This is a genomic window from Ruegeria sp. AM2, from assembly GCF_056540685.1.
Window position 1 is genome coordinate 1,016,964 of sequence record NZ_JBQFXE010000001.1, and the last position, 57,671, is coordinate 1,074,634.

Here is a 57,671-nt window from a genome sequence, read left to right on the forward strand (position 1 = left end):
TCGATCTTTGGTTCGCCCTCAATCGTGCGGAGAACTCCGAACAATGTGCCATTCACACTGACCGTGCTGAGCAGCAGGTTTGCGCTTTTCCCGGTCAAGACAACGGCGCTGGTGTCCGTGCGGCCGCCATTCTCGATAGCCACTTCCGCGACTTTCGAGATCTCGGACTGTTCGGACACCACTTGTACGGTGGGAATCGCGGCCAGTTCTTCCGGGATATTCGTCGCCGGAGGCAGTTCCGAGGCGACGCCTTGCTTTTCCGAAACTGATTTCGGTTCACCGTCGATTCCGGTAAAACCGATACCTTCGCGGTTAAAGGGGTCCTCGCAAGCCGACAGCGTCAGAATTGCAAGAGCGGGCAACAAGATTTTTTTCATGGCGGTCAACATTTTGGAACGGTTAGCTCAAGCGTAGCGGTACGAGCCGCGAAAAAGCAAGCCGCCTGCAATTCGAATGCCTATTTTGCTGATGCGCCCCTGCAACGCCTTTGAACTCCAAATTGGGCTCCAACGGCGCAAGCATGTGTCGATTTCAACCGGCGCACAAAAAAAGGACCTTGCTGCGGCAAGGTCCCTTTGGCTGTTCGCGTCCGAAGGCTGATTACTTGATCTTGCCTTCTTTGTACTCGACATGTTTCCGAGCAACCGGGTCGTATTTACGAACGGTCATCTTCTCGGTCATGGTGCGCGCGTTCTTTTTGGTCACGTAGAAGTGGCCCGTGCCCGCGGTCGAGTTCAGACGGATCTTGATTGTCGTCGGCTTCGCCATGGTTATCTCCTGCGTCCGAAAAGGCAGGGGCCTTTCGGTTGAATCCTTATGAGCGTGCGCTTTTACCTGCTCGCCCGCCCGAGTCAACCGGATTCGACCGGCTCAGGGAACAATTCAGTAGTTGCGCGGTCAGGTCTGTGTTTGGTGAGTTCACGAGTTTGTGATACCGTTCACCGAATTCAAGGAATTCTGGCCGGTAGGACGGCTTGTTGGCTGACTCCACCAATCGCCATCTACACCACTCACATGATCAACTGGATTCGGGCGCGTTTGCGGTCGCAACCTCTGTTTTTTGCGCTGATGCGCGCGAAACGACCAAGGAGCCGGTCGAATGAAGGGTTCCGCGTGACTTGAGTTCAAAGGAGATAACCATGCCTGTTTTCATCACCTATGCATCTTATTCACAGGACGCCGTCAAAGGGATGCTGAAAAAGCCCGGAGACCGTACAGGTCCCGTGCGGGCCCTTTTGAAGAAAGTCGGCGGCAAGCTTTTGGCGTTCTACGTGACCACGGGTGACAATGATGCTGTCGTCATAACCGAAGTTCCCGACGGCACCGATGCGGTGGCGATCGGGATGGCTGTTGCGGCCTCAGGCGCGGTTTCGAAGGTCGAAACGGTCCGGGCCTGGAAAGCCAAGGACTTTGTGGCAATCCAGAAAAAGGCAGCCAAATTGGCCGGAGCCTATACGCCACCAGGCCGTTGAATAGTGCGTGCGCGGAGGGCCTGTAAGCCGGATCCTGTTCCGGGGTTACCCCCTTCGATGACCATTCCTCTGGGCCGCGCATTGCTGCGCGGCTCAAGCTGCCAACCCGGTCCCTCTTGGCCAAGACGCGCCTAGCGGTGGTATCGACCTGCGCCGACCGACCCGCGCGGGGACCCTATTTGGCATTGCTCCCGGTGGGGCTTGCCCTGCCGCCGCTGTTGCCAGCAGCGCGGTGGGCTCTTACCCCACCGTTTCACCCTTACCACGGACCGAAGCCCAAGGCGGTCTGATTTCTGTGGCGCTTTCCGTCGGGTTGCCCCGCCCGGGCGTTACCCGGCACCGTTGCCTTGTGGAGTCCGGACTTTCCTCTGAGGCTTGCACCTCAGCGGCCATCCGGCCCTCCGCGCGGGGTGTGGGTATGCCTAAGCCCCATCCGCGTCAAGGGGCACAGAGACTGAAGGAGCCAGCCCCTTCTTGGCCTTCGGCCAATTCATCCCCGGGATATTTTTGGCCAGATGAAGGAGGGATCAGTTATTGTTCGACGGGTCGGTCAATGCTGAAAGGTCAGCAGCCTGCAACGGGCCGCGCGCCCATGGGCGGAATCTGAGGCGGATGGCGGCAAGCAGAACTTCCTCGTCCGTGACGGCAGTATAGCCGAATTTGCGGGCCAATGTGCGCAATGTTGTATTGTCGGGCACATCGTTTTGGCCGCGTGGGGATGCGAAGCCCTGGCGCTCAAGCCTCTGCCAGTCGAAGCGGGGACCGGGGTCACTTTTTCGGCCGGGGGCCATGTCGGAATGGCCGATAACACCGTATGGCGGGATTTTCCATCGCTGCATAATGCCGGGCAGAATGGCCTCAAGCGCAGAGATCTGCGGCGCCGCAAAAGGGTGATCCCCGCGATTGTCCAGTTCGATCCCAATCGATCGCGAGTTGATGTCGCCTTGACCATTCCACTCCCCCGCCCCGGCATGCCAGGCGCGGTCTTCTTCGCGCACCATTTGCCAAAGCGTACCATCTGCGCCGATCAGGTAGTGGGCCGAAACTTCGTGCACAGGGTCGCAGAGCCGTTGGAGAGCAGCCTCGGCGCTGTTCATTGCCGTGTAGTGCAGAACGATCAGCGAAGGCGTCAGCCCATCCCGGCGGGGGCCGAAATTGGGCGATGGACGCCAGATCGGTGTAAAGTCAGTTGTTGACGGCACTACGGAACGGGGATGGGTCCCAGCCACAGGCGTAGCCGTCGCCATCTGGATCAAGGCCTTTGCGGTCGCGCTGCGGTCCCCCGGAGGACAGAAAATCGATCTGGGCCTGATCCGGCGAGGGGAAGCGGGCGCAGTTGCGCTCGGCCTTGGCCTGTAGGTTGAAACCCGCACGGCTATAAAGCTGCGTACCAACCGGGTTCGAGGTGCTGAGCGCGTATTGAACAATATTGGGTTGACCGTCACTGCCACGCTGGGGAACCGCCGTGGGGGCGACCACTTCGTAGGTTTGGCGGTTTTGCTCGATCCGGGCGGCATCGGATTCGATGCTGCGCCGGTTGGAGACGGCCGCAAAATCCTGTTCATCCGAAATCGCGGTGTTGTTTGGCCCAGGCACTGCTGGCGCGGGTTGGCTGGACGTGCTGGCCAGTGCTGCCGCAGTCTGATTGGCGATGTCTGCGCTGTCTCCGGCAGCAGTCAAGGGCAGTTCCGAAACCGGTTGCGGCGGTTCGAACGGATTGCCGCCATAGCCCTGCCCCGCCAGTTGTGCCTCGCGTTGCGCCTGATATTGCGGCGTGTTGAATCCGGTGCCTTCGACCGGCGCGACGGTGTCACAGGCCGCGACCGCGCCAAAGGCGGTTATCAGAAGCAATTTGCGCATGGGGCTGCTCCGTTCTTCGATGTCTTGCCTGACTTGAGGGTTACCACCATTTGCCCGGCTTGGCCACAAAGCCAGCTGCATTCTCGAGCGCATACGCGGTGTTTAGCAGATCGCCCTCTTCCCAGGGACGACCGATCAATTGCAGACCCAGCGGCAGACCTTGCTTGTCCAGACCGGCGGGAACGGAAATACCCGGAAGGCCCGCCAGATTCACGGTCACGGTGAACACATCGTTGAGGTACATTTGGACCGGGTCAGCCTCGGTCATCTCACCCAGACCGAAGGAGGCCGATGGGGTGGCCGGGGTCAGGATCGCATCGACGCCTGCGGCGAAGACATCTTCGAAGTCTTTCTTGATCAGTGTCCGGACGCGGCGGGCACGGTTGTAATAGGCGTCGTAAAAGCCAGCGGACAACACATAGGTGCCGATCATCACGCGGCGCTGGACCTCGTGGCCGAACCCTTCGGCGCGGGTTTTTTCGTACATCTCGGTGATGCCATCACCCTGCGCCAGTTGCGCGCGGCGGCCATAGCGCACACCGTCATAGCGGGCGAGGTTCGAGGACGCCTCGGCGGGCGCAATCACATAGTAGGCAGGCAGCGCGTATTTGGTGTGCGGCAGCGAGATATCGACAATCTCAGCGCCTGCATCTTTCAGCATATCCGCGCCATCGGACCAGAGCTTTTCAATCTCGGCGGGCATGCCGTCCATGCGGTATTCTTTGGGGATACCGATTTTCTTGCCCTTGATGTCGCCGGTCAGCATCGCCTCAAAGTTCGGGACGGCCAGTTCGGCGCTGGTGGAATCCTTCGGGTCGTGGCCGCACATGGTTTCCAGCATGATCGCCGCGTCGCGCACGTTCTTGGTCATCGGCCCGGCCTGATCCAGCGAAGACGCAAAGGCCACGATACCCCAACGCGAGCTGCGCCCGTAGGTCGGTTTGATCCCGGTGATGCCGACAAACGCGGCAGGCTGGCGGATGGACCCGCCGGTATCGGTGCCGGTCGCGGCCAGACACAGATCCGCTGCCACAGCCGAGGCCGAACCACCCGACGAGCCGCCCGGTGTCAACTGCGCGTCGTCATTGCCGCGACGCCACGGGCTGACCGCGTTGCCATAGACCGAGGTTTCGTTGGACGAACCCATGGCGAATTCGTCCATGTTCAGCTTGCCCAGCATGACAGCGCCTGCGTCAGCCAGTTGCTGAGACACAGTGGATTCGTATTCGGGCTTGAAGCCCTCCAGAATTTTGGATGCCGCCTGCGAGGGCACGCCCTTGGTGCAGAACAGGTCCTTGATACCGATCGGCAGACCGCACATGGCAGGCGCGTCGCCGCCCTTGATCCGCTCATCCGCCGCCTTGGCGCGTTCCAGCGCGATCTCGGGTGTTTTGTGGACAAAGGCGTTCAGCGCGTCGGCGTCGTCAATTGCCTTCAGGCAGGATTCGGTCAGTTCGACCGAGGTTACGTCACCCTTGCGCAGCGCATCGCGGGCCTCGGCCAGGCCCAGTTTGTTCAGATCGCTCATGTCTTACTCCACCACTTTGGGGACTGCGAAAAAGCCCTCGCGCGCGTCGGGGGCGTTGGCCAGAACCTTGTCCTGCTGACTTCCGTCTGTGACCACGTCCTGACGACGTTTCAGGCGCATCGGCTCGACCGAGACCATCGGCTCGACACCTTCGACATCGACCTCGTTCAGTTGCTCGATGAACCCAAGGATGGTGTTGAATTCGGATGCCAGCGCGGGCAGCGCGTCATCCTCGACCTTGATCCGGGCCAGTTTGGCCACCTTGGCGGCGGTGCTTTGGTCAATCGACATCGGAAAACCTCTTGTGCGTTAGGGGGCGTTTACCCGTCTGGCGCAGCTCTCGCAAGGCCATCGGCGAGCGGTCCGCGCCACGATTTGTGACAGAAGATCAGGGGACACCATGCATTTCTACATATCCGTCATGAAAAAAATAAACTGAATAGTTCACTTTGCCCCTTGAAAAAATGAACTGAACTGTTCACTTCATAACTACGGCACAGCCAAAACCGGAGTTAAGACTATGAAAACGTTCATGACAACCCTTGTATTGGCCTCTACTGTCTTTGCGGCCCAAGCCCAGGCATTTGGATCCACTATGGACAACCTGGTACGCGACCTGAGCTTCCCCGAGCCGGTCGCAGAACCGGTCACAAAGGACAGAACACAGCAGGGCAAATGACCCCCCGACCCTGCGTCCGGGTCGGGCACTCCTCTCCCGACCCGGAATTTTCAATTGATTGCCGCGCATAAGGCGACTCGTTACGATAGCTCTGAAAGACCAAGCCAGCCCAATCGGCAAAATGACGGAGCAGACGATGGACGCGCGCAAGCAAGCAGTTCTGGACGCAATTGATGCGGCCAACACCCAAGACCCCAACATGGAAGACGGTCAGCCCGCTGCCTTGCTGTATGGCCAACGGATGAGTTCCGAGTTGGACCGCCTGTTTCCAAATGCCTCGGACGCGTTGCAAATCGCGGCGCGCGGACAGCACGTGGAACGGTGGAAGCTTAAGCGTACGGAATACCCTGAAGGGCGGGCCGGTTATCTGGCTTGGCGGAAGGCCCAAGGCGTTTACCACGCCGAGGTCGTGCGCGGACTGATGGAACAGGCCGAATATGGGGCCGACGCTTTAGATGCCGCAGAACGTATGCTGCGCAAGCAGGGCATCAAGCGGGATGAAGAGGTGCAGGCGTTGGAAGACGTGATCTGTTTCGTCTTCCTCAAATGGTATTTTGAACCCTTTGCCGCCAAGCATTCAGCCGAAAAGATCCAGAGCATCGTCGAAAAGACCGCGCGCAAGATGTCGCCCGAAGGCCGTGCGCGGGTTTTGTCAGAGTTCGATCTGCCCGATCACTGGGCCGCCGCGTTCAGGGATTGATCACTGCGGGCCATGTGCCGCCGATAAACCTCGATCATCCAGCCCAGCATGATTGCGTTCAGAATGTGCCACATGAAATGCGTGCCCAACGGTAGCTGGCCGCATAGCGGAATGTCCGTCGCCCGAAAGGTAATGGATGCAATCAGGACAAAGGCGCCGATGGCCAAACCGCGGGCCAATTCCGGCTCTCGCTGCCGCAGAAGAAATGCGTAGATCAGAATCAGCAACGGTACAGGCGCGTAGGCCGATGAACCGCCAAGCCCAGGGACCAGTTGGAACAGCGGGACCGTGGCCGCCGCGTAGGGAATGAACAAAACGGTTCCAAAAAACGCGTACCCAGGCCGCATCCGCCAGACGTCGCGGTTGATCGCGAATATGTAGATCAGGATATAGGCCAATATCGGTGTTGTATCCGCCATTGCGGCCCAAACCTGCGCATGGGTGTGGAACAAGTAGCTGCCGACCCCGATCAGCGCCAGCACGACCACCAGAAGGTTGGCCAGCGGCATCGCCTGTCCGCGCACGCGCCGCCACATGATGAAGGCTGCAATCAGGAATGCGGCGTTGGTTACCGCGTTGATCGGCTCGGCCCAATACGCGGGCGAGAGCCGTTCACAATAGCCATCAATTTCTCTGGTCCAGTCCATAGATTTTTACATAGCGGATGCTAGGCTGGCTCCAAGCGTTTTTTGGGAGGGAATGTTCATGAATATCATATGGCTGGGTCACGGAAGCTTTCGGATCGAAACCGCAGGGCAAGTTCTGCTGATCGATCCCTGGCTGACCGGCAACCCTGTGTTGCCCGAAGACAAGCATGACGAAGCCGTTGAAGGGGCCACGCATATCCTTTTGACCCACACCCATTTCGACCATGTGGTCGACGTCCTGCCGCTGGCCAAACACCTCAAGGTGCCGGTTGTCGGACAATATGACCTGATGGGCTATTGGGCCGAGGCCGAAGGGATCGAGACTGTCGGCTTTAACAAGGGCGGAACAGTAAACCTGAACGGCGTCAAAGTGTCGATGGTGCCTGCGTCCCATAGCTCGACCTTTTCAACACCCGATGGGCTGCGAACCGGTGGGACCGAGGTTGGCTATATGATCGCGGCAGAGGGGCGGATGCTTTACCTGTCTGGCGATACCGACATCATGGCCGATATGGAATGGATGGGCGATTACTACAAACCCGATATCGGGATTTTGTCTGCCGGTGGTCACTTTACCATGGACATGAAAGGCGCGGCCTATGCGGCCAAGCGGTACTTTGACTTCAAAACCGTCATCCCCTGCCACTTTCAGACCTTCCCGATACTGGAACAATCTGCTCAGGCAATGGTAGACGCCTTGCCCGGTGTTGACGTGATCGAGCCCGAAGTCATGCAGGCAATCAAACTCTGATGCCTGCATCCGATTTCACCGCGCAGGAATACGCGGCACGTATCGCAAAAACCCGAGCGGAAATGGATCAGCGCGGGATCAACACGCTGCTGATCACCGATCCATCTAATATGGCGTGGCTGACCGGCTATGACGGCTGGAGCTTCTACGTTCCGCAAATGGTGATCCTGCCCACCAACGGGTCGCCCCTTTGGTGGGGTCGCACGCAGGACAAGGCCGGGGCTGCGCAGACCACTTGGTTGAACACCTCCGATCTGCATGACTGGCCCGAGGAACATGTTCAGCATCCCGACCACCACCCCGTCGAGTCTCTGGTCGAATTGCTGCGCGCGCGGGGATGGACGTCAGATTTGGGCGTCGAGATGGACAACTACTACTATTCAGCCGCCAGTCATCGCATTCTTGAACGCGCTTTCGGGACCGAGGCGCTGGTCGATGCAACCGGTTTGGTAAACTGGCAACGTGCCATCAAGAGCGACACCGAGATAACCATGATGCACAAGGCTGGTCGGCTGACGGCTCATATGCATTCGGTTTTGCGCTCTGCTTTTCGCGAGGGCGTTCCAAAGAATCAACTGGTGGCCGAAGTGCAGGCAGCCGGCGTGGCGGGCCTGCCGGACCTGCCCGGAGACTACCCGGCGATTGTTCCTATCGCGCCCTCGGGGACCGAGGCGTCGGCCTCGCATATCACCTGGAATGACCGGCCCTTGACACGCGGCGAGGCCACCTATTTCGAAATCTCCGGTTGCTTCAGGCGTTACCATTGCCCGGCGAGCCGCACTCTGTTCCTAGGCGACCCGCCCGCCGATATTCGCCGTGCCGAAGCGGCTGTGCTGACGGCCATCGATGATGCCCTGACTGCAGCGCGCCCGGGCACCACCTGCGAAGATGTGGCGCAATGTGTCTATGACAGCTTTGCAAAAGCGGGCTATGTCAAAGCCAATCGCACTGGGTATCCGATTGGTCTGAGTTACCCGCCCGATTGGGGCGAACGGACCATGAGTCTGCGCCCTGGCGACAAGACGATCCTGCAAGAAAACATGACCTTTCACCTGATGCCCGGCCTGTGGACGCCTGATTGGGGTCTGGCCATCACCGAGAGTTTCGTCGTCACGTCAAACGGCGGTGCGCCCCTTGCAAATATTCCGCGTGAGATGGTGGTGAAAGCGGCCTGACCTACCCGCGTTGCGCGGCGAAAAAGGCGCGCAGCATTTCGGCGGCCTCATCAGCGGCAATGCCATCATATACTTCGGGACGGTGGTGGGCCTGAGGGTGCGAGAATACCCGCGCACCATGAGCAACACCCCCTGACTTGGGGTCAGACGCGCCGTAATAAATACGCCGTATCCGCGCGACGGCTAGTGCGGCGGCACACATCGCGCACGGCTCCAGTGTTACATAAAGGTCGTGATCCGGTAGGCGTTCTGATCCGGCCTCAGCGCATGCGGCGCGTAGGGCCAATATCTCGGCATGGGCCGTCGGATCGTTCAATTCGCGCGTACGATTGCCTGCCGAAGCCACGACTTGCCCACCCGGAGCGACAATCACGGCACCCACTGGTACCTCGCCCCGGACTGCGGCGGCCTGCGCCTCTTGCAGGGCCAGTTTCATATGCGATCTGAACGCCATGCCTCTGACTGCCCCAGAAACCTGCCTTTCGCAAGCCGCGCGGATGCGCTATGGCCCGGGGATGAGCAACTCTCCCCCTCCCGGCGACCGGATCGCCAAAGTGCTGGCCCGCGCCGGTGTCGCTTCGCGCCGCGAGGCCGAACGCATGATCGAAGCGGGTCGTGTGACCGTGAACGGCAAAGCGATCGACAGCCCGGCGCTGAACGTCACCGGCAAAGACAAGATCACCGTCGATGGCAAACCGGTGTCCGAGCCCGAACCCTCTCGCCTCTGGCTCTATCACAAACCCTCTGGTCTGGTGACGACGGCGCGTGACGAAAAAGGCCGCGAGACGATTTTCGACAAATTGCCCGAAGACATGCCCCGCGTGATGAGCGTCGGACGGCTTGACCTCAACTCGGAAGGGTTGCTGTTGCTGACCAATGATGGCGGCATCAAGCGCAAGCTGGAACTGCCCGCAACCGGCTGGCTGCGCAAGTATCGCGTGCGGGTGAATGGCCGCCCAAAGGACGAGGATTTCGAACCCCTGCGCAAGGGTTTGGTGATCGAGGGCGAGCGGTTTCAGCCCATGACGGTTACTCTGGACCGGCAACAGGGGGCGAATGCCTGGCTGACCATCGGCCTGCGAGAAGGCAAAAACCGCGAGATTCGGCGAGCCATCGAAGATATCGGGTATGCGGTGAACCGACTGCTGCGCGTGTCTTATGGCCCCTTCCAATTGGGAAATCTCAAACCCGGAGAGGTGGAGGAGATCCGCCGCCGTGTTTTGCGCGATCAACTGGGGCTGGATTCGGCTGAGCCCACGAACGCTCCAGCCAAACGTCCCGCACGTCCGCACAGAAAGCGGACGCCGATCAGCAAGAAAACGCGTCGCTGACGCAGGTTGGGCAACCTTCCCCCTAGCGCTAAGACCTCTCATCCCCTAAATTTTCTGTGAGGGAAACCAACGGGGGCATGATGTCGGGAAGCAGCGTACAAAAATTGGCCTATGCGGCCTTGCTGGTCCTGCTGTTTGGCGTTTGCACCGGATTGCTTGGGGGTCTGTAGACGCATGGCCAAACGCTATGGCGGCAAGTTCAGCCCTCAGGGCGGTGCGTCCTCTGACGAGGGTAAACCGCGCGGGCAGTTCGATGGCGCGCGCGTCGAACCCGCAGGTGCGCGTGCGAATGTGATGTTTGTGCCGGCCATTCCGCTGGTATTTCTGTCGTTGAATGATGGCGCCATTGGTATGACCATTGGTCTTGTGGCCGCCGGACTGCTGACCGCCGCAGCGTTTCTGCTGCGTGAAGGGTTGCGCGCCGAGGCCGCCTATAACGCCAAGAAAACCGCCCGTCGCCCCGCGTTTCCCCGCAAGGTATTTGCCAGCGTTGTAACCGGGTTGGGGGTCGCGCTGGCCTCGTACCGGACCGAGTTTCTGGATGCCGAAACCGCCGCGCAAGCCAGCCTACTTGCCCCGGTGTTGTTCGGTGTGGCGGCCACAGTCCTGCATTCCGTGTCCTTTGGTCTGGACCCGATGAAGGACAAAGGGATGGAAGGCGTGGATACCTTTCAACAGGACCGGGTGGCGCGCGTTGTGGAAGACGCCGAAACGCACTTGTCCGCGATGACCGACGCCATCAAACGCGCTGGCGACAGGCGGGTCGAGGCGCGGGTCGAGCGGTTTCAGGACACCGCCCGTGATCTGTTTCGTACGGTCGAGGAAGACCCGCGCGATCTGGCAGGAGCGCGAAAGTACCTGACGGTCTATCTGCAGGGCGCGCGCGACGCGACCGTCAAATTTACCGACGTCTATGCTCGTACCCGCGATGCGCAGGCACTGGCCGATTATTCTGCACTGCTCGACGATCTTGAGCAAAACTTCGCGGCGCGGACGGAAAAAATGCTTTTGGATGACCGCAGCGATCTGACGGTTGAAATTGACGTGCTGCGCGAACGGTTGCAGCGCGAAGGCGTCCGGTTGGACTGACCGGCCACTAGTTGAGCGAGGATTACCCCATGTCCGAAAAAGTGAAGAACAAGGCGGTCGAGGCCGAAACGCTGGTGCAGGAAGTCACCGCCGTGGCACTTCCCGAACCAACTTTGGAAATCGTTCCGCTGGAAGAGGCGGACGAGCCCGTCAGTGCCGAAATCCGCAAGCGGATGGGTGAGATTGACATGGGCAACACCAACTCGATCGTTTCCTTCGGGTCCTCGGCCCAAGCGGAATTGCAAGAGATCAGCCAAGCCATGCTGGCCGATGTGCGCAACAAGGACGTAGGTCCGGCCGGGGACAGCCTGCGCAATATCGTGACCACGATCCGGGGCTTTTCGGTCAGTGAGTTGGACGTGCGGCGTGAGAGAAGCTGGTGGGAAAAGCTGGTGGGCAAAGCTGCTCCGTTCGCCAAGTTCACGGCGCAATTCGAAGAGGTGCAGGGCCAGATCGATCGGATCACCGACGATTTGCTGAGCCATGAACACACTTTGCTCAAGGACATCAAGTCCTTGGATTTGCTGTATGAAAAGACGCTTGGTTTCTATGATGAGCTGGCGCTTTATATCGCAGCGGGCGAGGAGAAGCTGACCGAGCTTGATAGTCACGACATCCCGGAAAAAGAGGCCGAAGTTCAGGCCGCCCCGGAAGAAAGCCAGGTGATGAAAGCGCAAGAATTACGTGACCTGCGCGCCGCGCGGGACGATCTGGAACGCCGTGTCCATGACCTGAAACTGACGCGGCAGGTGACAATGCAGTCTCTGCCCTCAATCCGGTTGGTGCAGGAAAATGACAAATCTCTGGTGACCAAGATCAACTCGACATTGGTGAACACCGTGCCGCTGTGGGAAACACAGTTGGCGCAGGCGGTCACAATCCAACGCAGCGCCGAAGCCGCCACGGCCGTGCGGGACGCCAATGATCTGACCAACGAATTGCTGACCGCGAACGCGGCCAACCTGCGGCAGTCCAACAAGATGATCCGTGAGGAAATGGAACGCGGTGTGTTTGACATCGAAGCGGTCAAACAGGCCAATGCGGACCTGATCGGCACAATCAATGAAAGCCTGGCCATCGCCGATGAGGGCAAAGCCAAGCGCGCTGCCGCCGAAGAAGAATTGCAAAAAATGGAAACTGAACTGCGTGACACCCTTGCCGCAGCCAAGGCGCGCCGGGACGGGACCGGCGATAACGCCGGCACAGCCGTTCCGGGTTGAGGTCAGAGCGATGTTCCCTGCGGGGCGATTCAGAAAGGCATTGTGCGCGCTTGGGCTGTTCGTCTTGCCCGCATGTGAGACCGCGCTAACGACGTCAATCGCCCCCGAGGCGCGCCCGGCGCAACCTCAGGCCGCAGCAAACGCTTATGTTCCGGCCTCGGCAGCCAGTCAGGACCTGGCGCGGTTTTACGATCGGGTTCAGCGCGATCTGCTGACACGCGGGTTGCTTCGAATAGATGGCGGAGGTCCGGACACACCCTATGAGGCCGACGATCTGGCCCGCAATTTTGAGACAATTGCGTTTTACAGCGAGTATCCCAACCACTCGATTTCAATCGGTTCGCGCCAGACGGACGGGCAGCTCAGCCGCTGGACCAGCCCGGTGCGGGTTCAACCCGAATTCGCCCCCTCGGTGCCGCCAGACGTCAGATCCGAAGACAAGACCCAGGTCTCGGCCTATGTCAGCCGGTTGGCCAAACTGACCGGCCATCCGATATCGACCGTCAATCGCAATGGAAACTTTCACGTCTTCTTCGCCGGCAAGGATGACTCCAGCTATGTCGTATCGCGGCTCAGGCAGTTGGTTCCCAACATTGGTCAGGCCTCGCTTGATCTGATCGCCAACCCGCGATCTTCGTTCGATTGTTTTGTCTTTGCTTCGGCCACCCGATCCAATCCAAATGTGTATGTGCGGGCTGTAGCCCTGATCCGAGCGGAATTGCCGGATCTGGTGCGCCTCAGCTGTATCCACGAAGAGATTGCTCAAGGGCTGGGTTTGCCGAACGACAGCCCCTCCGCACGGCCTTCGATATTTAATGACGACGACGAATTTGCCTTGCTGACAAGCCACGACGAAAAGCTGCTGACCTTACTGTATGACCCGCGTTTGAAACCGGGCATGACGGTCGAGCAAGCCCGCCCCGTTGTACGTATCATAACCCGCGAAATGATGGGTCAGTCGCTCTGACCCCAAGCCCAGGAGAAGCCCAATGGGAATTTTCGATTTTTTGACCGGAGAATTCATTGATGTCATTCATTGGGTGGATGACACGCGCGATACCATGGTCTGGCGGTTCGAACGTGAAGGGCATGAGATCAAATACGGTGCAAAGCTGACCGTGCGCGAGGGACAATCGGCGGTCTTCGTGCATGAAGGGCAGTTGGCCGACGTGTTCACACCCGGCCTATACATGCTTGAAACCAACAACATGCCGATCCTGACCACGTTGCAGCATTGGGATCATGGGTTCCAGTCGCCGTTCAAGTCCGAGATTTATTTCGTCAACACGACCCGGTTCAATGACTTGAAATGGGGCACCAAGAACCCCATCATGCTGCGCGATCCCGAGTTCGGGCCGACGCGCATCCGGGCCTTTGGCACCTATACCGTTCGTGTGAAGGACCCGGCAAAGTTTCTGGTCGAAATCGTCGGAACGGATGGCGAGTTCACGATGGATGAGATCAGCTTTCAGATCCGCAACATCATCGTGCAGGAGTTCAGCCGGGTGATTGCGGGTTCGGGCATTCCGGTTCTGGACATGGCCGCCAATACCGCCGATCTGGGTAAACTGATCGCGGCCGAGGTGTCTCCGGTGCTGGACGGCTATGGGCTTGAGATGCCCGAGTTCTACATCGAAAACATCTCGCTGCCGCCTGCGGTCGAGGCAGCACTGGATAAGCGCACGTCGATGGGCCTGGCGGGTGATCTTGGCAAATTCACGCAGTATTCTGCGGCAGAAGCAATGACGGCGGCGGCCAGCAATCCCGGTCAAGGCGGCGGTATGGGCGCGGGTCTTGGCATGGGAATGGGCATGGCGATGGCGCAGCAGATGTCGAACATGGCAGCGGGTCAGCCAAGCGGCCCGTGGGGCGGCTCCGCCCCCGCTGCCCCGCAACCTGCGGCGCATGCGGCACCGCCCCCTCCCCCACCTGTTGAGCATGTCTGGCACATTGCGGTAGATGGTCAGACCAGCGGTCCGTTTTCAAAAGCCAAAATGGGGCGCATGGCCACCGAGGGACAGTTGACGCGCGACACCCATGTCTGGACCGCAGGGCAGGATGGCTGGAAAAAGGCCGGCGACGTGCAGGAACTGGCGCAGCTGTTTACGATCCTTCCGCCTCCGCCACCTGGGGCGTGACGCTGTGGGTGAAGTCAATCCGCAAGCGCCTTACTCAAAACGCGACATATCCTGCGCTGTGAAACTGTCAGCACTACTAGGGTGGGCAGGCGTGATTGGTATTCCGTTGCTTTCCAGTTTGCAGCGGCGCGGTCTTGACTTGGACTCTGTGTACCTCGTTTTCTGGTACGCCCTATTTGGCTTACCAATATCGCTTTTTTTCTGTTGGGTGATGGTCAAACCTTTTCTGCGTATCATGATGCGCCATCAGGTCAGCTATTTTCGCGCCGCCATTTGGGGGGCGGGAATTGGCAGTCTGCTTATTTTTCTCAGGGTGGCAATCAGGCTTTTCAGAGGGTGGCGTAGGTCACTGAACCCCAAGAGCACATTCAGCTTTAGCGACGGTGTTGATACAATCTCCGTGAATGGCGTTTTGACTGACTATGGCTGGCAGTTGTTCGCCAAAAGCTCTTTGCAGTTTATTGCGATCTGCGTCTTGGCGGCATTGGTTGTGCGCTTGATAATCGGCCCAGGGAATGGCGGCGTTAAATCCGAGGTCAACCAATGACCGAAGAACACCGTTTTCCCTGCGATCAATGCGGCGCTGACTATCGGTTTAACCCGGCAAACGGGACCCTAACCTGCGACCATTGCGGGCACACGGAACAAGTCGGTTCGGGCCCATGGGGCAGTGCCCAGTTGAAAGAGCTGGATTTTGACGCTGCCGTCGCCGACGCCCTTCCCGATTCCGAAATCGAAGAAACCCGGGTTCTGACCTGTCCGAACTGCGCCGCTCAGGTCGAGTTTGATCCCAATACCCACGCGGCGGAATGCCCGTTTTGCGCGACCCCGGTTGTGACCGATACCGGGGTCAATCGTCATATCAAGCCGCGCGGAGTGTTGCCATTTGCATTGGACGAACGCGCTGCCAACAAGGCTATGAGCGACTGGCTGGGCCGGTTGTGGTTCGCGCCAAACGGGCTGCAGGACTATGCGCGCAAAGGTCGGAAAATGCAGGGCATCTATGTGCCGTACTGGACCTTTGATGCGGATACCAAATCCGCATACCGGGGTGAGAGGGGCACGGTTTATCATGAAACGCGGACCGTCATGCGGGACGGAAAGCGGGTTCAGCAACGTGTCGCCAAGGTGCGCTGGTCCCCTAGGTCTGGTCGCGTGGCTCGGTTTTTTGATGACGTTCTGGTGCTGGCGTCGCAATCCCTGCCAAAGTCCTACACAGACGCACTGGAGCCTTGGGATTTGCCCGCTCTGGAGCCGTATCAGCCCGAATATCTGGCTGGTTTTCGGGCCGAGGCCTATACCGTGGAACTGAACGACGCGCACCAGGAAGCGCGCGCCTATATGGCTCGGGTCATTGAACGTGACGTGCGGTTTGACATAGGCGGTGATCGCCAGCGCATTCATAAAATCGAGACTGACATCCGCGATGTCACTTTCAAGCACATCCTGCTGCCCGTCTGGATGGCGGCCTACAAGTACCGGGGCAAAAGCTATCGCTTTGTGGTCAATGGTCGCACCGGGCGGGTGCAGGGCGAACGCCCCTGGTCCGCGATCAAGATCACAATTGCGGTCTGCATCGGCCTGCTAATCGCCGCAGCAGTTGGATACATGGCCGCGACCGGGCAGCAATAGGCAATCGGACCTTGCGAAACCTCGCTCGGCTGTTCATCTTGCCGCAAGAGAGGGGGGATCGTGACACTTAATGTACTGAATCAACTGCTGCACGACCGCCATTCGTGCCGCGCTTTCCTGCCCGACCAAGTTCCACGAGACGTGATCGAACAAATCGTGACAAGTGCCGGACGTGCCCCAAGCTGGTGCAACGCACAGCCCTGGCACCTGACCATCACCAGCGGCGCCGAGACCGACAAGTTCAGAGAGGCACTGTTGCACGAGGCCGCAACTGGAACGCCCTCCCCAGACCTACCCTTTCCGACAGGGTATTCAGGCGTCTATCAGGACAGACGACGCGCCTGTGGATGGGCGCTGTACGAGGCGGTTGGGGTCGAAAAAGGGGATCGGTCGGCTTCAGCACGCCAAATGATGGAGAACTTTGCGCTTTTTGGCGCTCCGCATTGTGCGATTGTATCCAGCCCTGCTGAGCTTGGCCCCTATGGCGCGATGGATTGCGGAGGGTTCGTCACGGCTTTTACCTTGGCCGCGCAGGCGCTCGGACTGGCCAGCATCCCACAAGCTGCAGTGGCGAGCTATGGCCCTTTTTTGCACCGGTATTTTAACATCCCGGACGATCGCCTGATCCTGTGCGCTATTTCGTTCGGGTATCCCGACAAAGACCACCCCGCAAATGGGTTCCGCACCGAGCGGGCCAGCTTGGACGAAACCATTGACTGGCACGGCTGAACACCTGCTGAGGAAACAAGAAAAGGCCAACTCACAATATGCGCGCTTTGCTGCAAAGAATCTCACGGGCATCGGTATCGACCAGCGGGTCAGTGATTGGACAATCAGGTCCCGGATTGATGATCCTGGTTTGCGCAATGCAAGGGGATGACGAGACGCATGCTGATCACTTAGCAAACAAGATCAGCAAGCTGCGGATTTTCAAAGACGACGCAGGCAAGATGAACCGGTCGATCAAGGACGTGTCCGGCTCGGCACTGGTGGTCAGCCAATTTACCCTCGCGGCGGACACCTCACGCGGGAACCGGCCCGGGTTTTCGGCCGCAGCGCCGCCAGCCGAAGGTGAACACCTTTATAAGGTATTTGCTCAAAAGCTGGCCGCGTTGGGGATTCCGGTGGAAACCGGGGAATTCGGGGCCGACATGGCCGTAGAGCTTGTCAATGACGGACCGGTGACAATCTGGATGGAAAGCTGATGCAGAACAAAGACCTTGCTCTTGATATCTGGCACGCGGGCGTTGCAGCGGTAGACGGCCACGGAGCAACCTTGCGTGCTTTACAGGACGTTGCGCCGCCGGACAGGATCCTGGCAGTCGGGAAGGCCGCTGCGGCGATGGCGCGTGCCGCGAATGATCATTTCGGCCCCATCCCGACATTGGTTGTGACCAAGGACGGGCATGGCGATGGCCTTCCGCCTCATGTGCAAGTCATCGAAGCATCGCACCCGGTTCCTGACGCGCGCAGCCTGAACGGCGGTCGGGCATTGCGTGAAGCCGTCGAAGCGATGGAGCCTGGGTCTCACCTGTTGCTACTGGTTTCGGGCGGCGCGTCTTCGCTGGCAGAGGACCTTCACGATGGGTTCGATCTGGCCGATCTTTCTGCGTTGAACGAAAAGCTGCTGTCCGAGGGGTTGGATATCGGTGCAATGAACAGCCACCGTCGCAAGCTGTCGCGGATCAAGGGCGGGGGATTGCTGTCGCATTTCGCGGGTAAGGAATGCACCATTCTGGCGATCTCCGACGTACCCGGAGATGAGATTGGCGTTGTTGGTTCAGGCATAGGTGCCTTGCCCGAAACCTACGATTTCGAAGCCAGGACGCGGATTGTGGCCTCAAATGCCATCGCGCGCGCTGCATCGTCCGTGCAGGCGCAAAGCCATGATGTCCAAGTGTTGGCCAACGAAGAATGCCTGCATGACGACTTTCTCAGTGTCGCAGCAAAACTGGGCCCGCGTCTGCGCGGGATGCCAACCGGTGTCATGATCTTTGGCGGAGAGCCAACGGTCGTTCTGCCGGAAAATCCCGGTCGAGGCGGGCGCAATCAAGGCTTGGCGCTGGCTCTAGCGCGTGAGATCGAAGGTTGCGAAGGTATCACCGTCGTCGTTGGTGGAACCGACGGCACGGACGGCCCAACCGATGCGGCGGGCGCGGTGGTCGATGGCTCGACCTGGGGCGAAGGCGCGTCCGATGCCTTGGCGCGCGCCGATAGCGGTTCGTATTTCGACCGAACCGGATCCCTCCTGATCACCGGACCGACGGGCACCAATGTAATGGATTTGATTGTCGCAATTCGCAACTGATGGGACGGTTTTGAACCGCCTCCACCCCTTAAAGCCCCGGAGTTTTGTCGCATGTCGCGCACCATCAACTCTCTCAAAGAAATTGAGGACCTGCCGGATGTCGGCATTCGCATGCCGGACGGGTGTCGGCTGTCGGCACGTATCTGGAAACCCACGGACGCTACCGAAAATCCGGTTCCGGCGATCCTCGAACATCTGCCTTACCGCAAGCGCGACGGAACCACGACGCGGGATGCACTGACCCACCCATGGTTTGCGAAACGCGGCTATGCCTGTGTGCGCGTGGATATGCGCGGCAATGGCGACAGCGAAGGGTTGATGGAGGACGAATACACTCAGCAGGAACTGGACGACGCTGTTGATGTCATTCGCTGGCTGGCCGATCAGCCGTGGTGCACGGGTGCGGTTGGAATGATGGGTATCAGTTGGGGTGGATTCAATGCTCTGCAGGTCGCTGCGATGCGACCCGATCCGCTCAAGGCGATTGTTACCCTGTGTTCAACCGCTGACCGTTATGCCGATGACATCCACTTCAAGGGCGGATGCCTTTTGAACGAGAACCTCGGCTGGGGCGCGACGATGTGGTCCTATTCCTCGCGCGCTCCGGACCCCGATCTGCGTACCGATTGGCGTGAACTGTGGCTGTCGCGGCTGGAAAACGAACCGTTCCTGCCTTCGGTCTGGCTACGTCATCAGTCGCGAGATGAATACTGGCAGCACGGGTCGGTCTGCGAGGATTTCAGCGCCATTCAAGCAGCAACTCTGGCCGTTGGCGGCTGGGGTGACGGTTACAAGAATACCGTTCCGTTGCTGGTGGAAAACCTGGACGCACCGGTCAAGGGAATCGTTGGCCCTTGGGTGCATAAGTACCCGCATTTCGCGGTCCCCGAACCTCGGATTGGGTTTCTTCAGGAAGCGCTTCGTTGGTGGGACAAGTGGCTCAAAGGTATCGATACAGGCGTAAATCAAGACCCGGACTATCGCGCCTACGTCATGGACGGCGTCAGACCGGCACGCTGGTATGCGCGTAGACCCGGACACTGGGCGGCTGAACCGGAAGGGGCCACCTCGCACTTACCTACTAAGACTCTGGCGCTTTCTGACGCCGGTTTGGGTACGGATGGACCGTTGAACGCCTCCGTTCGATCCCCGCACAATTGCGGTATGGAAAGTGGCGAATATTGCGCGATCTGGCTTGGCCCGGACATGCCCGGCGATCAGCGCGGCGATGACGCCTTGTCGGCCTGTTTCGATGGTCAACCATTGGAACACGATCTGGAGATCCTCGGCGCACCAAAAATTCACCTGAAACTCAGTGCTGATAAGCCGCAGGCGCAGATTGCCGTTCGGTTGAACCACGTGCATCCGGATGGGGCGAGCACTCGGATCACTTACGGCGTTTTGAACCTGACGCACAAGGAAAGCCACGCGCACCCGGAACCGCTGGAACCCGGACGCACGGATGACATCTCGCTGGACTTGGATCACATCGCTTATCGCGTGCCCAAGGGTCACCATCTGCGGGTCGCGATCTCTAGTGCCTATTGGCCTTTGATCTGGCCATCGCCCGAAACTGCTAAGCTGCATTTGACAGGTGGGGAGATCACAATCCCATACCGCGTTGGCTCAGATGGGGATGAATGCAGTTTTCCGCCCCCCGATACCGAAGAGGCCCGACGCGTTACAACCCTGCGCGAACCCGCAAACAGTCGGCGGGTCGATACTGACATGAATTCGGGCATGGTTCATCTGATCATCGACGACGATTTCGGCAAAGTCAGGGACGAGGCGCATGGCCTGATCACCGGCAGCACTGCGCATGAAACATGGTCCATTCACCCCGACGATCCGCTGTCGGCGCGTGGGACTTGCACGTGGACACAGGAACTGGAACGGGGCGAATTTGCGCTGCGGACCGAAGCCAGCTGTTCGATGTGGTCCGATACGACGCAGTTCTTTCTTCACGCAACTCTGACCGCCTATGAGAACGAGAAGCTGGTATTCTCAAAAACATTGGAGGATTCGATTCCCCGAGATCAAATGTAAAAGCCGGTCGGGAAATGTATGACATTAGACTTGCCCGGTGGACTGAAATGCGCCAACGTTGACTCATGCGTCAATAAAAAGCCCACCAAAGGGCCGAACATCCAAACAACTGGGAGAATTCTGGATGAACGAACAACTCACTCACATGACCAAAGAGGTCACAGCCGGGAAACTCACCCGCCGCGAATTCATGGGGAAAGCTGCCGCTCTGGGTGTGTCCGCCGCTATGGCGAGCACGATGTTCGCCGATGCCGCACGCGCCGCAGGTCCGAAAAAAGGCGGTGACCTGAAATTTGGTCTGCAGGGTGGTGAATCCACCAACTCGCTGGACCCGGCGACCTACGCCAGCTCGGTCCCGTTCCAGAACGGCAAGCAGTTCGGCGATCAACTGGTCGAAGTTGCGCCCGATGGAACCATCGAACCGCGCCTGGCCGAAAGCGTTGAAGGCAGCGCCGACGCGAAGGTCTGGACCTTCAAACTGCGTCAGGGTGTCGAATTCCACAACGGCAAGACCATGACCAGCGAAGACGTGCTGAAGACAATGCAGCGCCACTCGAACGAAGACTCCAAGTCCGGTGCGTTGGGCATCATGAAGGGCATCGAGTCGATGAAGGCCGATGGCGACAATTTCCAGGTTACGTTGACCGAACCGAACGCTGACCTTCCCTACCTGATGGCGGACTATCACCTGATCATCCAACCCGATGGTGGCATGGACAATCCCGGCGCAGGTATCGGCACCGGCCCTTATAAGGTTGAAGTCGACGAGCCGGGTGTGCGTCACCTATTCACCAAGAACGAAAACCACTGGAACAGCGATTTCGGCAACTACGACAGCGTAGAAGTCGTGGTGATCAATGACGCCACAGCGCGGACCGCTGCGTTGCAGTCGGGTCAGGTCCACGCGATCAACCGGGTCGAGCCCAAGGTCGCCGACCTACTGGGCCGCGCACCGAACCTGACCGTGCATTCGACAGCAGGACGTGGACATTATGTCTTCATCATGCATTGCGATACCGCGCCTTTCGACAACAACGAACTGCGTACAGCACTGAAATATGCAATCAACCGCGAAGACCTGGTTGAAAAAGTATTGCGCGGCTATGGGTCGATCGGGAACGACATGCCCATCAACGCGGCCTACCCGCTGTTTGATGAGACCATCCCTCAGCGTGAGTTCAGCGTCGAAAAAGCGGCCGAACATTACAAGAAGTCCGGCCATGACGGATCGCCGATCATTCTGCGTGTTGCAGATGGTGCCTTCCCGGGTGCGGTTGATGCAGCAGCCCTGTTCCAGCAATCAGCGGCTCAGGCCGGTATTCCGTTGGAAATCAAGCGCGAGCCGAACGATGGCTACTGGTCCGAGGTCTGGAATGTCCAGCCGTTCTGCGCGTCCTATTGGGGTGGCCGTCCGGTTCAGGATCAGATGTACGCGACTGCCTATCTGTCCAGCGCCGACTGGAACGACACGCGGTTCAAGGTCCAGGCATTCGACGATATGCTGTTTGCGGCGCGCGCCGAACTGGATGCGGAAAAGCGCAAAGGTATCTACAGCCAGATGGGACAGATGGTCCGCGACGAAGGCGGCCTGATCTGCCCGATGTTCAACGACTTTGTTGAAGGCGTCAGCAACCAGATCGACGGTTGGGAAACCGACCCGACCCAAGAGCTGATGAACGGCAATATGTCCCGCAAAACGTGGTTCGTGTAATACGGGCCACGGATCATGCATCCCATAATCAAATTGGTGTTCCAGCGCTTGGCGCTGGGACTCCTCTTACTCTTCGGTGCATCGGCTCTGATTTTCGGCCTCACCGAAGCTCTTCCCGGGGACGCGGCGCAAGCCGTCCTTGGTCAAGCCGCAACCCCCGAAGCGCTGGAAAACCTGCGCGAAGAGATGGGCCTCAACCGCCCTGCCCTGACCCGCTATTTCGAATGGCTGGGTGGCATTGTTCAGGGTGACCTGGGTCAATCCCTCACCAACAAGCTCGACATTGCTGAATCCGTCGGCAACCGTTTGGGCAATACTCTGTTTCTGGCCTTCTGGGCGGCAATCGTGTCCGTGCCTTTGGCCATCTTCCTGGGCCTGCTGGCCGTGCGCTACCGCAACCGCTGGCCCGACAAGCTGATTTCAGCCGTGACGCTGACCACGATTTCCATCCCCGAGTTTCTGATCGGATATGTGCTGGTTTACTTCGTGGCGGTGAAGCTGGGCATGTTCTCACCACTGGCGATGATCAATGACAGTATGTCTTTGGGGGCCAAACTGAATGCCATCGCGCTGCCCGTCATCGTGCTGACCATGGTTGTTCTCGCCCACATGATGCGCATGACGCGCGCCGCGATCCTGAACGTGATGCAGTCGGCTTATGTCGAGACGGCTGAACTCAAAGGCCTGACCAACTTCAAGATCATCTACCGCCACGCGCTGCCAAATGCGGTTGCGCCCATCGTCAACGTTGTGATGCTGAACCTGGCTTATCTGGTCGTCGGCGTCGTCGTGGTCGAGGTGGTGTTCGTCTATCCCGGCATGGGACAGTACCTTGTGGACCACGTCACCAAACGCGACGTTCCAGTGGTTCTGGCCTGCGGCGTGATTTTTGCCGCGATCTATATCGGGCTGAACATGGTCGCTGACATCGTTGCCATTCTGGCCAATCCGAGGCTGAGGCATCCGAAATGAAGAATATCCCAATCTCTGCAATGATAGGGCTGGCCTTTACAGCCTTGTATTTCTTCATCGCAATCTTCGCACCATTGCTGGCCCCTTACGGCATGGCCGAAGTGGTCGGCGACGTGTGGGAACCGTCAAGTTCGGAATACTGGCTTGGCACTGACAACATCGGACGCGACCTGTTAAGCCGCATGATCTATGGCGGGCGCACGACGATCTTTATCGCCACGGCAGCGACGGTTCTGAGCTTTGTGACCGGTTCTATCCTGGGCTTTCTGGCTGCCGTTCTGGGCGGCTGGGCCGACCAGGTCATGTCGCGCTTGGTGGATCTCGTCATGTCGATTCCCACGCTGATCACGGCGCTGGTGGTGCTGGCCATGGTACCGGTGACCATTCCTGTCCTGATCCTCGTCATGGGTCTGTTGGATTCCACACGGGTCTATCGTCTGGCTCGCGCGGTCGCCGTGGACATCGCCGTCATGGACTACGTCGAAGCTGCAAAGCTGCGCGGTGAAGGTCAGTCGTGGATCATCTTCCGGGAAATCCTTCCCAATGCTCTGTCGCCCTTGGTGGCGGAACTGGGCCTGCGCTTCATCTTTGCAGTTCTGTTTGTCTCGACCCTGTCGTTCCTTGGCTTGGGCGTTCAGCCGCCACTGGCCGATTGGGGCGGGATCGTGAAGGAAAACAAGGACGGCATCGTCTATGGCATTGGTGCTGCGCTGTATCCGGCCGTCGCCATTGCGACGCTGGCGATCTCGGTCAACCTTGTGGCTGACTGGGTCCTGAACCGCACCACATCGCTGAAAGGAGGCCGGGGATGAGTGATACCCTTCTCAAGGTCCGCGACCTCAAGATCGGCGCGACTGTCTATCCGCCCGGTGAAAAGCCTCATGATATCGAGATCGTGCACGGGGTCAGCTTTGACCTCGAACGCGGCAAGGTGCTGGGGCTGATCGGAGAATCCGGGGCTGGTAAATCGACCATTGGTCTGGCCTCAATGGCTTATGGCCGAGGTGGTGTTCAGATCACCGGTGGTGAGGTGTGGGTTAACGGGCGCGATATTCTGAAGACATCGTATCGCGACATTCGCAAGCTGCGTGGGGGTGAGGTGACGTATGTGTCTCAGTCCGCAGCGGCCTCCTTTAACCCCGCCAAAAAGATCATGGATCAGGTGGTTGAAGCGGCGGTCGAACAGAAGAAGTTCAGCCGTCGGGAAGCAGAGGGTCGCGCGCGCGAGTTGTTCGCCAAGCTGGGTCTGCCCGACCCGGACAACATCGGCGAACGCTATCCGCACCAGGTGTCGGGCGGTCAATTGCAGCGCTGCATGACGGCGCTTGCCTTGTGCCCCGAACCTGATCTGGTGGTGTTCGACGAACCCACCACGGCGCTGGACGTGACCACGCAGATCGACGTTCTGATGGCCATCAAAGAGGCCATCGCGGATACCGGTGTCGGCGCGCTCTATATCACGCACGACCTTGCCGTCGTGGCGCAGGTCAGCGACGACATCATGGTTCTTCGCATGGGTAACACCGTCGAATACGGCACCACTGACCAGATCATCAACAACCCGCAGGAAGAGTACACCAAGGCGCTGGTCTCGGTCCGCTCGATCGAGCACGAGGAAAAACAGCCGACACCGGAACCGGTGCTGAGCGTTGATGGCATCACCGCGCGCTACAAGGGGCTGAATTTCGACGTGCTGCACAATGTCAATGTCGAGCTTCATCCGGGGCAGACACTGGCGGTTGTGGGCGAATCCGGTTCGGGCAAATCCACACTTGCGCGGGTGATCACCGGCCTGCTGCCGCCCCGCGATGGTGAAATCACGTTTGCCGGGCGCAAGCTGTCGGCTGATCTTGGCGGACGCTCACGCGAGGACCTGCGTGAGCTGCAGATGATCTACCAGATGGCCGACGTTGCGATGAATCCGCGACAGACCGTTGGAACCATCATCGGCCGCCCGCTCGAGTTCTACTTCAACATGCGCGGCGCGGAAAAACGCAAGCGGATCATTGAACTGCTGGATGAGATCGAGTTGGGCGAGAAGTTCATCGACCGCTATCCGGCAGAACTGTCTGGTGGTCAGAAACAGCGTGTCTGTATCGCGCGGTCGCTGGCGGCAAAGCCCAAGATGATCATCTGTGATGAGGTCACCTCAGCGCTGGACCCGCTGGTGGCGGATGGCATTCTGAAGCTGCTGCTGGACCTGCAAAAGATCGAGGATGTGGCCTATCTTTTCATCACCCACGATCTGGCGACGGTCCGCGCGATCAGCGACAGCATCGCGGTGATGTATCAGGGTCGTGTCGTGCGCTACGGTCCCAAGTCACAGGTCCTCAGCCCGCCGTTCGACGACTATACCGACCTGTTGCTCAGCTCGGTCCCCGAGATGCATCTGGGTTGGCTGGAAGAGGTCGTCGCCCATCGCAAGATGGAGAGTGCGGGGAACTGATCCCGCGTTATGCAATCATGAAATCCCGGCGCTTGTCACAAACAGGTGTCGGGATTTTGCTATTTGGGGCGGGATCAGGCTGCCGCTGCCCCGCGAATCCCCTAGGGTCGCCTCATGAATTCAAGATAAGGCCGGAACATGGACCGCAAACTTCTTCTCATCATCCTCGACGGTGTCCCGTGGCGCAATTTCCGCCGCCTGTTCGGCAATCTCGAAGGATGGGTCGACAGTGGCGAAGCGCGCGTGTGGAAACACCGGGCGGTGTTACCGTCGATCTCGGCCAGTTGCTATGCTTCGATCCACACGGGCGTTACACCGCAAGAGCATGGATGCACTGGCAACGGCAATGTCTTCCGCCTAAGCCACAAGGACGTGTTCAGCCAGGTGCGCGAGGCTGGGGGCATTACCGGAGCCGTCACCCACAGCTTTTGGTCGCAATTCTTCAACCGGCACCCGTTCGACTATGTACGCGACGTGGAATATGACGAGCCTGACAGCAAGACGATCAACCATGGCCGCTTTCACACCATGACCGGCTATGGCGCGGCAAACCAGATGACGCCCTCGGATGTCGATTTGTTTGCCACGCTGACGAACCTGTGCCTGCGCTTTGGTTTGGATTACGGCGTCCTGCACACCTGTACGCTGGACAGCATGGGTCACCGCTTTTTTCACGACTGCCAAGAGATGGACCACGCCTGTTTCGTCATGGACGAGATGCTAGCCCCCTTCATTCCCCGCTGGCGGCAGTTGGGCTATGAGGTCATCGTGACGGCAGACCACGGTCAGGACGAACGCGGCCACCATGGCGGACGAGGCCCGCTACAACAGGAGACCGCGCTGTATTATTTTGGCGACGCCGAAGGCCCCGAGGCCGATGCTGTCATCGACCAGCTTCAGCTTGCACCTACGATCCTGACCTGCATGGGCGCGCCGGTGGCGGACACGATGAAGGCTCAACCGTTTCTGAGTTGATCAGTCATAGGGCCAGATTTGCTGGCCCAGCGCTTCGATGGCCACTGATATCCGCTCAAAACTGTCGGCGGCGCGTTTGACCGAGGTCCGCGCCCTCAGGTAGCCATGGACGAGGCCGGGCTCGTTGATGCAATGCGCCTTGCCGCCAGCTTCATTGATCCGAGAGCAATAGTCCGGTCCATCATCGCGTATCGGATCGCAATCTGCGGTCACGACCACCGTTGGCGGCAAGCCCGAAAAATCCGTGTCATGCAAGGGCGCGTAAGTTGGGTCGTTCTGCGGGGCGGGCCCACCGCAGCGCACCTTTTCGTAGAAGGTGATCTCATCCAACGTCAGAAGCGGCGCATGAGAATGTTCGATGTAAGAGCCTTTCGTGCGATCTCCGCCCAGTCCGGGGTAGATCAGCACCTGACCCAGCACCGAGTCCAGTCGCCCACGCGCATAATGCGCGACCGCAGCCGCGAGGTTCCCACCAGCGCTGTCGCCAGCCAGAACCATCGGATCACCAAACTCTGATGATGCCCATTTCACGGATGTCCAGGCGTCCTCGAACTGCGCCGGGTGGACATGTTCAGGGCACAAACGGTAGTCCACCGCAACGACCCGATAGCCGGTCTGTGCGCAAATCTCGGCACAAACGTCGTCATGGCTGTCGAGCCCTCCGACGACAAAACCGCCGCCGTGAAAATAGACAACCGTCCGTGTCGGATCACCGGCGGTATAAACGCGAACAGGCACACCATCGGCGTGCCTGTCTTCTGTTTCAACGCCTGCAGGACGCGGCTGCCGAAACTCTGCGCACATGGCGTCATAGACACGGCGCTGATCCTCGATCGTCAGATCGACAGCATCATCAGGATAGCTTTCGGCGGTTCGTCTTATGAACGCCCAGGTTTCTTCATCAATCAGGCGTTCATAATCCATGTCCCCTCCGCGGTCAGGCAGCCCATTCCCATGGCCGGGTGAATGATCCCAGCACTTTGCTGACATCGTCGTCCGAGGAACCGTTCGCGTCAAGCTGCGCGACAAGGCCGCGTTTCTTGTCGTCGATCACCGAAACGACGCGCGCCTGAACGCCTGCTTTTTCAAGCGCGCCATTGTAAATACGGGTGATCGCCTGTTTACGCAGGTCGGGCTTGAACACCTTGCCGACGGCGGTTTTGGGCAACTCGTCCAGGATGGTCATATGCTTGGGCTGCGCTGCACGTTCGTGAACGTGGACATCGCAGTAATCCATCAGTTCTTTTTCGGTGACTGACGCCCCGTCGACCAGTTCGACAAAGGCGCAGGGCACCTCGCCCGCATATGCGTCGGGCTGGCCGATGGCCCCGGCAAAGGCAACGGCCTCATGACCCAACAGAGCCTCTTCGATTTCCGCAGGGTCGATATTGTGACCCCCACGGATGATCAGATCCTTGGCGCGGCCGGTGATCCACAGGTATCCGTCCTCGTCAAAACGGCCCAGATCGCCCGTGCGCAGGTATTTCTCATAGTGATAGAGACCCACGTTCTTGTCAGCTTCGGTGTATGTATTGCCTGCAACAACACCGGGGTTCGAGATGCAGATTTCGCCGATTTCATTGGCACCCGCCTCAGAAGGACCATCGGGGCCGTCGTTCAGGATTTTCACATCGGTATAAGGGAAAGGAATTCCGATCGAGCCGATCTTTTTCTCGCCATCCGTGGGGTTGCATGACACCAGACAGGTTGCCTCGGTCAGGCCATAGCCTTCGATGATCGTGACGCCCGTGGCCTCTTCGAAGCGGCGGAACAATTCGACCGGCAGCGGGGCCGAACCCGAGAACGCGGTTTTCACGCTGGAAATATCCGCATCCACCGGGCGCTGCATTTTGGCGGCAATCGCCGTTGGAACGGTGATGATGAAGGTCACCTTCCAGCGTTCGATCAGCTTCCAGAAATTGTCGAACACGCCATCGCCGCGATAGCCTTGCGGCGTCGGGAACACCACATGCGCGCCCGAGGACACTGCCGCCATCATGATGACATGCACCGCAAAAACGTGGAACATCGGCAGCGGGCACATCACGACATCATCAGCCGAGAACAGCAAAGTGCCGCCCAGCCAACCGTTGTAGACAAGGCCCGAATACTTGTGCTGCGCCACCTTGGGCATGCCGGTGGTGCCGCCGGTATGGAAATAACAGGCGACGCGGTCTTCCTTGCTGTCTTCGAAGGTCAAAGTGGTGGGCTGCTTGGCCAGTTCCTTGTTGAAACTCTTGTAATCCGCATGGGCCAGATGTTCCTTGTCGCCCATCTTGGGGCGCAGCAGCGGAACGATCCACGATTTTGGCGGGGTAAGATAGCGGTTGAGGTCGATTTCAAGAATCGTGTTGACGGAAGGCGCGTGGCGCACGGCCTCTTCCACCTTCTGGGCAACATCCGTCTTGGGGAAGGATTTCAGCGTCACAACAACCTTGGCACCGGTTTCACGCAAGATGGCCGCGATCTGTTCGGGCTCGAGCAGAGGGTTGATCGGGTTGACGATCCCGGCCACCGCGCCCCCCATCATGGTGATCAGCGTTTCGTTACAGTTGGGCAGTACATAGGCCACCACATCCTTTTCGCCCACACCCAGAGATCGGAACAGGTTGGCCGCCTGATTGACCTTGCCCAGCAGTTGCGACCATGTCAGCGTCTCGGCTTTGTCGGTGGCCCCTGAAAGCAGCTGAAAGCTGATCGCATTGTTATTGGGGTATTTTCCTGCAGTACGAGACAACAGCTGATGGAAAGTAACCGGTACATCGCGATCCTCCCACGACATCTCCTGCTCGATCTTCGTCTTGTCTTCCAAACCCACGAATGCCATGCGGCTCCTCCCTGTTTTTCTCCCGTGTTCAGCACGGATTTGTATTCCATCGCCAAGATGGAAGCAAAACCGCGCCCGATCAAGAAATGCCTTAGCGCTGCAAGCGTAAAAGAGGTAGAATGACGCTACGGACAAATTGCTCTGCCCCAACGTCACCTTATTCCGCAGCTATACCGTCTGTGAATTGCAAGCGCGCCAGACGCGCGTATAGCCCGTCCTGCGCCACCAAATCGTCATGGGTGCCCTGCGCCACGATGCGTCCATCTTCCATGACCACTATTCGGTCAGCCTTTTTGACCGTTGCTAGCCGGTGCGCGACGATCAAAGTGGTCCGGCCCGCACGCATCTGATCCACAGCACCTTGAACCGCGCGTTCGCTTTCCGCATCCAGCGCCGAGGTCGCCTCGTCCAACAGCAGCACCGGCGCGTCGCGCAGGATCGCTCGGGCAATGGCGATGCGCTGTTTCTGACCGCCCGAAAGCATAACACCTCGCTCACCGACGAAACTGTCGTAGCCTTCCGGCAAGGCCGAGATGAAATCATGCGCCGCAGCTGCGCGGGCGGCGGCCTCAACCTCGGCATCGGTTGCGTCGAGCCGGCCAAAGCGGATGTTCTCGCGCGCCGAGGCGGCAAAGATGGTCGGGTCTTGAGGCACCAGGGCCATGTGGCGGCGGAACACAGCCCGGTCGAGATCGCGCAGATCCACGCCATCCAGGCAGACATGCCCGGCGTCGGGGTCGTAGAACCGCTGGATCATCTGGATCACCGTTGTTTTGCCCGCGCCAGACGGGCCAACAAAAGCGACTGTTTCTCCGGGGCTGACCTGAAGGGACAAATGATCCAGCGCCACGGCATCGGGGCGCGATGGGTAGTGAAAAGTGACGTCGTCAAAGCGAATTTCACCGCGCACCGGGACAGGTAGGGCCTTGGTCTGTGCAGGGTCATTCACTGTGTCTTCGGCGTTCAACAGCTCGACCAATCTCTCGGTGGCACCGGCCGCGCGTTGCAGCTCGCTCCAGATTTCCGAGAGGGCTGCGACAGACCCAGCCATGATGATCGAGTAGATCACGAACTGAATCAGAACCCCTTCGGTCATCACTCCATTGCGGACGTCATTGGCCCCCATCCACAGCACGCCCACGATGCCCGAGAACACCAGAAAGATCACGATCACCGTCAATACGGCCCGCGTTTGGATACGGCGCAGAGAAACTTCGTACGAAGTTTCTGTCATCGCTCCGAACTGAGCGCGGCTGGCCTGTTCGTGGGTAAAGGCCTGGACGGTCTGAACCGCGCCCAGCGCTTCACCCGCATTGCCGGACGAAGCCGCGATCCAGTCCTGGTTTTCGCGGCTGATGACGCGCAACCGACGACCCAGAACCAAAATCGGCACCACAACCAGCGGGATCAGCAACAAGACCAACCCCGTCAACTTGGCCGAGGTCAAAAGCATTAGAATCAGCCCACCGATAAACATCAGCATGTTGCGCAGCGCGATCGACACGGACGAGCCCAAAACCGACTGGATGAGCGTCGTATCTGTGGTAATCCGGCTTAGCACTTCGCCGGTCATGATCCGTTCAAAAAATTCCGGGCTCATCCCGATGACGCGGTCAAACACGGCCTTGCGGATATCGGCCACAACCCGTTCCCCCAACCGGGTAACCAGCGCGTAACGGATGCCTGTACCAACGGCCAGGATCGCGGCGATGCCCAGTGCGGCCAGAAAATACCAATCCAGCAACTCGCCATCTTCGACCCGGAAATTGTCCACCACGCGCCTCACCGCCAACGGCAGAGTCAAGGTCATGCTGGCCGTCAGGATCAGCGCAAGTGTGGCCCCGATCATCAACAGCCGATACGGCTTCATGAACGGCCAAAGCGAAGCAAGCACACCGACTTTCCGGGAGGTTGCCCGTTCTTCGGACGCACCTGGTGCAGAAGCATTCGCCGGGCTGGCGGCATGTGATCTTGCCATGTCTGGCCCTTTTTGTTCGTGTTGGGCAGTTTCTTGGCGACACCGGCACTCAGGGTCAAGCGTGGCATGCCAAATTGGACACCTTCAAGGGCCTTTTGACGCAGATTTCATGGCTGATCTGGAGCGGGCGGCGGGAATCGAACCCGCTTCATCAGCTTGGAAGGCTGAGGTAATAGCCAGTATACGACGCCCGCTCAGCGAGAGTGGTCTTAAGATACGTCACAGAGATCGTCAAGCCACCTTTGGACAGGAAATCCATTCAGATGCCGCGGATCAGACGGTTGCAATAATGTCCCGGTATTCACGTCCCTTTCGCGCAATCCCCTCACCTTTTTTTAGTCCCGGATACCTTTGATCACCGCCCCGGTTTTTGTCGCCATTGATCAGGCCGCGCGCATTAAACCAGTCAAAATCCCCGTCCAGCCCCATGTCGACAAGAAGGCCGCGCCCAGTAAAGCCGATCTCATTCATACCGCGCACCAGTATCTCGGCCGCGACGGCGGGTGTTTCGACCAACTCTGGCTCATTCACGAAATCCTTGCCGAATTTCGCTGAATACTTTGCGTAATTGTGGCGACCTGTGATCTGCACGAAGCCTCGGCCACGGTACAAGAAACCGTCGCCCGCCTGTGTATTGCCCAGATCGGCGCGTCCTTCATATCCGCGTTGTATCGCGGTTGGCCCCCAGATTTCCTCCATGAACTGGCCGAGGTTTGTTTCATGGTACGCTGTCGCCAGAATGTACGCTTGATGTGACAGATCGTGTACCTCGTTTTCAACACAGGCATTCAATATTGCCTCGACTGCGGTGCGGCGCTTTGCCTGCATGGTCGGCCCGTTGCCTTCAAGCTTGGCTATTTTCCCTGCAATCCCAGCGATTTCGGCGCTTGTCAGAGTGATCCCCGGACTGCTCGGAGGAACCGCGCCTGCCGGGGCAGCATCGTCCGGCAACAGCAGAACCTGACCAACCTGCAACCGGCGGGCCAGATCGTCATTCAAAGGTTGGCCATCCTCGGTTCGCAACTCCTTCCACAATGTGGCGTCGCCTAAATGTATCCGGGCAATCTGAGAGGGCACCTGCCCACGCCTGACGATCACGGTTTTGGGTCCTTGCTCCGTACCCACCTTTTCCAGCGTGACCCCGCCATCCACCGCGTCGCGAATGGCATAGCCGAGACGCTCGCTGAAATCCGCGACCTCGACCCAGTGCACGTTGGCCCCATTTTCGTCATGCGTTTCCATAACCTCGAACCGAAGCGAAGGCTCGGAAATCGTGGCGACGCCCTGACCCGTATCAACGAAGGGCTGCGTCCAATCCTGCTGAGCCGCGAGCTGGGACAGCTTGATCCAGCTTCGACCGTTCATTGTGGCGCCTTCAAGCGCAACCCCATCAACGGTGATGATTTCAGCCGGAGGCACCTCGACCTCGTCGAAATCATCGGCAACCGGCGTCGGGTTCTTCAGCGCATCAAGCCAGTCAGAAACCATTGATCGCATCTGATCCCCGATTTCGCCGTAAGGGCGATCAGGCTCCCAAGATAGGGCCAGCGGGTCCCATTTGCCATTCTGCCGAATGTTCAGATTCGTCTGCACTTCTCCGTGTCCCAGCACGGTCTTGCGGCCAATCGGAATATCATAGCTAAGACACAGCTCTGCTGCGACCTGAGCAAGCGCGTCCCACTGGTTGCGTGTGATCGGAAATGGTCCGGGTCGAAACGGGCTTTCGCGGACATCTCCGCCCATTGCGCAAAGCGATACGCCGATCGAACGGCTGTTGCTGTTCAGGGTGTGTGCGGCATAGGGTTTGTTCCGCAGCGGCGGCACATTCGCGCTGATCGCGTGTTTGCCGCGATGCAACCGACCTTCGCCATCAATCAGAATATGATAGTGCTTTTTCTCTTTCGCGCTTGGGCGATGACCACCGCCCGTCCAGTGCAGTATGATCCTGTCCATCCGAACGTTCGGCATCCAACTGTCGGGCACAAGGCGGGACTGGGGTGGCGGCGCAGTCCCACCGCCTGATCCCCCGGCAGACTGCGTCTCGTTGGTCGCGCCATTGATCGCGGCAACGGTGTCCTCTCCGACAATCCCGTCAATTTCCAACCCCTGCTGGCGCTGGAAATGTTGCACCGCGCTTTTGGTTCCGGGACCAAACAGGCCGTCAACATCGGAAATATGCAGAATACCCCGGCGCATCAATTCCGTTTGCAAGGCCCAGACATCGCTGCCCTGCATCATCGGCAGGACGTATTTCAACGTCCGTTCAAACCGCATACTCATGAGGCACCCCCACGACGCGCAGCCGCGTCTGCAAGTACCACAATCCTCGTCAGCGTGTTTTGCGGATCCTTGCACTTCGTCACGCAAGACCCGACCAGTTCCAGCCCTTGAAGCCCGCCACGCGCCGTCGCGTTGCCCGACACCATCGCGAGCGCGGCAACAAACTGCGTGTCTGACAAGCTGAAATCAACGGCTTGGCGCAGCACTGCGACCTCGGACTGGAACGTGTGTCTTGCGACAACGTCCAACCAGCCAGAGATCATCTGATCAAAATCTCCGCGGCTGCCAAAATCGGTCGCATTCGCTGCGAAATACGTGTCAGCGTCCCCCGCGCGCAAATGCGCCAGCAAATCGTCCATGTCCACATCCGTCCCGGATGCCGACGAAAAACGGGGCTCGATGTCTTCTGCTTTGAGATCATCCAAAAGGCTGACTGTTGTGGCCGTCGCCCCGTACGCGACATAGCGCCACCGGGCCATCTGACTTGCATTCAGAACTGACCCCGTAACCAGCGCGGATTTCGCCACCACGCCCAATGCCTCACCGCTGAGCGCGGCTCCAAGCTGCGCGACACCGTCCGAGATTGTTTTGGATGCAAGATCGTGGGTTTTGGCTTGCGCCAATGCACTCGATACGGCTTTCGTGCTTGCTTCAGTTGGAGCATCCCCCAGACTTTCCCACGCGGTGCTCAGGTCCGCGCGCGCGCGGGCCACATTGGTCACTGTAGCTTCGTCTGTGTCCGGCAGGATTTCTGCGACGTGCCCGCTGAGTTCCAGCAAGTCAGTGGTGTTTTGGACGTCGGCGGCCAGTTCCTCGGGTTTGGCGGCTTGTCGGGTTGCAGGGTTGGCACCATCCGATCCCGACAACAGTTGCAGGACCACGGACTGTATTTTTTCCGCCCTAACCTTCGGATCGGGTTCTTTCTGGGCCTCGTCCAATGCGTCAACCAAAGTTGCACGCATTATTGCCGCATCCTTTTGAATGGTTTTCTGCGCATTCAGTTCCGCTCGGGCATGAATCGCGCGCATCTCTTTGCGGCGGTCGGTCCTAAACATGTTTGCGACAGAATCCACCAGCTTTGTCAGCAGATCGTAAACAAGCTGAGCCGAAAACCCGCCCAAAAAAGCCAGCAAAACCGACGAGAAAACGCCCTGGTCCAGAAACGCACTGAGGGGTTCCGCCATCAAAACGCCTGAGAACCCGCCCAGCAAAATACGCACGTAATAGGTGGACGCCAGGCGCATGTCATATCTGCCCTCGCGTACGTAGTTGAAGCTGTCATAAATCGACGAGTAGGCTGCGCCAAGCATGCCCAATGCGCCGAAGAACAGAAACATTCGTAACAACAAGGGAACTTTCAGTGCCATGCAGTCCGAGCGGATTGAGCGCAGCGCTATGTCGAAAACGGCGTTGTCGTCCTCTGGCTTAAGCCGATCATCGGCCAGCGCCAGTTCCTGGTCGCTGAAACGACACTTGCCCTGCAGATATTCGACCACAGGTTGGAAATACGGCGCGTTCTTGTCGCTGTCCCTCAGGGTCTTTTCGTCGCTATTGGGGAACACATTGACGGCTGCATCATAGTAGGTGTCCGGCAGCGCAACATTGCTATGAGCGGAAAGCCCAAATCCAACCGCAAAAATCAGTACGACAGTGACGATGATCAGGCTGAGAATAGCTGGCAAAGGGGCCACTCGCGCCAGAAGTTTGGGGCTTTTGGCCTTCCACTCCTCCATCCTGAGAATGGTTTCGGGCAAAGCGGGCGCAACCGCCGCGGACAGGCTTTGACGCAGGCTCATGACCTCCGACAGGGGAATGTCGCGCCGGTCCTTGGGCGAGAGATCGAACAAGGCCATCAATCTGGGCTCGGGCAATTCAGCCACAATGCCGCGCGCGGTGATGAACGACAACAAGGTTACCGATTCCTGAAACGTCTGTTCTTTCAAGTCGTCTTTCGGTGTCATGGCGAATTCACCCTCTGTTGGCGCATCATCCCTTTTGGTCAGCACGGATCGCTTGGCGGGGGCAACGGCGCACCACCCGCCCGGCGGCTCAGGTCCTGATCGATTTCCCGGCGCAATTGTGCGGTTTGCGATGTCTCGGCTGCGCCACCAGAGAACGCCGCAAGCATGTTGCGCGCTTCAAACAACTGCGGGCGGTTGCCCAAAAATCGCCCGCACGCCTCGGCATCGGTCGCATCCGGAACGCAGGCGCGCGACAGGGCACTATCGGCTTCCAGCAAACTTGTCGCCTGATAAGCCGCAACAAAACCTGCGCCGTCGTCTGCTGCACCCAAACGGCACAACCTTTTGGTAACGCGCGCGGTTCTGATCTCGATATCTCCGACGATCGCCACCCGCTGCGCGTGGTGCTCTGCCGAGTTTCGATCCAGTTTGCGAAGCCCTTCGGTGTCGATGCGTGCATCCACCATGTCGGCGAAATTCTCCGCCAGAACGGCATTACGTCGAGGAATACCTTCGGCGTTTAGTTGTCGGGCCGATCCAGTGATGTCAGACGCAGCAGTCTGCGCAAGGCCCAATTGGCCGGTCTGCAAATAAATCAGACCTTCCAGCAAATCATAATAACTGGCGATCTGAGGGGTGTCGGTTTGGTCGGTTTCGATCATCCTCAGCGTTTCGGGGAAGCTGCCCGGTTTTACATCCAGGCCCTGCGACGACACCGCGGCACGAAATTCCCGGTCATAGGTTGCCTGAACATCCGAGACACGATTTTGGTCCTGCGGTGACAAGCCGGATGCCCCGCAGCCCGCCAGGCTGACGACACCAATAATGACGAACACAAGTCGGAGCATCACGCTTCTCCTATCTAAAACCGGCCAAAACCTCGGTCACAGCCTCGCTCAATTCGAGGTCGTCCAACGCCGAAACGGGGTCCTTCCTCAGGGCTCGCTCGAGAATTTTGCCGAAGATTTCCGGGACATCTTCTGCACTGGCCCATCGGCCCACTTGTTCCAACGCCGCGCGCAAAGCCTGACGAAGCAGTGCTTCGATGACCTCGCGCAATAGCCGGGCCGGGTCCGGAGAACCGGCTGCAAGCTCACCCAGAGCCAAACCGTGCGACGACAGTTTTCCAAGCGCCTTTTCAGTAATTTGAACCCGGAGTGATGTGGGAATTCTGTCTGGGATATCATCGCCATTCAGCACCAAAGCGATGGCCTGGAATATCGGACCGGTCAGCTCTGCGTCCGAAAGAACCTGCCAGACCATGGCGTCCGTCTCGAACCGGGTAAGAAGTGTCTCATAGATTGCCTCAAGCGTATCCGAATCCACGCGCCCTTGTCCGGATGCCAGACCATCGACCAGTTCGATCACATGCGGAAATGCGCCGACAATCAGAGCCTTGTCCGGCGTGTCATCCGGCAGAACCTGCACGGCGACCTGGCCGACAAGGCGCAGCGCGCCTGGACTGTCCAAGCCCTGAGCCAACACAACTGGCACCTCATCCATCAAAAGCTCGGCTATGGCGTGCAACCGCTCAATGTCCCCGGCTTTTTCCAGGTCACCTTGCGCCCGCGCCGCCGCAAACACCTCGGCCACAATCAGCCGCGCACCTTTTGGGCCGACCAATGGCTCAAGCTCGGACAGCGTCTGCTTCAGACCATCCGATGTGATACGTGTCGCCAAGTCCTGCAGGATTTCCTCGGCCCGCGACAGTGTTCGGTCCTGACCAAGATCAACGACGACGCCCGAGAGAACACCCAGCAGGTCCTGGAATACCGGCGCAATCAGGTCGCTGTTCTGAATGGAATCCGTTCTTCCAATCGTGGCAATCACGGCCTCCAACAGCGATCCCATAAATTGGGCACCGTCCAGTTCTTGCCGCAACAACGCGGCAGAGTTTTGACTGAGACCCGACAAGGCCGCCGCGAACACCTCTCGGAACCGGTCTTCTCGGTCCAGCGGATCGCGTGAACCGATATTGTCACCGATGACTTTGACCGTGTTTGTCAGCGCGCCCAGCACCAGCTGCATCTCGGGCGGCAAGGATGTCGGGTCTTCTGGATCGTAGGTTCCGTCGTCCAGCCCGCGCAAATCCGCAACCAGATCTACCATGTACGGATCCATAGCCAGATTGGCAGTCCAGTCAGATACAACCGACGTGAACCCCGCGTGGGTAACAATTCGCGCGACAAAGTCTTCGCCATGCGTGTCCCGAATTCGTCCGAGTGAATTGAAAAGCAAGGTCGCCGCAGGATGGTCCGAGATTTCCGAACCATGTTCAGCGGCCGCAACCGCAACAGACCCCATAAGGACTTTCAAAAGTCGGTTCGATCCGTCCGTTTCCAGATCGGTCCGCGCCGCAAACTCGCGCAGTATGGTCGACAGAACCAGCTTGTTGGACGATCTGGACAGAAAAACACCCGCGTTGTCGCCCAGAAAATCGACCAGTGTTTCCGCGACCGCGCGCAGGATCTTAGTGCTGCCCGGTTGCCCCGTCGCTGCGGCCGAGCGAACAAGAAACTGATCGATGCCAGATTGGTCGACCTCGATATCCGAGTTTACCGGACCTTCGCTTTGCTCTTTGATCTGGTAGTACAATCCCATGAAGCGCCAAAACATGTCCTGGCTGCGTTCGGGGTCCAGATCGATGCCGGTCACGACATCTTTTTTACTGAGATAGGCGTCGAATTGCTCTGTCAGCCCACGAACTTCCAGCGCGGCCCGATAAACCGGATCGCTGGCAAAAGCGTCCCTCATCGCGATAGGGTCTTTCACCTCATCAATGAGAATTTGTCGTGATGGCACCGGTAGAAGGATCGGTATCGGATCATCAAGGCGTTGCAGATCGCGGATTTCCACGACCCGGCGGCGCAGAGTCACAAAGCTTCGCAATGCCGAAATCGCAACCGGAACAAGAGCAACAGGAAAAGTCAAAACAAAAACCATTTAGAAATTAAAGGCAAAACCATACACCAAACTGGCAATAAACTCAAATTTCATGACTAAACTCGTTCCGGGACATCCACGGCGCACGAAGTTTGCGAAATCACAGCAAGGCCAATGTCAGGCAATTTGACTCGTGCCCAATCGCTATGTTCAACTGCCCGTCTCGCCGATCACATGCTCGAACTTAGGAGTCCAGCAATGCCCGGCCAAAGCGCAATTGTTCTGGTCCACGGGGTTGGACACGCTGACAAGGGATCCACAATCGAAGCTTTGTTGGCCGGTGACGCCAATTCCACTGAGGTCGGGCAGTTCAGCACCCTACAGATTGGCAAGTACAGGTACACGCAGGCAACGATGCCGTCGGGCGTTTCGCTTTTCGAATCCAACTGGTCAGACGCACGCCCTCTGCAAAGCACCGGACCAAAGATCTTGCTTGAGGCACTATTGCTTGTGCTGGGCATGCTTCAGGTTCTGCAATTTGATTTGGCCGAACCCAAGGATCGCAAACCGTTTTTGCCCGGTCGTATCTTCAAGCTGATCTTTCTAGGCGTATTTTTCTGGTCGATTCACCCGCCTATCGTCTCGATGTTCGTTTCCGCCGGATTGTACGTTCCCGCAACCATCTGGCTTGCCGTGCTGGCGGCGTCGGTATGGTGGTTTCAAAGATACGACAAGGATTTCCTATTCGGGTTTTTCTGGGTCGCGTATATCGCTTTTCTGTGGGCGGCTCACGCATGGCACGCTCTTCCAGACGAAAGCGCCTATGTTCTGCTGAGCACTTGGCCCTACGCGGGTGCCCAACTGCTGACTATCGGGGCGGGATGGGTCTTGATCGGAGCCATTCTGGTCGGCCTTACATTTCGGTCATCGCAAAGTCGAAATGTACGCTTTGCGTTTGTCTACATCCCTTATTTCGTCGCCTCTTGCGTTGGCGCAATCGTCTGGGTCATAGCCCTCAGCACAGCACGTTACTTTTCGGCAGAATCCACTGATTTTCTGGGCGTCTGGCCGGAATACTATTCCAAAGCCCTTGGGTATTCCATTTTCAATGCCGAGCGATTCAACGGGCTTTTGACACTGATTTGCGGTCTGCTTCTGCTGGTGCCCTTCGCGTCATTTCTTTTGGCCAGACAATCCAACCCGGAAAATTCAGCCATCACAGCGCGCATTTGGTTTGACCGTGTCCTCATGCTGCTGCCGTTCATCTTTCTTTGTTCGGTCCCCGCCTTCTGTTTATTTGTTCTTCGGCCAGGTCCAGACGCGTCCGAAGGTGCACAGCGTATCTGGGAGGCCTACACGATCTGGTCGGTCCGCATTCTCGCTTTTCTGCCGTTTCTGCTTGGCGGTCTGGCCATTGTGCTAAAGGCCGCCGGTGATGTTCTGTACTACCTTTGTCCGCAAACTGACCTGATATCCGTGCGAAGGCAGGCTGTCGCAAAGTTGCGCGCTCTGGTGAAGCATCTGTTGGACAATGAATTCGACGTTCTCATTCTCAGCCACAGTCAAGGCACGATTCTTGCGCTGGACGTGTGCAAGGAATTGCCCGGACAGCTCTCGGTTTGGATTTCGGGCTCGCCTTCAGATGCGCTTTACTACAATTATCTGGACATCGACCGCATCGACGGGTTGCGCGTCAAGGGCTTTAGAAATTTCTTTCGAGAGGATGATCTGATCGCGGGACGTGTACGACCAACCGATTTCGACGGCGCGAATGTCCGCATGGGGCTTGGTGGCCACACCAATTACTGGAGAGAATTCAAAATCAAGGACCTTGTTGAGGCCGCGGGGACACCAACGACCCAGAGCGGCAATTTCTGAAAAACTTTGACCCTGTGACCTTCGGCACGCTCGTTCAAACCGCAGGCGATCCAAGCAGACCACGGCCTTGTGAATTTCCTCAATCCAACTGTTAACTGGCTGTCACAATCGACGCTTACATGCGGAGCACTAACCTCACCCAGATAGCCAGGAGCCATCCATGAAAGACGTTGATCCCGCCACATTGTCCGCTGACGATTGGGACGAACTGCACTTCCCCCGCCCAGAAGAGAACGACTTTGATCGCGTGGTCGAAAACGCCATTTCGCGACGCGGTTTTCTTGGTGGCGTGCTGGCCTTTGGATCAGGTGCCGCCGCGATGGGCACTGGCCTGTTGGGGTCCACCTCGGCCCAAGCGGTCGAAGCTTCGCGCTTTGCATTCACACCGATCGCCGCGCAAACTGACGGCACCGTCCACGTACCCGAAGGGTATGAATGGAAGATGCTGATGCGTTGGGGCGACCCACTGTTCACGGCAGGCGACGGATATGACCTGACGGACGGCGGTGCCGTTGAAAACTCCGACAAGATCTTCGGCGAAAACACGGACGGCATGGAAACATTCTCGTTCAAGGGTCACGAGCTGATCGCCATCAATCACGAGTATCCTAACCGCAAGATCAACCTGCCCGCAGCGCAGGAAGGTATACCAGCCAATGCGGGGGACGTTCTGAAGTTGCAAAACCTGCAGGGCGTGACCGTCATGGAAATCAAGGAAGGCCCGGATGGTTGGTCTGTCGTCAAGGACAGCCCCTTCAACCGCCGGATCCACCACAACTCGCCAATGAAGATCGTGGGCCCCGCCGCAGGTCACGACCTGCTGAAGACAGAGGCCGACCCGACCGGCACCACGTCGCTGGGCACCATGAACAACTGTGGTGCGGGCAAAACGCCTTGGGGCACCTATTTGACCTGCGAAGAGAACTTTAACGGTTACTTCGGTTCGTCCGACGAGAATGCCACCTACGATCAGGCCGTCGCGGACGGCTTCGGGCGATATGGCGTCAAGGCGGTAAGCTGGAACGGATACGAACTGTTCGACCCGCGTTTCGACACGTCGAAAAACCCAAATGAACCGCACCGCGCAGGCTGGATCGTCGAAATCGATCCGACCAAGCCAGACAGCACCCCGGTCAAGCACACCGGTTTGGGTCGCTTCAAGCACGAAAACGCCGAGGTCACTCTGGCCGCTGACGGTCGTGTCGTGGTCTACATGGGCGACGATGAGCGGGGCGAGTACCTTTATAAGTTCGTCTCAAACGGCACCTATCAGCCCGGCGGCGAGACCCAGAGCCTGCTGAATGACGGCACGCTTTATGCGGCCAAGTTCAACGACGACATGAAGGGGGAATGGCTGGCCCTGACCCCGGAAACCACCGGGATGAACGATGCCGAAATTCGCATCTTCACCCGTATGGCGGCCTCCAAGGTTGGTGCGACAACCATGGATCGCCCGGAATGGGTTGCGTCGAGCCCGGTCGCGGTCGAGGCCTATTGCTGCCTGACCAACAACAAGAACCGTGGCGTTAAACCGAATGCTGGTGGCGACGATACTGCAGTCAACGGCCCGAACCCGCGCGAAGCCAACAAATACGGTCAGATCGTGCGCTGGCGTCCCGCCAATGACGACCACGCGGCCGAAGGTTTCGACTGGGATCTGTATGTCATGGCGGGCAACCCCACCGTTCATTCAGACGACCGCGCAGGGTCCGCCAATGTGAACGAAGGCAACCTGTTCAACTCGCCCGACGGTATGGTCATCGACTCGACCGGCCTGATCTGGATTCAGACAGACGGGAACGATGACAACGAGGAAGATTTCGCAGGTAACGGCAACAACCAGATGCTGGTTGGTGACCCGATCACCGGTGAAATCGCCCGCTTCATGACCGGCCCGAACGGGTGTGAGGTCACGGGTCTGGCGTGGTCCACCGACTTGCGCACCATGTTCGTCGGCATCCAGCACCCCGGCAGCAACTGGCCTGATGGCGGCACACCGCGTTCTTCTGTCATCGCGATCAAGCGCACAGATAACGGTCTGGTTGGTTAAACCATAAAATCGAAACACCCCCGCCTTTTTAAGGCCGGGGGTGTTTTTTGTGTTCAGATGTCTTCGCCTTGGGGGGCCAGCGGCCCGCCGGGATCCATCAAATGACGCTCGGATAGCCACGGGTTCAGTTCCAGAGCTTGTTCCAATGTATCGCGCGCCTCGTCAATCCGCTTCAGTCCCAGCAGTGTCAGCGCCTTGCCACTGATCGCGGCAACGTGGTTGGGGGACAATTCGATGGCCTTATCCAGATCAGGCAACGCGGCCTGATAGTCCTGCCTCAGAAAATGCGCGAATGCGCGCTGGTTGTAGCCCTCGGCATATGACGGGCAATATTCGATCAGCTTGTTGAAATCCGCGATCGCGCCCAGCAGATCCCACTGGCTGCGGCGCGTCATTCCCCGGTCCAGCACCGCCTGCGCGCTGTCATCCGGCGCATCCGCCCAGAATTCCCACAACTGGTTCGATAATAGCTGCGCGGCCCGTTCATTCTCGGCCTGCTGAATCTGCGAGATCAGGCCGGACACTCCATCCGAGTGATCCGGCGCGGCAGGGCAATCTTCTGCATTTACGGCGGTAGGCCCTGCAATCAGCAGTGCAAAGGCAGTAATGACGTGTTTCATGCGCCAATGGTGACGCGATTGATGGCTCCGTCAACCCACCCCATCGGGTGGTCCGGACAGGCCGGTTTCCTTCACAGCCTCCATCGCCACAAATGTCGACGTGCTGGAGACATGCGGCAGCGACGAAATCTTCTCTGCCAGAACCGCGCGGTATTCTGTCATAGAGCCCGTGCGTATCTTCAACAGATAGTCGAAATTCGACGCAATCATATGGGCTTGCTCGATCTCGGGCACTTTACGAACGGCCGCGTTGAACTCGGCCAGAGCTTTCTCACGAGTGTCGGTCAGGCGAACTTCGACAAAGGCCACATGGTCCAGTCCTAGGCGGATCGGGTCCAGCATGGCACGATAGCCGGTGATGATCCCCTCGGCCTCAAGTCTCTTCACACGTGCTTGAGTGGGCGATTTCGACAATCCGATCCGGCGCGCAAGGTCTGCGACCGAGATACGCCCGTCCTCGGACAGAATCGCCAGGATTGCCTGATCAAACCGATCAAGACCCGGAAAGTCCATTTGCATCGTGATTGCCCCAATTTTCAGATCAACCGACTTCAATGGCCCGAAAATAGGGGAATCGTCCTGTGAAATCGACACTATATTTAACAAAAGCCCCGGAGGACACATGACACACAGCCTGCGCTCCCATATCGACAGCCAAACCTATGCCGACCAGTCCGCTGCTATCGACGCGCTGATCGGGCAGGCTGAGTTGAGCGACGCCGACCGAACGGCGATTTGCGCCGGAGCGACTCAATTGGTGCGCGATATCCGCTCCAGCACGTCACCCGGCATGATGGAGGTCTTCCTCGCCGAATACGGCCTGTCCACCGACGAAGGCATCGCATTGATGTGTCTGGCCGAGGCGTTGCTGCGTGTCCCAGACGCCGACACGATTGACGCGCTCATCGAGGACAAGATCGCTCCGTCCGATTGGGGAAAGCATCTGGGCCAATCGTCGTCATCGCTGGTCAACGCCTCAACCTGGGCCTTGATGCTGACCGGCAAAGTGTTGGACGAGGGCAAAAGTTCACCCGTCAGCGCTCTGCGCGGTGCGATCAAACGTCTGGGAGAGCCGGTGATCCGTACCGCCGTTGGTCGCGCCATGAAGGAAATGGGCCGCCAGTTCGTTCTGGGTGAAACGATCCAATCCGCCATGGATCGCGCCCGCGGGATGGAGACCAGCGGCTACACCTATTCCTACGATATGCTGGGCGAGGCCGCCCGCACCGAGGCTGACGCCGCCCGCTATCATCTGTCCTATTCCCGCGCGATTGCGGCCATTGCGGATGCCTGCACCCATGACGACATCCGCGCAAACCCAGGGATTTCCATCAAGCTATCGGCCTTGCATCCGCGCTATGAGTTGGCGCAGGAGCAACGTGTGATGGAAGAACTTGTTCCCCGTCTGCGCGCGCTTTGCCTGCTGGCCAAGGCCGCCGGGATGGGTCTGAACGTGGACGCCGAAGAGGCCGACCGCCTCGCCCTGTCCCTGCAAGTCATCGAAGAGGTGATGGCCGAACCTGCACTTGCCGGTTGGCACGGCTTCGGCATCGTTGTTCAGGCCTATGGCCCGCGCGCCGGAGTGGTTCTGGACACGCTTTATGAGATGGCGGAACACCACGACCGGAAGCTGATGGTTCGACTGGTCAAGGGGGCCTATTGGGATACCGAGATCAAGCGAGCTCAGGTCGAAGGTGTCGATGGGTTTCCCGTTTTCACCCGCAAGGCGGCCACCGATATCTCGTACATAGCGAACGCGCGCAAGTTGTTGGGTATGACGGATCGCATCTACCCTCAGTTCGCGACGCATAACGCGCATACGGTCAGCGCGATCCTGCATATGGCCAGCGATCAGCCCTTTGAGTTCCAGCGCCTTCATGGGATGGGAGAGACGCTGCACGGGCTGGTGAAAGACCAGAACAATACCCGCTGCCGCATCTACGCCCCCGTCGGCGCACATCGGGACCTGCTGGCCTATTTGGTGCGCCGGTTGCTGGAAAACGGGGCGAACTCGTCATTTGTGAACCAGATCGTCGATGAAAACGTCCCGCCGGAAGAGGTCGCATCAGATCCGTTCGATGACATTCAAACCACTGCATCTGCTTTGACCAAGGGGCCGGAGTTGTTTCAGCCGGAAAGGCCGAATTCGAAAGGGTTCGATTTGCATCACACACCGACGCTTGATCGCATTGATGCTGCGCGCGATGCGTTTCGTGCGCACCATTGGTATGCGCAACCGCTGCTGGCAGGTGACGCGCAACCCGACCCTGACCAGCCGATCACCAACCCGGCTCAGCCGCAAGACAGACCGGGGGCGGTGGCCCCGTCCAGCGCTCAGGACGTTGAACTTGCTTTGGCGACAGCCTCGGCTTGGCAAGAACCGGCGTCAGAACGAGCGCGCGTTCTGAATGCCGCGGCTGACCTTTATGAAACGCATTTCGGCGAGCTTTTCGCTCTGCTGGCCCGAGAAGCCGGTAAGTCCCAGCCCGATGCCGTTGCTGAGCTGCGTGAGGCTGTCGACTTCCTGCGGTACTACGCGGCAAATATACCAGATGCCAAACCCGCGGGAACCTTCACCTGCATCAGCCCGTGGAACTTTCCCCTGGCGATCTTCACGGGTCAAATCTCGGCTGCTCTTGCAACCGGTAATGCAGTTTTGGCCAAACCTGCGCCTCAAACGCCTCTGGTCGCACATCGCGCTGTTCAGTTGCTGCACGAAGCCGGGGTTCCTCGGGACGTGTTGCAGCTATTGCCGGGTGGACCGGCGGTGGGCGCTGCATTGACGTCAGACGCCCGCGTGTCCGGCGTTGCCTTTACGGGTTCGACCGCAACCGCGAAGAAAATCCGCGCCGCCATGGCCGAAGGGTTAAAACCGGGCACCCCTTTGATCGCTGAAACCGGAGGGCTGAATGCGATGATTGTGGACAGCACAGCTCTGCCGGAACAGGCGGTGCAGTCCATCGTCGAAAGTGCGTTTCAATCCGCCGGTCAGCGCTGTTCGGCCCTGCGTTGCCTTTACGTGCAGGATGACATTGCCGATGACCTTCTGACGATGCTGACAGGCGCAATGGATGCGCTAAGCGTCGGCGCTCCCTGGCTGCTGTCGACGGATTGCGGCCCGGTGATTGACGAAGCCGCACGAGCGGGGATCGCCGAGCACGTAGCAAAGGCACGCGCCGAAGGTCGGGTCCTCAAGGAACTCAACACCCCGCCCGAAGGCACTTTCGTCGCGCCGACACTGATCGAAGTCACAGGTATCGCAGCGCTGGAGCGGGAAATCTTCGGGCCAGTCCTGCACGTCGCCCGTTTCAAAGCCGCTGATATTGATCAAGTCATCGCTGATATCAACGCCACCGGATACGGCCTGACATTCGGGCTGCACACGCGCATCGACGACCGCGTGCAGCACGTCACCGAGACCATCCACGCCGGCAACATTTACGTCAACCGGAACCAGATCGGAGCCATCGTGGGATCGCAACCTTTTGGCGGTGAGGGTCTTTCGGGCACCGGCCCCAAGGCGGGCGGCCCGAACTACATGGCTCGGTTCTGCGCGCCGGATCGGCAGACCAGTTCGGATCACTGGGACAACGCAATGAGTGACCTGCCTGCTCCAACCGGTCAGCCCGCGATGGTCCAGACGCAATCCCTGCCCGGCCCGACCGGCGAATCCAATCGCCTGAGCGAGTTCCCACGTCCGCCATTGCTGTGTCTCGGCCCGGGTCCCGAAGCTGCAAAGGCGCAGGCCAAGGCCATCAAAGCATTGGGTGGAACGGCGATTCAAGCGGACGGAGCGCTGGATCTGCATCGGCTTGAAAACCTGACCGGATTCTCGGGCGTTCTGTGGTGGGGGGACGAAGCGACCGCCCGCGACATTGAACGTCACTTGTCCCGTCGCGACGGCCCGATCCTGCCGCTGATCCCGGGTCTTCCAGATCGCGCGCGCGTGTTGGCCGAGCGTCACGTTTGCGTCGATACCACCGCTGCCGGAGGCAACGCAGCGTTGCTGGGCGGTGCGGCGTAAACGAGCCTTGACCCTGGGCCGGGAAAGGCCCAGCGTCGCGCCATGTTTCCGATCCGCGACCATAACCCCTCGGGGCGAACGCCGTATGTTGTCTACCTGCTGTTGGCAGCGAACATCGTGATCTTCCTCAGCTATGCAGGAGAGATGGACAACGCGCCGCTGATCGGTTGGCTCTATGGTAACTACGCGATCATCCCCGCGCGGGTCACTGACGGGTATGGGTTAGAAACGCTGGTTACCTCGATGTTCCTGCATGGCGGCTGGATGCACCTGGCGGGGAACATGCTGTTTCTGTGGATCTTCGGCGACAACCTTGAAGATGAGATGGGCCACCTGCCCTTCCTTCTGTTCTATCTTGTCGCCGGTATCGGAGCCGGGGTCATTCACGTCATCACCGGCCCGAACTCGGTGGTGCCCACAATCGGCGCGTCTGGCGCGATTGCGGGTGTGATGGGCGGGTATTTGTTGCTGTTTCCCAAGGCGCGCGTCGATATCCTGCTGATCCTGATCGTCTACTTCCGCGTCTTTACGATTCCGGCCTTCGTCATGCTGGGTGTTTGGCTTGGCATGCAATTTTTCGGCAGCCTGTCCAGCGACCCGGATCAGGGCGGCGTCGCCTATTGGGCCCATACCGGAGGGTTCTTCGTTGGTCTGATCCTGTGCGTTCCGCTATGGCTGCGTCGCGGCGGTGTTACCTATTGGAGCCGCACACACGGTCACCCACCCCACCCCGAGCATCAATACAAACTCTCAAAATCCCGCATTCCCCGCGTCCGGCGCAGGTAACCGCCCGCCGCTCAGATTGGTAATCTCTTGCGCGGCGGCCAACACCAACGCACCCAGTTCGGGCGCACGGTCCGAGCTGAACCGAACCGTCGGACCAGAGACGGATATCCCGGCACAAGGTTCACCGCGATCGTTGAAAATAGCGGCACCGATGCAGGACATACCCTCAAAACGTTCCTCGCGGTCATGAGACCACCCACGGTTCCGCGTATCAGCCAAGTCCCGTTCCAACTCAGGCCCGAGCGACAGGGTGCGCCGCGTGAAAGCCTCAGCCGCGCCTGGGTTCAGTATCTTTGCCAGACCGACATCGTCCAGCGCTGCCAGGATCGCCTTCCCCGTCCCCGAGGCATACATCGGCGTTCGCGCGCCCGGCGGAAAAAACGCCCGGATCGGGTTGGCGGATTCGACCTGCCCTACGAACACAACCTCAGCCCCATCAGGAACGGCCAGATTGGCCGTTTCACCGCTGTCCTGCATAAGCCGTCTGAGAACCGGGCGTCCGATTTCAACCACAGTATTGCGGCGCAGGAACGAAGCGCCAGAACGGTAGGCTTCAACCCCGATCATCCACTCCTGACGTTCTTCATCGAAGGCGACAAAACCGTGCTTTTGCAGGGTGATCAGGACGCGGTGCGTTGTAGCCGTTGGCACATCGACTTCACGCGCCAGTTCACTAAGCGCGACACGTTCCAAACGGGCGACTGTAGTCAAAACGCCCAGCGCACGGTCCAGTGACTGCATGGTCCCGGCCGAGCTTTCCTTGAACAGTGACTTGGGCCGACCACGCGGTCTTTTCTGTGCATCCATTTGCGGCACTTCCTTTCACATGGCATCGATTTTCTTTCGCTCCGGTTTTTCCGTTCGCGGAAATGAAAAACCGAAAAGCACTAAAAATCAGGGCTCTGTGTATTTAATTGCAAAAATGAAAATATTTTTCAAGAAAATTGCATGCCGGCGCGTAAACACCCACACTGTTCTCCAAAGCGGAGGAAACACCCATGTCCAACCAGAACCCGGTCTTCATTCCCGGCCCGACCAACATCCCGGATCGGTTGCGTTTGGCGATGCACGTCCAGACGCAGGACCACCGCGCACCAGATTTCGTCGAAACCTTTGCGCCTGTTTTGGAAGACACAAAGAAGGTTTTTGGCACCTCCGCAGGTCAGATCGTGACATTTCCGGCAAGTGGCACTGGCGGTTGGGAGGCTGCAGTGACCAACACGCTCAGCCCCGGAGACAAGGTTCTGGTGGCGCGATATGGTGTGTTCAGCCACCGCTGGATTGATCTGTGCCAGCGTCACGGGCTGGACGTTCAGATCATCGATTGCCCATGGGGCAGCGGTGCGCCTGCAGAACAGTTTGAAGCCGCGCTGTCCAAGGACAAGCACCACGAAATCCGCGCCGTGCTGGTCACGCATAATGAAACGGCAACTGGGGTTCGGTCGGATATCAACGCCGTGCGACAGGCCATGGACGCCGCTGACCATCCGGCGATGCTGTTTGTGGATTGCGTCAGCTCTCTGGCCTCAATGCCGTTTGAGTTTGACCGATGGGGCGTCGATATTGCCGTGTCGGGATCTCAGAAAGGGTTCATGCTGGCGACCGGCATGGCAATCCTGTGCGTCAGCCCCAAGGCATTGGACGCGATGGGCACGGCGACGCTGCCGCGCACATTCTTCGACTTTCGGGACATGATGTCAGCCAACGCGTCCGGCGGGTTTCCGTACACCCCGCCGCTGCAATTAATCTACGGGATGCGGGAAAGCCTGAAGATGCTGTTCGAGGAAGGGTTGGACAACGTCTATGCCCGCCACCACCGCCTCGCCGAGGGCGTACGGCGGGCTGTATCCGCCTGGGGGTTGGAACTGGTTGCTGAGGTACCCGATCTGTACTCGGATACAGTCAGCGCGATTTATGTGCCTGACGGTTTCGACAGCAATGCGCTGACGGATCATGCGTTCAATGCCTACGGAGTGTCTTTCGGGGTTGGTCTGGGTCAGCTCAACGGCAAGGCATTCCGAATTGGCCACCTTGGCAGCCTGACCGATGTGATGGTTCTGTCCGGCCTCAGCACAATCGAAATGGCGATGGCCGATCTGAACTATCCGATCACACTGGGCAGCGGTGTCGCCGCCGCACAAGAATTCTATCGCTCCGGATCTTCTGGCCATGCCAAGGCCGCAGCTTGAAGGGGATGACAATGTTAGACCACACACCAGCGGCTGAACTGACCATAGGCGACATGCGCGCGGCACATGATCGGATCAAACCGCATATCCGCCGCACACCCGTCATGGTGTCGGACCACCTAAACGATCTGACCGGCGCGCAGCTGTTCTTTAAGTGCGAAAACTTTCAGGAGGCCGGAGCCTTCAAGGTTCGCGGTGCCTGCAATGCCGTCTTCGGGCTGAGCGACGACATCGCCGCCAAGGGCGTCTGCACCCATTCCAGCGGCAATCACGCGCTGTCTTTGTCCTATGCCGCTGGTCGGCGGGGCATTCCGTGCAACGTTGTCATGCCGCGCACGGCCCCGCAGGCCAAGAAAGATGCGGTCCGGCGATATGGCGGGATCATAACGGAATGCGACCCATCGACCACGTCGCGCGAGGCCACCTTTGCTGAGGTACAGGCCCGGACGGGCGGTGAGTTCATTCACCCCTACAACGATCCGCGAGTGATTGCCGGTCAAGCCACCTGTTCGGCGGAATTGCTGGAGCAGACCGGGGGCCTGGACGCTGTGATTGCCCCGATCGGCGGCGGGGGTATGGTTTCGGGCACCTGTTTGACTGTATCGAACCTTGCGCCGGAAACGGCGATCTATGCGGCCGAACCTGAGCAAGCCGATGACGCCTATCGCTCGTTCAAAGCCGGGCATATCATTGCTGACGACGCGCCCAAGACCATCGCTGACGGGCTGCTTGTGCCTTTGAAAGAGAACACATGGCACTTTGTCTCGAACCATGTGACGGACATTTTCACAGCGTCCGATGCCGAGATTGTCGCCGCTATGAAACTGACGTGGAAGCACCTGCGGGTGGTGATGGAGCCATCCTCGGCTGTTCCACTGGCGGTGATATTGAAGAACCCGGACGTGTTTCGAAACAAGCGCGTCGGTGTGATTGTCACCGGCGGGAACGTCGATCTGGACAGGCTGCCATGGTTGCAAGGATGAGGAGTGAGACCATGAACAAACCCACGAAATTTGACGACCTCGAGGTCGGCTTCGACATCCCCGCCGCAATCGGTATGGACGAAAGCGAAATCCAGACGCCGTGTCTTATCCTTGATTTGGACGCGCTGGAGCGAAACATCAAAAAGATGGGCGACTATGCCAAAGCCCACGGGATGCGCCACCGCGTGCATGGCAAAATGCACAAGTCAGTGGATGTCGCCAAACTACAGGAAAAGCTGGGCGGCGCGGTTGGCGTGTGCTGCCAAAAAGTATCCGAGGCCGAAGTCTTTGCGCGCGGCGGCATCAAGGACATTCTCGTCTCCAACCAAGTGCGCGACCCAGCCAAGATCGACCGGTTGGCACGCCTCCCCAAGCTGGGCGCGCGGACAATTGTCTGCGTGGACGACATAGCCAACGTGGCCGATCTGTCTGCGGCTGCCAGCAGACATGGGATCGAATTGGAGGTGCTCGTGGAAATCGACTGCGGCGCGGGACGTTGCGGCGTGACCTCAACGTCCGCCGTTGTCGAAATCGCGAAGGCTGTCCATGCTGCTCCGAACCTGAAGTTCACCGGCATTCAGGCCTATCAGGGTGCGATGCAACACCTTGACACCTATGAGGCGCGTAAAGAGAAGCTGGATGCGGCCATTGCGCAGGTCAAAGACGCGGTGGGTGGGTTGAAGGCCGAAGGGATCGACTGTGAATTGGTGTCCGGGGGCGGCACGGGGTCGTATTACTTCGAAAGCAACTCGGACGTTTACAACGAATTGCAATGCGGATCCTACGCGTTCATGGACGCCGATTACGGGCGTATTCTGGACAAGGACGGAAAACGGATCGACCAGGGCGAATGGGAAAACGCGCTGTTCATTCTGACCAGTGTCATGAGCCACGCAAAGCCTGACATCGCGGTCTGTGATGCCGGTCTCAAGGCCCAGTCGGTCGATAGCGGGTTGCCGTTCATTTTTGGCCGTGACGATGTCGAATACCTGAAGTGCTCCGACGAACATGGCGTAATCAGCGATCCCGACGGCGTTTTGCACGTCAACGACAAGCTCCGACTGGTGCCGGGTCATTGTGATCCCACCTGCAATGTTCACGATTGGTATGTGGGCGTGCGCAACGGCAAGGTCGAAACCTTGTGGCCCGTATCGGCCCGCGGGAAGGCGTATTGAGCGATGAGGGATGCGATGACCACACAAGATGGACTGCTGATCGTCGGCGAAGACCTGTGCGAACAGCTCGTGGGACGCCAACAGGCTTTCGAGGCCGTTCAAGCCGTATTCGGCGCCATGGCGCGCGGTGGCGCCCGGAATTTCCCGGTCGTCCGTGAAGCTTTGGGCCATGCCGACGCGCTTTACGGATTCAAATCCGGGTTTGATCGGGACGGACAAGTACTGGGTGTCAAATCCGGCGGGTATTGGCCGGGCAACGCAGATCGCGGTTTGACCAACCATCAATCGACGGTCTTTCTGTTCGATCCCGATACCGGGCGTCTGTCGGCTTTGGTGGGCGGCAACTATCTGACGGCAGTGCGCACGGCGGCTTCGTCTGCGGTGTCGATCGCCCATCTGGCGCGCGAAGATGCCAAGGTTCTGGGCATGGTCGGTGCCGGGCACCAATCAGCATTTCAGCTGCGCGCGGCAGCCGAACAGCGTGCATTCGAAAAAGTCGTGGCATGGAACCCGCACCCCGACATGCTGCCTCGCTTGGCTGCGGTTGCCGAAGAGATCGGGTTGGCGTTCGAAGCCGTCACCCAACAGGAACTTGGCGCGCAGGCGGATGTAATCATCACCATCACCTCGGCCTTTGAGCCGCTCTTGATGAAAGACTGGATCAAACCCGGCACGCACATCGCCTGCATGGGAACCGATACAAAGGGCAAGCAAGAGGTTGATCCTGCGCTTGTGGCAACGGCCAGTGTTTTCACCGACGAGGTCGCCCAGTCCGTCACCATTGGCGAGGCGCAGCACTCGATTGCGGATGGATCGCTGACTGAGTCCCAGATCACCCCAATCGGTGCCGTCATCAACGGGGATCATCCGGGGCGGGTTTCTGCGGATCAGATCACCTTGTTCGACGGAACAGGCGTTGGCTTGCAGGATCTTGCGGTTGCATCTGTTGCCGCACGGTTGGCGGATGAGGCTGGGTTGGCCCAGCGCGCGACCCTCTGAACAAAAAAGCGCGCCTCAAAAGGGCGCGCTTCGTCAAGTGGGTGGTCGAGAAATCAGCCCCGGATGACTTTCGAAAACTGGTCAAAGATCGGCTCGTTCGAACAGATGACCTCGCCATCTTCCAGCACGCTGCCCTCGGGGTTCAAAGGCTGAACAAAACCGCCCGCTTCTTTCACTATGATGATACCCGCCGCGACGTCCCAGGCATTCAGGCGGCGTTCCCAGAAGCCTTCGTACCGGCCAGCAGCTACATATGCCATGTCCAGCGCCGCAGCACCCCAACGGCGAACACCCGCACAGGTCGGCATCAGACGGGCCAAATCCTGCAAGGTGGCTGGCAGGTCAGAGCGCCCGCCGAAGGGCAGACCGGTCGAAAAGATCGACTCGATCATGCGATGACGGCCCGAAACGCGAATGCGGGTGTCATTCATCCACGCGCCTTCGCCTTTTTCGGCAAAGAACATCTCGTCCTTGGCGGCGTCATAGATCACGCCGGCAACGATCTTGCCCTTGTGTTCCAACGCGATGGACACAGCCCAATGCGGCAACCCGTGCAGAAAATTGGTGGTGCCGTCCAGCGGGTCAACGATCCAGCGGCGGGTGGGGTCCTCACCGTCCTGACCGCCGCCCTCTTCGCCCAGCCAGCCATAGGTCGGGCGCGCGCCCAGCAGTTCTTCTTTCAGAATCGCCTCAGCCGCGATATCGGCCTTCGAGACAAAATCGCCTGCGCCCTTCATCGACACCTGCAGGTTCTCGACTTCGCGAAAATCCTTGACCAGAGACCGCCCCGCCTTGCGCGCGGCTTTGATCATGATGTTGAGGTTTGCACTGCCAACCATTGTCCATAGGCTCCTGTCCGGTCAAACCGCGCGTATACTGATGCAACGCGCCCTTGCCAAGAGGAATGATGCACCTATTGCGCCTGCAGCTTGCGCGCCTCGGTTCCGGCCAGTTCAATCAGTTCCTGAACAAAGGGTTTTTCAAGGTCCTCGGTACGAACGGCGGCATAGAGCCTGCGGGTGATGCCGTCTTTGGTCAGTGGGCGGGTCACATAATCCGAGTTGTACTTGACCTCGCGAACAACCCAATCCGGCAGCACTGAAATGCCCCGGTTCGATGCGACCAGCAAAAGGATGACGGCCGTCAATTCGACTTGCCGGATCGCCGCTGGTTCAACCCGCGCAGGGATCAGCAACTGGCTGAAAACATCCAGACGGGTGCGTTCAACCGGGTAGGTAATCAGGGTCTGACCACGGAAGTCTTCGGCTTCGATGAAGTCCTTTTGTGCCAGCGGATGCGCCGACGCCGCCACGAAAACCGCGTCATAGTCGAACAGTTCGATGAACTCGACACCGGGCAGGTCTTCAGGGTCGGACGAAACAACCAGATCAACCTCTTCCTTTTGCAATGCAGGCAAGGCATCAAACGCCAGACCCGGACGTATATCAACATCAACATCGCCCCAGGATTTTCGGAAGGCTTCCAACACCGGGAACAGCCACTCGAAACAGGCATGACATTCGATGGCGATGTGCATCCGGCCTGTGCGCCCGTCGCGCAGGGATGAAAACTCCTGCTGTGTCGCTTCGACCTGTGGCAAAATCTGTTCCGCCAGCCGCAACAAGCGCAGTCCGGCCGCCGACAACTTCATGGGTTTTGACCGTCGCAGGAACAATTCCACGCCCGCCTGATCCTCAAGACCTTTGATCTGATGGCTCAGCGCCGATTGGGTGATGTTCAGCTGATCCGCCGCGCGCGCCAGGCCGCCGCATTCATGAATGGCTTTAATTGTGCGGAGATGGCGGAACTCGATATGCATTCAATTGAACTCATGTTGTTCTTGAGGAATATGAGTTTGTCTCACAATGCCCCTGATGGCACAAGAGGACATATTCAAACCGACGAGGCCACGATGTCCAATCCACAAATTTCATTCGAGTTCTTTCCACCCAAGACACTCGAGGCTTCGTTTCGCCTGTGGGATACTGTTCAGACCCTTGCCCCGCTTGACCCTCGCTTTGTCTCGGTCACATACGGCGCGGGGGGCACAACGCGGGAATTGACCCGCGATGCGGTTGCGACGCTTCACAAGTCCTCGGGTTTACCGGTTGCCGCGCACCTGACCTGTGTCGATGCAACGCGCGAAGAAACACTTTTGATCGCCGAAACATTTGCCAAGGCTGGGGTGCGCGACATCGTTGCCCTGCGGGGTGATCCCCCCAAGGGTCAGGACCGGTTCGTTCCTCATCCAGGCGGATTTTCGGATTCAGTCGAGCTGATCTCGGCCCTGGCGGAAACAGGACAATTCAACATCCGGGTGGGGGCCTATCCCGATATCCACCCCGAAGCGCAAAGCGCGCGCACCGATGTCGACTGGCTTAAGGCAAAACTGGATGCGGGCGCGGACGAGGCGCTTACCCAGTTCTTTTTCGAGGCCGAGACTTTTTTCCGATTCCGCGACGCCTGCGAAAAAGCCGGGATCGACAAACCGATTGTGCCGGGCATCCTTCCAATCGAAAATTGGAAAGGCGCGCGCAACTTTGCCCGCAGGTGCGGGACGCGCATCCCGGATTGGGTGGAAAACGCCTTCGACAAAGCTCTGCGTGACGATCGAGAGGAGTTGCTGGCGACAGCCCTGTGTACCGAGTTGTGTTCCGATCTGATCGACGGAGGTGTAGACAAGCTGCATTTCTATACGCTCAACCGTCCAGAGCTGACGCGTGACGTTTGCTTTGCCCTTGGGATTACGCCAAAAACCGCATTGCAGAATGTAGCCTGAGCCATGTCGGACCTCTCTGGGGTTCGACCACATAACCTGCCCCAGCAACAATTTGCCTGGATGCAAGCAACTGTGAACCCGGGCGGCGCCAATACCAGACGAAATTTGACAAAAAAGTGGCACCGGTCATTTTGGATACAGTGAAATTTTTTGACGAGTTTTCCTGTTATGGAACCTGTAGACAAAGTGACTGCCCGCACGGATGCGTTGCGGACATTGGGCCTTACACGCAGTGCCGGTGCCGATGACATCCGCAAAGCGTGGCGCAGCATCGCCTTTCATGCACATCCCGATCACGCCGATGGTGACCATTCCGAGTTTTCGCAAGCCAAGATCGCTTATGACTTTTTGCGCAAGGAAGGTCTGACTGGCAAAAGCGCTGCGGCGGCGTCCTCGCCCCGCAGACCCAAGCTGAAGAAGCGTGTCATAGATATCGGCGACCAAGAAATCGCCGCGTGTCGCGGTCTGCTGAATGCGGACCCGAGTCTGGCCTATTTGGCCGAGGGCGATAGCAGTCCCCGCGTGCAAGGCTGTGAGGATGGGTCTGGCAATGCCTCGGACCATGTGCCCGACGCGATCGGGTGTTTCGGGCGGGACCTGACTTATTTCGTTCCAACGCCGGTGTGCCAAGGTGCAAATCGGGTGGCGCTGCCGACATATGTTCTGGCAAGCCAAAAACGTTCCGAAACCGAGGTTCTGGCCTTTCAGTCAAAAACGGCTGGTTCAGGCGAGATCATCGTCCCGGACACAATTCGCGAACGACGATTTCCCGGCGCGAAAAGCGTCAGAATCCGGTTCGCAGCAGATCAGTTCACCCGCGACGAATTCTGGCTGGCCGGGTAGCGGTAGGGAAAAACCCGGCCGTGAGGCCGGGTTTTTTTGATCAGTTGGTGACAGGGCCTTGGGACGTGAACTTTGGAATCACGCTGGTCGAGGCCGCGTCAGGTTCAATGCCCGGCCAATTGCCTTCGGCCAGAGTGATGTTGCCGGGGATGTCTTCTTCGAAGAACCCTACGACGACGTCGGTGATGTTCAGATACAATTTGTCATCGACAATACGCCACAGGTTCGGGTTGGCCGGAACCTTGCCACCTTTCGAAACGCCATAGGCGCAGTGCCCGTCATACTGAGGCGCGTAGTAGGCTGGATTTTCCAAAAACTTGTCACGATTCTCTTCGCTTGCGAACGCCCAGGTTGTACCGTTGTAGTCGGCGGTAATGTCCGAACGACCGCGCACAGCTTCGGGCTGGGCCTGACCAACGGGAGCCTGATCTAGACTGCGATAGGCGACAACATCATAGCCCGAGACAGCAAACCCGGTGCCATCAACATACTGGTCGCCCGCAAAGGCAGGCACGGCCAGCGCCATCGCCGCGGCAAAAGTCAGTGCAAAGCGTTTCATGTGAAGATTCCTCATATCCATGCAGTTATCGGGAAACCCGTTGCGCGGGTCTGATCAGAGAATAGGCGATTTTGTAGAACCGCGAAGGCCACCTCGCGCCGCTGTGACAACGAACGAGGAAACGTGAGGCGAAACCCGCCGAATGTTACAAACTTGGCCCAACATTCGGGGTTGGAC

52 protein-coding genes, 1 tRNA gene and 1 other RNA gene (1 of these 54 only partly in view) are annotated in these 57,671 nt (G+C 58.7%); 31 read left to right on the forward strand and 23 right to left on the reverse strand.

What is annotated here, in order from left to right; translation table 11 throughout:
- Window positions 1-377, reverse strand: partial view of a hypothetical protein gene (locus ACR0CR_RS05070; protein ID WP_480597326.1) — the 5' portion only. It extends 130 nt beyond the left edge of the window; 377 of the gene's 507 nt are visible here — the first part of the coding sequence; its start codon is at window positions 375-377; the stop codon falls past the left edge of the window.
- 223 nt (window positions 378-600) lie between these two features.
- Window positions 601-768, reverse strand: coding sequence for a 50S ribosomal protein L33 (rpmG, locus tag ACR0CR_RS05075; RefSeq protein ID WP_005630270.1), 168 nt, complete (start codon window positions 766-768; stop codon window positions 601-603).
- Window positions 769-1,139: 371 nt separating this feature from the next.
- On the opposite strand from rpmG, the gene ACR0CR_RS05080 reads away from it, so the two are divergent.
- Entirely contained in the window at window positions 1,140-1,472 is a 333-nt protein-coding gene (locus tag ACR0CR_RS05080) for a GYD domain-containing protein (RefSeq protein WP_170655751.1), read from the forward strand.
- 7 nt (window positions 1,473-1,479) lie between these two features.
- On the opposite strand, the gene rnpB is transcribed toward ACR0CR_RS05080, so the two are convergent.
- The 5 genes from rnpB to gatC form a co-directional block, all read right to left on the reverse strand.
- An RNA gene (gene rnpB / locus ACR0CR_RS05085) (RNase P RNA component class A) lies at window positions 1,480-1,877 on the reverse strand.
- Window positions 1,878-1,999: 122 nt separating this feature from the next.
- Window positions 2,000-2,701: an N-acetylmuramoyl-L-alanine amidase gene (locus ACR0CR_RS05090; RefSeq protein WP_480597328.1), complete on the reverse strand. Its 702-nt coding sequence runs from the start codon at window positions 2,699-2,701 to the stop codon at window positions 2,000-2,002.
- Window positions 2,658-3,332, reverse strand: coding sequence for a hypothetical protein (locus tag ACR0CR_RS05095; RefSeq protein ID WP_480597329.1), 675 nt, complete (start codon window positions 3,330-3,332; stop codon window positions 2,658-2,660). The genes ACR0CR_RS05090 and ACR0CR_RS05095 overlap by 44 nt, the downstream gene beginning before the upstream one ends.
- A gap of 40 nt (window positions 3,333-3,372) precedes the next feature.
- Window positions 3,373-4,860, reverse strand: a complete 1,488-nt coding sequence (gene gatA / locus ACR0CR_RS05100; protein ID WP_480597331.1) for an Asp-tRNA(Asn)/Glu-tRNA(Gln) amidotransferase subunit GatA — start codon at window positions 4,858-4,860, stop codon at window positions 3,373-3,375.
- A 3-nt stretch (window positions 4,861-4,863) separates the two neighbouring features.
- Complete coding sequence (gene gatC / locus ACR0CR_RS05105; protein WP_170454967.1) at window positions 4,864-5,151, reverse strand: Asp-tRNA(Asn)/Glu-tRNA(Gln) amidotransferase subunit GatC; 288 nt, start codon at window positions 5,149-5,151, stop codon at window positions 4,864-4,866.
- Between the two features lie 241 nt (window positions 5,152-5,392).
- On the opposite strand from gatC, the gene ACR0CR_RS05110 reads away from it, so the two are divergent.
- Window positions 5,393-5,539, forward strand: a complete 147-nt coding sequence (locus tag ACR0CR_RS05110; protein ID WP_480597333.1) for a hypothetical protein — start codon at window positions 5,393-5,395, stop codon at window positions 5,537-5,539.
- 136 nt (window positions 5,540-5,675) lie between these two features.
- Window positions 5,676-6,239 carry a DUF4202 domain-containing protein gene (locus ACR0CR_RS05115; protein ID WP_170655759.1) on the forward strand — a complete coding sequence of 188 codons (564 nt, stop codon included), beginning with the start codon at window positions 5,676-5,678 and terminating at the stop codon, window positions 6,237-6,239.
- Here ACR0CR_RS05115 and ACR0CR_RS05120 read toward each other — a convergent pair.
- Window positions 6,212-6,886 (reverse strand): ceramidase domain-containing protein, encoded by a 675-nt coding sequence (locus ACR0CR_RS05120; RefSeq protein WP_480597335.1) that lies wholly within the window; start codon window positions 6,884-6,886, stop codon window positions 6,212-6,214. The two genes, ACR0CR_RS05115 and ACR0CR_RS05120, sit on opposite strands and share 28 nt — an antisense overlap.
- Window positions 6,887-6,944: 58 nt before the next feature.
- Between ACR0CR_RS05120 and ACR0CR_RS05125 the strand changes: the two genes are divergently transcribed.
- A complete protein-coding gene (locus ACR0CR_RS05125) occupies window positions 6,945-7,637 on the forward strand; it encodes a metal-dependent hydrolase (protein ID WP_480597337.1) in 693 nt (230 codons plus the stop codon).
- Window positions 7,637-8,812: a M24 family metallopeptidase gene (locus ACR0CR_RS05130; protein WP_480597338.1), complete on the forward strand. Its 1,176-nt coding sequence runs from the start codon at window positions 7,637-7,639 to the stop codon at window positions 8,810-8,812. Before ACR0CR_RS05125 ends, ACR0CR_RS05130 begins: the two co-directional genes overlap by 1 nt.
- Window position 8,813: 1 nt before the next feature.
- Here the strand turns inward: ACR0CR_RS05130 and ACR0CR_RS05135 are convergent, their stop codons facing one another.
- Complete coding sequence (locus tag ACR0CR_RS05135; RefSeq protein WP_480597340.1) at window positions 8,814-9,266, reverse strand: nucleoside deaminase; 453 nt, start codon at window positions 9,264-9,266, stop codon at window positions 8,814-8,816.
- On the opposite strand from ACR0CR_RS05135, the gene ACR0CR_RS05140 reads away from it, so the two are divergent.
- From ACR0CR_RS05140 to ACR0CR_RS05215, 16 genes are all read left to right on the forward strand, one after another.
- Window positions 9,265-10,143 carry a pseudouridine synthase gene (locus tag ACR0CR_RS05140; protein ID WP_480597342.1) on the forward strand — a complete coding sequence of 293 codons (879 nt, stop codon included), beginning with the start codon at window positions 9,265-9,267 and terminating at the stop codon, window positions 10,141-10,143. The genes ACR0CR_RS05135 and ACR0CR_RS05140 overlap by 2 nt on opposite strands.
- A gap of 174 nt (window positions 10,144-10,317) precedes the next feature.
- Window positions 10,318-11,232, forward strand: coding sequence for a 5-bromo-4-chloroindolyl phosphate hydrolysis family protein (locus tag ACR0CR_RS05145; RefSeq protein WP_480597343.1), 915 nt, complete (start codon window positions 10,318-10,320; stop codon window positions 11,230-11,232).
- Between the two features lie 29 nt (window positions 11,233-11,261).
- Window positions 11,262-12,452 carry a toxic anion resistance protein gene (locus ACR0CR_RS05150; RefSeq protein ID WP_480597345.1) on the forward strand — a complete coding sequence of 397 codons (1,191 nt, stop codon included), beginning with the start codon at window positions 11,262-11,264 and terminating at the stop codon, window positions 12,450-12,452.
- 10 nt (window positions 12,453-12,462) lie between these two features.
- Window positions 12,463-13,419: a DUF2927 domain-containing protein gene (locus tag ACR0CR_RS05155; RefSeq protein WP_480597347.1), complete on the forward strand. Its 957-nt coding sequence runs from the start codon at window positions 12,463-12,465 to the stop codon at window positions 13,417-13,419.
- Window positions 13,420-13,441: 22 nt separating this feature from the next.
- On the forward strand, window positions 13,442-14,590 hold the full coding sequence (locus ACR0CR_RS05160; protein ID WP_480597348.1) for an SPFH domain-containing protein: 1,149 nt from the start codon (window positions 13,442-13,444) through the stop codon (window positions 14,588-14,590).
- 91 nt (window positions 14,591-14,681) lie between these two features.
- Window positions 14,682-15,137 carry a hypothetical protein gene (locus ACR0CR_RS05165; protein ID WP_480597349.1) on the forward strand — a complete coding sequence of 152 codons (456 nt, stop codon included), beginning with the start codon at window positions 14,682-14,684 and terminating at the stop codon, window positions 15,135-15,137.
- On the forward strand, window positions 15,134-16,222 hold the full coding sequence (locus tag ACR0CR_RS05170; RefSeq protein WP_480597351.1) for a TFIIB-type zinc finger domain-containing protein: 1,089 nt from the start codon (window positions 15,134-15,136) through the stop codon (window positions 16,220-16,222). Before ACR0CR_RS05165 ends, ACR0CR_RS05170 begins: the two co-directional genes overlap by 4 nt.
- A 60-nt stretch (window positions 16,223-16,282) precedes the next feature.
- Window positions 16,283-16,951 (forward strand): nitroreductase, encoded by a 669-nt coding sequence (locus ACR0CR_RS05175; protein WP_480597353.1) that lies wholly within the window; start codon window positions 16,283-16,285, stop codon window positions 16,949-16,951.
- Between the two features lie 38 nt (window positions 16,952-16,989).
- Entirely contained in the window at window positions 16,990-17,427 is a 438-nt protein-coding gene (gene dtd / locus ACR0CR_RS05180; protein WP_480597354.1) for a D-aminoacyl-tRNA deacylase, read from the forward strand.
- Window positions 17,427-18,530, forward strand: a complete 1,104-nt coding sequence (locus ACR0CR_RS05185) for a glycerate kinase type-2 family protein (protein WP_480597356.1) — start codon at window positions 17,427-17,429, stop codon at window positions 18,528-18,530. The genes dtd and ACR0CR_RS05185 overlap by 1 nt, the downstream gene beginning before the upstream one ends.
- A 51-nt stretch (window positions 18,531-18,581) precedes the next feature.
- On the forward strand, window positions 18,582-20,576 hold the full coding sequence (locus ACR0CR_RS05190; protein WP_480597358.1) for a CocE/NonD family hydrolase: 1,995 nt from the start codon (window positions 18,582-18,584) through the stop codon (window positions 20,574-20,576).
- A 124-nt stretch (window positions 20,577-20,700) separates the two neighbouring features.
- Window positions 20,701-22,287: an ABC transporter substrate-binding protein gene (locus ACR0CR_RS05195; RefSeq protein WP_480597361.1), complete on the forward strand. Its 1,587-nt coding sequence runs from the start codon at window positions 20,701-20,703 to the stop codon at window positions 22,285-22,287.
- A 15-nt stretch (window positions 22,288-22,302) separates the two neighbouring features.
- The gene (locus ACR0CR_RS05200; protein WP_480597363.1) at window positions 22,303-23,259 is read left to right on the forward strand and encodes an ABC transporter permease; all 957 of its coding nucleotides are present in this window, start codon (window positions 22,303-22,305) and stop codon (window positions 23,257-23,259) included.
- Window positions 23,256-24,071 (forward strand): ABC transporter permease, encoded by an 816-nt coding sequence (locus ACR0CR_RS05205; protein WP_480597365.1) that lies wholly within the window; start codon window positions 23,256-23,258, stop codon window positions 24,069-24,071. Before ACR0CR_RS05200 ends, ACR0CR_RS05205 begins: the two co-directional genes overlap by 4 nt.
- Window positions 24,068-25,705, forward strand: coding sequence for an ABC transporter ATP-binding protein (locus tag ACR0CR_RS05210; RefSeq protein WP_480597367.1), 1,638 nt, complete (start codon window positions 24,068-24,070; stop codon window positions 25,703-25,705). The genes ACR0CR_RS05205 and ACR0CR_RS05210 overlap by 4 nt, the downstream gene beginning before the upstream one ends.
- A gap of 138 nt (window positions 25,706-25,843) precedes the next feature.
- Window positions 25,844-26,680, forward strand: coding sequence for an alkaline phosphatase family protein (locus ACR0CR_RS05215; RefSeq protein ID WP_480597369.1), 837 nt, complete (start codon window positions 25,844-25,846; stop codon window positions 26,678-26,680).
- On the opposite strand, the gene ACR0CR_RS05220 is transcribed toward ACR0CR_RS05215, so the two are convergent.
- The 8 genes from ACR0CR_RS05220 to ACR0CR_RS05255 form a co-directional block, all read right to left on the reverse strand.
- Window positions 26,681-27,604: an alpha/beta hydrolase gene (locus ACR0CR_RS05220; protein WP_480597371.1), complete on the reverse strand. Its 924-nt coding sequence runs from the start codon at window positions 27,602-27,604 to the stop codon at window positions 26,681-26,683.
- A 13-nt stretch (window positions 27,605-27,617) separates the two neighbouring features.
- The gene (locus tag ACR0CR_RS05225; RefSeq protein ID WP_480597372.1) at window positions 27,618-29,507 is read right to left on the reverse strand and encodes an acyl-CoA synthetase; all 1,890 of its coding nucleotides are present in this window, start codon (window positions 29,505-29,507) and stop codon (window positions 27,618-27,620) included.
- 157 nt (window positions 29,508-29,664) lie between these two features.
- Window positions 29,665-31,485, reverse strand: coding sequence for an ABC transporter transmembrane domain-containing protein (locus ACR0CR_RS05230; RefSeq protein ID WP_480597374.1), 1,821 nt, complete (start codon window positions 31,483-31,485; stop codon window positions 29,665-29,667).
- Window positions 31,486-31,604: 119 nt separating this feature from the next.
- Window positions 31,605-31,679, reverse strand: a tRNA-Gly gene (locus ACR0CR_RS05235).
- Between the two features lie 79 nt (window positions 31,680-31,758).
- Entirely contained in the window at window positions 31,759-33,765 is a 2,007-nt protein-coding gene (locus ACR0CR_RS05240) for a peptidoglycan-binding protein (RefSeq protein ID WP_480597376.1), read from the reverse strand.
- Window positions 33,762-35,726 (reverse strand): hypothetical protein, encoded by a 1,965-nt coding sequence (locus tag ACR0CR_RS05245; protein ID WP_480597378.1) that lies wholly within the window; start codon window positions 35,724-35,726, stop codon window positions 33,762-33,764. The genes ACR0CR_RS05240 and ACR0CR_RS05245 overlap by 4 nt, the downstream gene beginning before the upstream one ends.
- A 38-nt stretch (window positions 35,727-35,764) precedes the next feature.
- Window positions 35,765-36,574, reverse strand: coding sequence for a hypothetical protein (locus tag ACR0CR_RS05250; protein WP_480597380.1), 810 nt, complete (start codon window positions 36,572-36,574; stop codon window positions 35,765-35,767).
- Window positions 36,575-36,584: 10 nt separating this feature from the next.
- Window positions 36,585-38,657 carry a hypothetical protein gene (locus tag ACR0CR_RS05255; protein WP_480597382.1) on the reverse strand — a complete coding sequence of 691 codons (2,073 nt, stop codon included), beginning with the start codon at window positions 38,655-38,657 and terminating at the stop codon, window positions 36,585-36,587.
- 210 nt (window positions 38,658-38,867) lie between these two features.
- On the opposite strand from ACR0CR_RS05255, the gene ACR0CR_RS05260 reads away from it, so the two are divergent.
- Both ACR0CR_RS05260 and ACR0CR_RS05265 read left to right on the forward strand, forming a co-directional pair.
- The gene (locus ACR0CR_RS05260; RefSeq protein ID WP_480597383.1) at window positions 38,868-40,487 is read left to right on the forward strand and encodes a hypothetical protein; all 1,620 of its coding nucleotides are present in this window, start codon (window positions 38,868-38,870) and stop codon (window positions 40,485-40,487) included.
- Between the two features lie 160 nt (window positions 40,488-40,647).
- Window positions 40,648-42,537 (forward strand): PhoX family protein, encoded by a 1,890-nt coding sequence (locus ACR0CR_RS05265; RefSeq protein WP_480597385.1) that lies wholly within the window; start codon window positions 40,648-40,650, stop codon window positions 42,535-42,537.
- Window positions 42,538-42,590: 53 nt separating this feature from the next.
- Here ACR0CR_RS05265 and ACR0CR_RS05270 read toward each other — a convergent pair whose 3' ends face one another.
- The gene (locus ACR0CR_RS05270) at window positions 42,591-43,157 is read right to left on the reverse strand and encodes a tetratricopeptide repeat protein (RefSeq protein WP_480597388.1); all 567 of its coding nucleotides are present in this window, start codon (window positions 43,155-43,157) and stop codon (window positions 42,591-42,593) included.
- A 30-nt stretch (window positions 43,158-43,187) separates the two neighbouring features.
- Entirely contained in the window at window positions 43,188-43,676 is a 489-nt protein-coding gene (locus tag ACR0CR_RS05275) for an Lrp/AsnC ligand binding domain-containing protein (RefSeq protein ID WP_170655815.1), read from the reverse strand.
- A gap of 103 nt (window positions 43,677-43,779) precedes the next feature.
- On the opposite strand from ACR0CR_RS05275, the gene putA reads away from it, so the two are divergent.
- Together putA and ACR0CR_RS05285 are read left to right on the forward strand one after the other, a co-directional pair.
- Window positions 43,780-47,181 carry a bifunctional proline dehydrogenase/L-glutamate gamma-semialdehyde dehydrogenase PutA gene (putA, locus tag ACR0CR_RS05280; RefSeq protein ID WP_480597391.1) on the forward strand — a complete coding sequence of 1,134 codons (3,402 nt, stop codon included), beginning with the start codon at window positions 43,780-43,782 and terminating at the stop codon, window positions 47,179-47,181.
- Window positions 47,182-47,223: 42 nt separating this feature from the next.
- On the forward strand, window positions 47,224-47,967 hold the full coding sequence (locus ACR0CR_RS05285) for a rhomboid family intramembrane serine protease (RefSeq protein ID WP_480597393.1): 744 nt from the start codon (window positions 47,224-47,226) through the stop codon (window positions 47,965-47,967).
- Here ACR0CR_RS05285 and ACR0CR_RS05290 read toward each other — a convergent pair.
- Window positions 47,932-48,774: an IclR family transcriptional regulator gene (locus ACR0CR_RS05290; RefSeq protein ID WP_480597395.1), complete on the reverse strand. Its 843-nt coding sequence runs from the start codon at window positions 48,772-48,774 to the stop codon at window positions 47,932-47,934. The genes ACR0CR_RS05285 and ACR0CR_RS05290 overlap by 36 nt on opposite strands.
- Window positions 48,775-48,965: 191 nt before the next feature.
- On the opposite strand from ACR0CR_RS05290, the gene bhcA reads away from it, so the two are divergent.
- From bhcA to bhcD, 4 genes are read left to right on the forward strand one after another with little or no spacing between them, the layout of a single operon-like run.
- Window positions 48,966-50,156 (forward strand): L-aspartate--glyoxylate aminotransferase BhcA, encoded by a 1,191-nt coding sequence (gene bhcA / locus ACR0CR_RS05295; protein ID WP_480597396.1) that lies wholly within the window; start codon window positions 48,966-48,968, stop codon window positions 50,154-50,156.
- A gap of 11 nt (window positions 50,157-50,167) precedes the next feature.
- Complete coding sequence (bhcB, locus tag ACR0CR_RS05300) at window positions 50,168-51,139, forward strand: beta-hydroxyaspartate dehydratase BhcB (protein WP_480597398.1); 972 nt, start codon at window positions 50,168-50,170, stop codon at window positions 51,137-51,139.
- An 11-nt stretch (window positions 51,140-51,150) separates the two neighbouring features.
- Window positions 51,151-52,314 carry a 3-hydroxy-D-aspartate aldolase BhcC gene (bhcC, locus tag ACR0CR_RS05305; protein ID WP_480597400.1) on the forward strand — a complete coding sequence of 388 codons (1,164 nt, stop codon included), beginning with the start codon at window positions 51,151-51,153 and terminating at the stop codon, window positions 52,312-52,314.
- A 33-nt stretch (window positions 52,315-52,347) separates the two neighbouring features.
- The gene (bhcD, locus tag ACR0CR_RS05310) at window positions 52,348-53,313 is read left to right on the forward strand and encodes an iminosuccinate reductase BhcD (protein WP_480597529.1); all 966 of its coding nucleotides are present in this window, start codon (window positions 52,348-52,350) and stop codon (window positions 53,311-53,313) included.
- Window positions 53,314-53,366: 53 nt separating this feature from the next.
- Here bhcD and ACR0CR_RS05315 read toward each other — a convergent pair whose 3' ends face one another.
- On the reverse strand, window positions 53,367-54,152 hold the full coding sequence (locus ACR0CR_RS05315; RefSeq protein ID WP_170655831.1) for an inositol monophosphatase family protein: 786 nt from the start codon (window positions 54,150-54,152) through the stop codon (window positions 53,367-53,369).
- A 74-nt stretch (window positions 54,153-54,226) separates the two neighbouring features.
- Window positions 54,227-55,132, reverse strand: coding sequence for a LysR family transcriptional regulator (locus ACR0CR_RS05320; protein ID WP_480597402.1), 906 nt, complete (start codon window positions 55,130-55,132; stop codon window positions 54,227-54,229).
- 93 nt (window positions 55,133-55,225) lie between these two features.
- Here ACR0CR_RS05320 and metF point away from each other — a divergent pair, with 93 nt between their 5' ends.
- Window positions 55,226-56,092, forward strand: coding sequence for a methylenetetrahydrofolate reductase [NAD(P)H] (gene metF, locus ACR0CR_RS05325; RefSeq protein WP_480597404.1), 867 nt, complete (start codon window positions 55,226-55,228; stop codon window positions 56,090-56,092).
- 168 nt (window positions 56,093-56,260) lie between these two features.
- Window positions 56,261-56,935 (forward strand): J domain-containing protein, encoded by a 675-nt coding sequence (locus ACR0CR_RS05330; protein ID WP_480597406.1) that lies wholly within the window; start codon window positions 56,261-56,263, stop codon window positions 56,933-56,935.
- Between the two features lie 40 nt (window positions 56,936-56,975).
- On the opposite strand, the gene ACR0CR_RS05335 is transcribed toward ACR0CR_RS05330, so the two are convergent.
- Window positions 56,976-57,494, reverse strand: a complete 519-nt coding sequence (locus tag ACR0CR_RS05335; protein ID WP_480597408.1) for a YHS domain-containing (seleno)protein — start codon at window positions 57,492-57,494, stop codon at window positions 56,976-56,978.
- Window positions 57,495-57,671 lie beyond the last annotated feature (177 nt).

Coding starts and splice junctions, on each gene's coding strand:
- gatA (WP_480597331.1), bottom strand. CDS start 4,860: ATGAGCGATCTGAACAAACTGGGCCTGGCCGAGGCCCGCGATGCGCTG.
- rpmG (WP_005630270.1), bottom strand. CDS start 768: ATGGCGAAGCCGACGACAATCAAGATCCGTCTGAACTCGACCGCGGGC.
- ACR0CR_RS05275 (WP_170655815.1), bottom strand. CDS start 43,676: ATGCAAATGGACTTTCCGGGTCTTGATCGGTTTGATCAGGCAATCCTG.
- ACR0CR_RS05265 (WP_480597385.1), top strand. CDS start 40,648: ATGAAAGACGTTGATCCCGCCACATTGTCCGCTGACGATTGGGACGAA.
- ACR0CR_RS05080 (WP_170655751.1), top strand. CDS start 1,140: ATGCCTGTTTTCATCACCTATGCATCTTATTCACAGGACGCCGTCAAA.
- ACR0CR_RS05210 (WP_480597367.1), top strand. CDS start 24,068: ATGAGTGATACCCTTCTCAAGGTCCGCGACCTCAAGATCGGCGCGACT.
- ACR0CR_RS05290 (WP_480597395.1), bottom strand. CDS start 48,774: ATGGATGCACAGAAAAGACCGCGTGGTCGGCCCAAGTCACTGTTCAAG.
- ACR0CR_RS05260 (WP_480597383.1), top strand. CDS start 38,868: ATGCCCGGCCAAAGCGCAATTGTTCTGGTCCACGGGGTTGGACACGCT.
- ACR0CR_RS05200 (WP_480597363.1), top strand. CDS start 22,303: ATGCATCCCATAATCAAATTGGTGTTCCAGCGCTTGGCGCTGGGACTC.
- ACR0CR_RS05270 (WP_480597388.1), bottom strand. CDS start 43,157: ATGAAACACGTCATTACTGCCTTTGCACTGCTGATTGCAGGGCCTACC.
- metF (WP_480597404.1), top strand. CDS start 55,226: ATGTCCAATCCACAAATTTCATTCGAGTTCTTTCCACCCAAGACACTC.
- ACR0CR_RS05285 (WP_480597393.1), top strand. CDS start 47,224: ATGTTTCCGATCCGCGACCATAACCCCTCGGGGCGAACGCCGTATGTT.
- ACR0CR_RS05115 (WP_170655759.1), top strand. CDS start 5,676: ATGGACGCGCGCAAGCAAGCAGTTCTGGACGCAATTGATGCGGCCAAC.
- ACR0CR_RS05190 (WP_480597358.1), top strand. CDS start 18,582: ATGTCGCGCACCATCAACTCTCTCAAAGAAATTGAGGACCTGCCGGAT.
- ACR0CR_RS05145 (WP_480597343.1), top strand. CDS start 10,318: ATGGCCAAACGCTATGGCGGCAAGTTCAGCCCTCAGGGCGGTGCGTCC.
- ACR0CR_RS05135 (WP_480597340.1), bottom strand. CDS start 9,266: ATGGCGTTCAGATCGCATATGAAACTGGCCCTGCAAGAGGCGCAGGCC.
- ACR0CR_RS05230 (WP_480597374.1), bottom strand. CDS start 31,485: ATGGCAAGATCACATGCCGCCAGCCCGGCGAATGCTTCTGCACCAGGT.
- ACR0CR_RS05225 (WP_480597372.1), bottom strand. CDS start 29,507: ATGGCATTCGTGGGTTTGGAAGACAAGACGAAGATCGAGCAGGAGATG.
- ACR0CR_RS05120 (WP_480597335.1), bottom strand. CDS start 6,886: ATGGACTGGACCAGAGAAATTGATGGCTATTGTGAACGGCTCTCGCCC.
- ACR0CR_RS05205 (WP_480597365.1), top strand. CDS start 23,256: ATGAAGAATATCCCAATCTCTGCAATGATAGGGCTGGCCTTTACAGCC.
- ACR0CR_RS05160 (WP_480597348.1), top strand. CDS start 13,442: ATGGGAATTTTCGATTTTTTGACCGGAGAATTCATTGATGTCATTCAT.
- ACR0CR_RS05335 (WP_480597408.1), bottom strand. CDS start 57,494: ATGAAACGCTTTGCACTGACTTTTGCCGCGGCGATGGCGCTGGCCGTG.
- ACR0CR_RS05215 (WP_480597369.1), top strand. CDS start 25,844: ATGGACCGCAAACTTCTTCTCATCATCCTCGACGGTGTCCCGTGGCGC.
- ACR0CR_RS05170 (WP_480597351.1), top strand. CDS start 15,134: ATGACCGAAGAACACCGTTTTCCCTGCGATCAATGCGGCGCTGACTAT.
- dtd (WP_480597354.1), top strand. CDS start 16,990: ATGCGCGCTTTGCTGCAAAGAATCTCACGGGCATCGGTATCGACCAGC.
- putA (WP_480597391.1), top strand. CDS start 43,780: ATGACACACAGCCTGCGCTCCCATATCGACAGCCAAACCTATGCCGAC.
- gatC (WP_170454967.1), bottom strand. CDS start 5,151: ATGTCGATTGACCAAAGCACCGCCGCCAAGGTGGCCAAACTGGCCCGG.
- ACR0CR_RS05185 (WP_480597356.1), top strand. CDS start 17,427: ATGCAGAACAAAGACCTTGCTCTTGATATCTGGCACGCGGGCGTTGCA.
- ACR0CR_RS05150 (WP_480597345.1), top strand. CDS start 11,262: ATGTCCGAAAAAGTGAAGAACAAGGCGGTCGAGGCCGAAACGCTGGTG.
- ACR0CR_RS05130 (WP_480597338.1), top strand. CDS start 7,637: ATGCCTGCATCCGATTTCACCGCGCAGGAATACGCGGCACGTATCGCA.
- ACR0CR_RS05125 (WP_480597337.1), top strand. CDS start 6,945: ATGAATATCATATGGCTGGGTCACGGAAGCTTTCGGATCGAAACCGCA.
- ACR0CR_RS05240 (WP_480597376.1), bottom strand. CDS start 33,765: ATGAGTATGCGGTTTGAACGGACGTTGAAATACGTCCTGCCGATGATG.
- bhcA (WP_480597396.1), top strand. CDS start 48,966: ATGTCCAACCAGAACCCGGTCTTCATTCCCGGCCCGACCAACATCCCG.
- ACR0CR_RS05155 (WP_480597347.1), top strand. CDS start 12,463: ATGTTCCCTGCGGGGCGATTCAGAAAGGCATTGTGCGCGCTTGGGCTG.
- ACR0CR_RS05320 (WP_480597402.1), bottom strand. CDS start 55,132: ATGCATATCGAGTTCCGCCATCTCCGCACAATTAAAGCCATTCATGAA.
- ACR0CR_RS05095 (WP_480597329.1), bottom strand. CDS start 3,332: ATGCGCAAATTGCTTCTGATAACCGCCTTTGGCGCGGTCGCGGCCTGT.
- ACR0CR_RS05195 (WP_480597361.1), top strand. CDS start 20,701: ATGAACGAACAACTCACTCACATGACCAAAGAGGTCACAGCCGGGAAA.
- bhcB (WP_480597398.1), top strand. CDS start 50,168: ATGTTAGACCACACACCAGCGGCTGAACTGACCATAGGCGACATGCGC.
- ACR0CR_RS05250 (WP_480597380.1), bottom strand. CDS start 36,574: ATGCTCCGACTTGTGTTCGTCATTATTGGTGTCGTCAGCCTGGCGGGC.
- ACR0CR_RS05110 (WP_480597333.1), top strand. CDS start 5,393: ATGACAACCCTTGTATTGGCCTCTACTGTCTTTGCGGCCCAAGCCCAG.
- ACR0CR_RS05140 (WP_480597342.1), top strand. CDS start 9,265: ATGCCTCTGACTGCCCCAGAAACCTGCCTTTCGCAAGCCGCGCGGATG.
- ACR0CR_RS05220 (WP_480597371.1), bottom strand. CDS start 27,604: ATGGATTATGAACGCCTGATTGATGAAGAAACCTGGGCGTTCATAAGA.
- ACR0CR_RS05245 (WP_480597378.1), bottom strand. CDS start 35,726: ATGACACCGAAAGACGACTTGAAAGAACAGACGTTTCAGGAATCGGTA.
- bhcC (WP_480597400.1), top strand. CDS start 51,151: ATGAACAAACCCACGAAATTTGACGACCTCGAGGTCGGCTTCGACATC.
- ACR0CR_RS05330 (WP_480597406.1), top strand. CDS start 56,261: ATGGAACCTGTAGACAAAGTGACTGCCCGCACGGATGCGTTGCGGACA.
- ACR0CR_RS05315 (WP_170655831.1), bottom strand. CDS start 54,152: ATGGTTGGCAGTGCAAACCTCAACATCATGATCAAAGCCGCGCGCAAG.